The organism is Bacteroides sp. ET71, assembly GCF_023336905.1.
Taxonomy (GTDB): domain Bacteria; phylum Bacteroidota; class Bacteroidia; order Bacteroidales; family Bacteroidaceae; genus Bacteroides.
In genome coordinates, this window is the sequence record NZ_JAMBLS010000019.1 from 1 (window position 1) to 57,671 (window position 57,671).

Annotated in this window: 31 protein-coding genes, 4 tRNA genes and 1 pseudogene (1 of these 36 running past the window's edge); 10 read left to right on the forward strand and 26 right to left on the reverse strand. The window is 52.5% G+C overall.

Translation table 11 applies throughout. The features are described 5' to 3' along the window. Positions 1–19: 19 nt before the first annotated feature. The 5 genes from M3090_RS10365 to M3090_RS10385 form a co-directional block, all read right to left on the reverse strand. Positions 20–94, reverse strand: a tRNA-Pro gene (locus tag M3090_RS10365). 207 nt (positions 95–301) lie between these two features. After that, positions 302–1,495, reverse strand: coding sequence for a pyridoxal phosphate-dependent aminotransferase (locus tag M3090_RS10370; protein ID WP_249055962.1), 1,194 nt, complete (start codon positions 1,493–1,495; stop codon positions 302–304). Between the two features lie 31 nt (positions 1,496–1,526). Next, positions 1,527–2,741, reverse strand: a complete 1,215-nt coding sequence (locus M3090_RS10375) for a bifunctional 3,4-dihydroxy-2-butanone-4-phosphate synthase/GTP cyclohydrolase II (protein WP_249055964.1) — start codon at positions 2,739–2,741, stop codon at positions 1,527–1,529. 72 nt (positions 2,742–2,813) lie between these two features. Further along, positions 2,814–4,709, reverse strand: a complete 1,896-nt coding sequence (locus M3090_RS10380; protein ID WP_249055965.1) for an LptF/LptG family permease — start codon at positions 4,707–4,709, stop codon at positions 2,814–2,816. Positions 4,710–4,791: 82 nt separating this feature from the next. Next, entirely contained in the window at positions 4,792–5,178 is a 387-nt protein-coding gene (locus M3090_RS10385) for an START-like domain-containing protein (protein WP_249056025.1), read from the reverse strand. A 400-nt stretch (positions 5,179–5,578) separates the two neighbouring features. Here M3090_RS10385 and M3090_RS10390 point away from each other — a divergent pair. Then, a tRNA-Met gene (locus M3090_RS10390) sits at positions 5,579–5,652 on the forward strand. Between the two features lie 308 nt (positions 5,653–5,960). Then, a complete protein-coding gene (locus M3090_RS10395; protein ID WP_249055966.1) occupies positions 5,961–7,898 on the forward strand; it encodes an LTA synthase family protein in 1,938 nt (645 codons plus the stop codon). A 33-nt stretch (positions 7,899–7,931) separates the two neighbouring features. On the opposite strand, the gene M3090_RS10400 is transcribed toward M3090_RS10395, so the two are convergent. The 4 genes from M3090_RS10400 to thrA form a co-directional block, all read right to left on the reverse strand. Further along, positions 7,932–8,807: a mechanosensitive ion channel family protein gene (locus tag M3090_RS10400; protein ID WP_249055968.1), complete on the reverse strand. Its 876-nt coding sequence runs from the start codon at positions 8,805–8,807 to the stop codon at positions 7,932–7,934. 250 nt (positions 8,808–9,057) lie between these two features. Next, positions 9,058–10,362: a threonine synthase gene (gene thrC / locus M3090_RS10405; protein WP_249055970.1), complete on the reverse strand. Its 1,305-nt coding sequence runs from the start codon at positions 10,360–10,362 to the stop codon at positions 9,058–9,060. A gap of 4 nt (positions 10,363–10,366) precedes the next feature. Next, the gene (locus M3090_RS10410) at positions 10,367–11,578 is read right to left on the reverse strand and encodes a cofactor-independent phosphoglycerate mutase (RefSeq protein WP_249055972.1); all 1,212 of its coding nucleotides are present in this window, start codon (positions 11,576–11,578) and stop codon (positions 10,367–10,369) included. Positions 11,579–11,760: 182 nt separating this feature from the next. Beyond that, complete coding sequence (gene thrA / locus M3090_RS10415; protein ID WP_249055974.1) at positions 11,761–14,199, reverse strand: bifunctional aspartate kinase/homoserine dehydrogenase I; 2,439 nt, start codon at positions 14,197–14,199, stop codon at positions 11,761–11,763. A gap of 355 nt (positions 14,200–14,554) precedes the next feature. Here thrA and radA point away from each other — a divergent pair, with 355 nt between their 5' ends. Continuing rightward, a complete protein-coding gene (gene radA, locus M3090_RS10420; RefSeq protein ID WP_249055975.1) occupies positions 14,555–15,922 on the forward strand; it encodes a DNA repair protein RadA in 1,368 nt (455 codons plus the stop codon). 71 nt (positions 15,923–15,993) lie between these two features. Here radA and M3090_RS10425 read toward each other — a convergent pair. Further along, positions 15,994–16,068 (reverse strand) — tRNA-Val (locus M3090_RS10425). A 32-nt stretch (positions 16,069–16,100) separates the two neighbouring features. Continuing rightward, positions 16,101–16,178: transfer RNA gene (locus M3090_RS10430), tRNA-Val, on the reverse strand. Positions 16,179–16,500: 322 nt separating this feature from the next. Here M3090_RS10430 and M3090_RS10435 point away from each other — a divergent pair. Further along, positions 16,501–17,283 carry a glycoside hydrolase family 16 protein gene (locus M3090_RS10435; RefSeq protein WP_249055976.1) on the forward strand — a complete coding sequence of 261 codons (783 nt, stop codon included), beginning with the start codon at positions 16,501–16,503 and terminating at the stop codon, positions 17,281–17,283. A gap of 107 nt (positions 17,284–17,390) precedes the next feature. Here M3090_RS10435 and carB read toward each other — a convergent pair whose 3' ends face one another. Beyond that, positions 17,391–20,618, reverse strand: a complete 3,228-nt coding sequence (gene carB / locus M3090_RS10440; RefSeq protein WP_249055978.1) for a carbamoyl-phosphate synthase (glutamine-hydrolyzing) large subunit — start codon at positions 20,616–20,618, stop codon at positions 17,391–17,393. Positions 20,619–21,137: 519 nt separating this feature from the next. On the opposite strand from carB, the gene M3090_RS10445 reads away from it, so the two are divergent. Further along, a complete protein-coding gene (locus M3090_RS10445; RefSeq protein ID WP_262918910.1) occupies positions 21,138–21,644 on the forward strand; it encodes an HU family DNA-binding protein in 507 nt (168 codons plus the stop codon). A 69-nt stretch (positions 21,645–21,713) separates the two neighbouring features. Here M3090_RS10445 and M3090_RS10450 read toward each other — a convergent pair whose 3' ends face one another. The 9 genes and pseudogenes from M3090_RS10450 to M3090_RS10490 form a co-directional block, all read right to left on the reverse strand. Then, positions 21,714–22,358 carry a hypothetical protein gene (locus M3090_RS10450; RefSeq protein ID WP_249055980.1) on the reverse strand — a complete coding sequence of 215 codons (645 nt, stop codon included), beginning with the start codon at positions 22,356–22,358 and terminating at the stop codon, positions 21,714–21,716. Between the two features lie 14 nt (positions 22,359–22,372). Further along, positions 22,373–23,684 (reverse strand): annotated as a pseudogene (locus M3090_RS10455) (TolC family protein). 359 nt (positions 23,685–24,043) lie between these two features. After that, the gene (locus tag M3090_RS10460; RefSeq protein WP_249055984.1) at positions 24,044–24,955 is read right to left on the reverse strand and encodes a nucleotidyltransferase; all 912 of its coding nucleotides are present in this window, start codon (positions 24,953–24,955) and stop codon (positions 24,044–24,046) included. Between the two features lie 131 nt (positions 24,956–25,086). Then, complete coding sequence (locus M3090_RS10465; protein ID WP_249055985.1) at positions 25,087–27,462, reverse strand: BamA/TamA family outer membrane protein; 2,376 nt, start codon at positions 27,460–27,462, stop codon at positions 25,087–25,089. Positions 27,463–27,625: 163 nt separating this feature from the next. Further along, positions 27,626–32,194, reverse strand: a complete 4,569-nt coding sequence (locus M3090_RS10470; protein WP_249055986.1) for a translocation/assembly module TamB domain-containing protein — start codon at positions 32,192–32,194, stop codon at positions 27,626–27,628. A 35-nt stretch (positions 32,195–32,229) separates the two neighbouring features. Continuing rightward, a complete protein-coding gene (locus tag M3090_RS10475) occupies positions 32,230–34,512 on the reverse strand; it encodes a hybrid sensor histidine kinase/response regulator (protein ID WP_249055987.1) in 2,283 nt (760 codons plus the stop codon). 151 nt (positions 34,513–34,663) lie between these two features. Then, complete coding sequence (locus tag M3090_RS10480; protein WP_249055989.1) at positions 34,664–36,013, reverse strand: MATE family efflux transporter; 1,350 nt, start codon at positions 36,011–36,013, stop codon at positions 34,664–34,666. Beyond that, positions 36,014–37,252 (reverse strand): M16 family metallopeptidase, encoded by a 1,239-nt coding sequence (locus M3090_RS10485; RefSeq protein ID WP_249055991.1) that lies wholly within the window; start codon positions 37,250–37,252, stop codon positions 36,014–36,016. It lies immediately after the preceding gene. Continuing rightward, positions 37,242–38,081, reverse strand: a complete 840-nt coding sequence (locus M3090_RS10490) for a peptidylprolyl isomerase (RefSeq protein WP_249055993.1) — start codon at positions 38,079–38,081, stop codon at positions 37,242–37,244. The genes M3090_RS10485 and M3090_RS10490 overlap by 11 nt, the downstream gene beginning before the upstream one ends. 92 nt (positions 38,082–38,173) lie before the next feature. Between M3090_RS10490 and M3090_RS10495 the strand changes: the two genes are divergently transcribed. Then, positions 38,174–39,502: a sigma-54-dependent transcriptional regulator gene (locus tag M3090_RS10495; RefSeq protein WP_249055995.1), complete on the forward strand. Its 1,329-nt coding sequence runs from the start codon at positions 38,174–38,176 to the stop codon at positions 39,500–39,502. A 629-nt stretch (positions 39,503–40,131) separates the two neighbouring features. On the opposite strand, the gene M3090_RS10500 is transcribed toward M3090_RS10495, so the two are convergent. From M3090_RS10500 to M3090_RS10520, 5 genes are all read right to left on the reverse strand, one after another. Further along, positions 40,132–42,660 (reverse strand): alpha/beta hydrolase family protein, encoded by a 2,529-nt coding sequence (locus M3090_RS10500; RefSeq protein WP_249055997.1) that lies wholly within the window; start codon positions 42,658–42,660, stop codon positions 40,132–40,134. A gap of 4 nt (positions 42,661–42,664) precedes the next feature. Then, complete coding sequence (locus M3090_RS10505) at positions 42,665–43,345, reverse strand: RluA family pseudouridine synthase (protein WP_249056000.1); 681 nt, start codon at positions 43,343–43,345, stop codon at positions 42,665–42,667. A 98-nt stretch (positions 43,346–43,443) separates the two neighbouring features. Further along, the gene (gene fabG, locus M3090_RS10510) at positions 43,444–44,190 is read right to left on the reverse strand and encodes a 3-oxoacyl-[acyl-carrier-protein] reductase (RefSeq protein ID WP_249056002.1); all 747 of its coding nucleotides are present in this window, start codon (positions 44,188–44,190) and stop codon (positions 43,444–43,446) included. A 28-nt stretch (positions 44,191–44,218) separates the two neighbouring features. Then, on the reverse strand, positions 44,219–44,806 hold the full coding sequence (locus M3090_RS10515; RefSeq protein ID WP_249056004.1) for a TetR/AcrR family transcriptional regulator: 588 nt from the start codon (positions 44,804–44,806) through the stop codon (positions 44,219–44,221). Between the two features lie 136 nt (positions 44,807–44,942). Next, on the reverse strand, positions 44,943–48,866 hold the full coding sequence (locus tag M3090_RS10520; protein ID WP_249056006.1) for a hybrid sensor histidine kinase/response regulator transcription factor: 3,924 nt from the start codon (positions 48,864–48,866) through the stop codon (positions 44,943–44,945). A 398-nt stretch (positions 48,867–49,264) separates the two neighbouring features. On the opposite strand from M3090_RS10520, the gene M3090_RS10525 reads away from it, so the two are divergent. The 4 genes from M3090_RS10525 to M3090_RS10540 all read left to right on the forward strand — a co-directional run. Beyond that, entirely contained in the window at positions 49,265–52,393 is a 3,129-nt protein-coding gene (locus M3090_RS10525) for a SusC/RagA family TonB-linked outer membrane protein (RefSeq protein WP_249056009.1), read from the forward strand. 30 nt (positions 52,394–52,423) lie between these two features. Continuing rightward, a complete protein-coding gene (locus M3090_RS10530; RefSeq protein ID WP_249056011.1) occupies positions 52,424–54,268 on the forward strand; it encodes a RagB/SusD family nutrient uptake outer membrane protein in 1,845 nt (614 codons plus the stop codon). Between the two features lie 208 nt (positions 54,269–54,476). After that, positions 54,477–56,807 carry a glycoside hydrolase family 20 protein gene (locus M3090_RS10535; protein WP_249056014.1) on the forward strand — a complete coding sequence of 777 codons (2,331 nt, stop codon included), beginning with the start codon at positions 54,477–54,479 and terminating at the stop codon, positions 56,805–56,807. Between the two features lie 25 nt (positions 56,808–56,832). Beyond that, on the forward strand, positions 56,833–57,671 hold the beginning of the coding sequence (locus M3090_RS10540; protein WP_410553231.1) for an alpha-L-fucosidase. 979 nt of this gene lie beyond the right edge of the window; the window shows 839 of its 1,818 coding nt (coding positions 1–839); its start codon is at positions 56,833–56,835; its stop codon lies off the right edge, out of view.

Here is a 57,671-nt window from a genome sequence, read left to right on the forward strand (position 1 = left end):
GACTTCCTTCTAAAACCGGTCGGGGTGACTGGATTCGAACCAGCGACAACACGCCCCCCAGACGTGTACTCTAACCGGGCTGAGCTACACCCCGAAGTCTCTCGTGGTTTGCGGGTGCAAAGGTACTGCTTTATTCTGAATCTCCAAATAAAAAACACTTTTTTTTGCCCGACCAGACAAAAAAAGCGGGAGAACACGTTTCCAGCCAACAAACGTGTTCTCCCGCATCAGGCTTCTTGTCCGCCAAAAGCGCGCTTCTTCCGAAACAGAGCGACGCTTCTTGTCCGGAATAGCGAAGCGTTTATTTCAGGACAGCCAAGGCTTCTTTGATACGACGAATGGCCTCGGTGATGTTTTCATCGCTCGTGGCATAGCTCATGCGGATGCAATCGGGGGCACCGAATGAGGTTCCGCCCACGCAGGCCACATGCCCCACCTCCAGCAAATACATAGCCAAGTCTTCGGCCGAATCAATGCGGCGGTCGCCAGCCGACTTGCCGAAATAGGAACTGCATTTGGGGAAAAGGTAGAAAGCGCCTTCGGGCACATTCACTTCGAAGCCGGGCACTTCCTTGGCCAGACGGACAATCAAGTCGCGGCGACGCTGGAACGCCCGACGCATCTCTTCGACGGGAACCTGGGTGCCGGTATAAGCAGCTTCGGCAGCCTTTTGCGACACCGAGCAAGGGCCGGACGTGTACTGGCCTTGCAGCTTATTGACTGCCTTGACAACCCATTCGGGCCCGGCAATGAAACCGATACGCCAACCGGTCATGGCGTATGCCTTGGACACGCCGTTCACAATCACCGTGCGCTCCTTCATGCCCGCAACCTGGGCAATGCTGTGATGGCGGCCTATGTAGTTGATATGCTCGTAAATCTCATCGGCTATGACCATGACCTGCGGATGCTTCTGAAGCACGGCGGCCAGAGCAGCCAGTTCTTCGGCACTGTAAACCGAGCCGGTAGGGTTGGACGGCGAGCACAGTATCAACGCCTTGGTCTTCGGCGTAATGGCAGCCTCCAACTGGGCAGGCGTCATCTTGAAATCTTGCTCAATGCCGGCAGACACGATAACGGGAACACCCTCGGCCAGCTTCACCATCTCCGGATAGCTCACCCAGTAAGGGGCAGGCACGATGACCTCATCGCCCGGATTGACCAAGACAAGAATGGTGTTGCAGACAGATTGCTTGGCACCGTTGGCACAAGAGATTTGGGCGGCCGTATAGTCCAGCCCGTTTTCATTCTTCAGCTTGGCCACGATGGCGTTGCGCAAAGCCGGGTAGCCGGCCACAGGCGAATAGCGGGAATAATTCTCGTCGATAGCCTTCTTGGCAGCCTCCTTGATATAGTCTGGGGTATTGAAATCAGGTTCCCCCACACTCAGGTTAATAACGTCTATGCCCTGCGCTTTCAATTCTGCGCTTTTCTGAGACATGGCCAGCGTTGCCGAAGGCGACAAGCTGTTCACGCGGTCTGATAATTGATTCATCTTGTTTTCCTCCTATGTTATAAACAATCTTTCATTTATTAAAATGCAACGTATGCCCCATGCGTTCCTGCTTCGTGCGCAGGTAACGCTCATTATACGGATTGGGAGTTGTCTCGATGGGAACATTCTCGGTGATTTCCAGCCCATAAGCTTCCAGTCCCACACGTTTCACGGGGTTATTGGTCATCAGGCGCATCTTGTGCACGCCCAGCTCACGCAATATTTGAGCCCCCACGCCATAGTCGCGCTCGTCGGCCAGATGTCCCAGGCAGATGTTAGCATCCACCGTATCCATGCCGTCTTCCTGCAACTTATAAGCCTTCATCTTCTCCATCAGGCCGATGCCACGCCCTTCTTGGTTCAGATAAACCAGCACGCCTTTGCCGGCGGCTTCAATCATCTGCATAGCCTTGTGCAACTGCTCCCCACAATCACAACGTTTGGAGGCAAAAATGTCGCCCGTAGCGCACGACGAGTGCACCCGTACCAAGATAGGCTCATCCGGCTTCCACGTCCCTTTGAACAACGCCACGTGCTCCAGCCCGTTCAACTTCTGGCGGAAAGCAATCAGGCGGAAATCGCCATAAGCCGTAGGCATATTCACCTCTACTCCTTTCTCAACAATAGATTCCTGCTTCAAGCGATAGGCAATCAGGTCGTGGATAGAAATCAGTTTCAAGCCATACTCGTCGGCAAACTTGCGCAGTTCCGGCAGACGGGCCATCGTGCCATCGTCATTCATTATCTCCATCAACGCACCCGCCGGATACAGGCCGGCCAGGCGGGCCAGGTCGATAGTGGCCTCTGTATGTCCAGCACGACGCAAGACCCCTTTTTCTTGAGCATACAGTGGATTAATGTGTCCGGGACGACCAAACGTAGCAGGCGTAGACGCCGGATCGGCCAGTGCACGGATGGTTGCTGCACGGTCGGCAGCCGACACTCCTGTGGTACAACCTTCCAGTTTATCAATGGTCACGGTAAAGGGAGTTCCTAACACCGATGTATTGTCCACCACCTGATGAGGTAAATCCAGTTCCTTGCAACGGGATATCGTGATGGGAGCACACAACACCCCACGCGCATGCTTCAACATGAAGTTCACCTTTTCAGGCGTGATTAACTCGGCGGCGATAATCAAGTCGCCCTCGTTCTCGCGGTCCTCATCGTCCACCACGATGACAAAGTTTCCAGACTTGAAATCTTCTATCGCCTCTTCTATCGAATTCAACTTAATATTTTCCATATCTCATCAACTATTAATTATTAAACTTTCAGCATCGGCGGTTTCCGATACCGCCTTTATTTCCGCAGTTCTTCATTCCAAAGAATTAATAACGTAAATAGCATCGTCATCCGCCTTTATAATACGCTCCATGTCTTTACTCAAGCGAAGCCGGAAAGCCCAAATACGGAAGAAGAAAAACAATCCGACCGGAACGCATATGCCACATGCCACGTTCAACCAATAACTCCGGAAAGGACGCACATGAGCACGGACCGGAATAATGGGATAATTGTTCAACACAGCTATTAACTTAGGAGATTTCGTATTAGACATCTCTTCTATAAGAGTCTCCATACGGGCGCTTATATCTTCCACCTCCACATCCTCGCCAGAGTTCATCCAAAGCTTGAAGTAATTAGGCATCCGCTTCAAGTCATGGCCTTCGGCATAAGCACGGCATTGCTCCGACAACATTTGCAAATCGCCCGGCAGACGTGTATAATCCGGATCATGGATAATAACTTCCTTACGATAAAGATGCCGCACACTGCGTATGCCCAAAACCTTTTTTATCCAACTGATATAAGCATCGGCATTAAGCACCACAGAATCTTTATTAGCCTTATAGGTAAAGAAAGCCCCCAGGGGTGCCAAGACGGCTGTACTGGTCCACATACCCATCCAGACAATCCACTTCCCATCGCGAGCCATCTTGAAGCCCGTATTATTGATTATATAGTAGACAATGAAAATCAGCACAGAGACGACCACGGGCATACCTAGCCCGCCTTTACGGATAATACCCCCCAAAGGAGCCCCAATAAAGAAAAATATAAGACATGCCAACGACATAGTCAGCTTCTCGTGCCACGAGGTCATGTGACGTCGCAAACTGGCTTCGGTCTGCTGGATATTGAAACTCTTAAAATTCCAGTCACTCTCGATGCTCCCAGTCCGCCCGATAGTGTTCGACAAGATTTTGGATTTCTCAGACAGAGTAGCCACAGCATACAGGCTGTCCATATTGTAATACGTCGGCAAAGCCTCTTTCAGCTTTAATGAGTCTTTGCGATCCAAGCGGGAAGTAACGTTGTAGACATTCGCCATAGCTTCTTTATAATAGGCACGCCCGATGCTGTCAGTACGCATCTGCATCGAATCAATTCCTACTTGTAATGTGCGCATATTCTTACTGGAAGCCTGGTTGCTCATGATACCTTCATCGGCCATATTGAAATCAGAGTTAAACTCAATAAGGGCATGCTTCTCACGGAAAGCTTCCCGCCGGTAGGGTACGTTTTTCCGACTCACGCTCTGGTCTTTCAGATTTTCAAACTGTTCACCGCTATACAGGTGCAAATAAAGATGCTGCTTATCGGCTGTCATTTCCAAACGGCCGGAGTCGGCTTTGATAATCTGAGCGTTCTCAAATCCTTTCTCAAAATTATATATCAACACGTCATACAGCATGCCTGTATCACGGTTCTTATGCTTCACGTAAAGGTTATATCCTTTTATCTCGTCATAAAAAGCCCCTTCGGGAATATCTACCTCGGGTGACTTCTGCTTCATAGAAATAAGCAAAGTGTTTAGCTTGACTTGGGCTTTAGGTCCTATAACATTCTGGAAATAGAAAGAGACACAAGAGACACATGCAATAAAGATGATTAGCGGACGCATGATGCGCAGCAAGGGGATGCCGGCGGCCTTCATAGCCAGCAGCTCAAAACGCTCTCCAAAATTGCCAAAAGTAATAAGTGCTGCCAACAGCACGGCCAACGGCAAAGAGACAGGCACCAATACCAAGGCCGAATAGAAAAAGAACTGCGCAAGAACTGTCATTTCCAACCCTTTGCCTACCATTTCATCGACATATCGCCAAAGGAATTGCATCATGAAGATGAACAGGCAGATGAAAAAAGTACCCGCAAAGAGCAGGCAGAAGCTCTTCAATATGAATATATCTAACTTTTTTATACGCAACATGGGCATTCGTCTCGTAGTCTCTATTGAAGATGCAAAAGTAGTACAAAAACGGGAGGAAGGGAAATTTTTGATAGAAAGTTAACTAAAAACCACATGTTCTGCGCAATGTATCGACTTCATACTCCCACAAATCGCACACATCATCTACTTCGTCGGCAGCAGCAAAGTCTGTGATTTCCAGCACATAGTCGTTGGTCAACTCGTTATTTGTCATCTTCAATTCGAAATACTCTCGTTCTTTAGGGGCATCCAACCAGCGAAAACGGATAAACGAATAAGTGCGTATAGCGACAATCTCGGCTTCACGTTTCTCTGTCTTCCCCCAACAAAAGGTTACAAATTTGTCATCAGACAGTACTTTATCGGCAAACCAACCTTCCAGGCCCGTCGGTGTACTGATTGCATCCCATAGGATATTCTTCGAAGTAGCGTTTAATAGATATTCTAAGTGTATTTTTTTACGTTCCATGGCGTCTTCCAAAAAGGTCATTTCCTTTCGCGCCGCCAAGATATAAACTTTTTCCTTATCCAGACATATAATTCTCCTCATTTTATACATTCGACAGTATTTTTCACGTTTGAAGCAGGAGAAGTATGCCATCGGAGCGTTCGTCACCGCCTCAAGCATGTCGCTCCGTCCGGACAAGAGCCACGCTTCATGCGGACAAGAACCGTGTTCCGTGCGGACAAGCAGGAAACGCTTTCCCCGGCGTTTACCAGGCGGGGCAAGTAGCTATGAAACAGCATACTAACGTCCAGACATCGTCCAACCGGCCAAGGGTGAACAGAAAAAAACGAAAAAAAACGCGGTAATCTGTTTGCCAATTCAAACAAATGCTCTATCTTTGCACCCGCAAACGAGAAATGATGGCGGGATAGCTCAGCTGGTTAGAGCGCATGATTCATAATCATGAGGTCCCCGGTTCAATCCCGGGTCCCGCTACAAAAGAGTCGAAAACATTAAGAAAAGGCATTTGCAAGCTTACGCTTTACAAATGCCTTTTCTTCTTTTTATGCCACAACTATGAAGAATGGTTCTTTATACATATAAAGACTCAAGACATAAGAGAACGCTGTTTTTAGTCTACTTCCAGGATTCTGACACAAAGATTTATTGGAAATGTAAACACAAATGCATAACTTTGCAGCCGTTTTTTCAAAATAGAGAGAGTTCCCATGTTAGATCTTCAACCCAAAGCTCTGCTTAAAAAAGGTGGTACTATATTTATTTACCTACTGAGCGTGCATGTAATGGCACTATCCTTATTCTTCTTATTCCGCCTGATATTCTTCTTCGCAAACGATTACGAGTTTCCGCTGACCATCCAGCATGAATACTTGCTGCAATCCCGTTCTTTCCTTTATGGCTTATGGTTTGACAATGTGATAGCCTGCTACGTGCTGTTGCCTCCTTTAGCTGTGCTTTGGATTAGCGCGTTACTGAACTGGCTTCCACGAGCATTGTTCCGTGCTACAGCTATTTTCTTTTCCATCTTCTACGGACTGGCTTCTTTTGTTGCGGCTGCCAATATTCCTTATTTCGCCTACTTCTTTAAGGTAATCAATTCATCCATATTCAATTGGTTCGAGTACGGAACAACCACAGCCGGCATGGTGCTGGAAGAAAGCTCTTATTACCCATATCTCTTGTTAGCCGTGGTCGCGACTGTTCTCTGGAGTTGGAGTATGTGGAAACTGGCAAATTGGGCTTACCAACGATGCAAAAACATGAGCTCTGCAACTACAATGGACTGGACAAGCCGGGGTATCATATTTTTCAGTGGCGCAGCCTGCATAGGACTATGTATCTTTGGTATTCGCGGACGTTGCGGATACAATCCTATCAAAGTAAGCCAAGCCTTTTATTGCGAAGACCCCTTCTTAAATCAAGTAGGCATAAACCCGGTATTCAATCTGTTGAATAGCACAATAGATGAACATCGTGACGGACATCAGTGGTTGCAGTTGGCAGTCGAAACCAAGGCTGTAAAGAATGTACAGCACTTGCTACAACGGCCTGGCATAACGGACATTTCCCCCATAGCTCAGCAAGTGGACAATCCGCAAAAGGGAGAGAAAAAGAACGTCATCATCGTCCTGATGGAATCGATGTCTGCCCACCTGATGGACAGCTTCGGAGCCGATAAGGGCCTGACGCCTCATTTAGACTCCATTTACAACCAATCATTACATTTCTCCAATTGCTATTCGTCTGGCATACATACCAACCACGGCATGTACTCTACACTCTATTCATTCCCGGCCATCATGAAGCGTAATGCTATGAAAGATTCGTCTATCCGCCGCTATGCAGGACTGCCTACCGTATTAAAAGAACATGGATACCGGAACCTATTCTTCATGACCCACGAATCGCAATACGACAACATGAACGGTTTCTTCCGTACGAATGGCTTCGACGAGATATACTCGCAAGAAGATTATCCGGCAGACAAAATAGCCAATCATTTCGGGGTGCAGGATGATTACCTTTTCCAATATGCATTGCCCGTATTGCGACAAAAGGCCGACAGCGACCAACCATTTTTCGCCGTACTACTGACCATCAGTAATCATCCGCCTTATGTCATTCCACCCTACTTCCGACCACGCAGTTGCAAGAAAGAGGAGCAGATTGTGGAATATGCAGACTGGTCTATCGGCAACTTCATGCAACAAGCCTCCCGCGAACCTTGGTTCGAGAATACGATTTTCGTATTCTTGGGCGACCATGGCAAACTGGTAACAACTCCTGAGTGTGAATTACCGGAATCCTATAACCACATTCCTCTGATGTTCTTCGGCAAAGGCATTGCACCGGAACTGCGAACGGACTTCTGTGGGCAAGTGGATGTAGCCCCGACTCTGTTACATCTGTTGGGCATCGACTATGTGCAAAACAACCTGGGAGTTGACCTGTTGCGTGAGAAACGGCCATGCATATTCTATACGGCAGATGATTGGGTTGCTGCAAGAGATTCCCTTCATCTGTATATTTACAACCCGGAGACGAACGTTGAACGCTGTTTCCATACCGACAGCCTTTGCAGACCCGGACAACCTAACGACTCAGCTTTTGTCAGGTTGAAGAATTATGCCTTCAGCATGCTGCAAACGGCCGAATATCTGGTCAAACACGAATTGATATTAGACCGCCCAAAAACAAAAAGGTCTGCCCAACATCCGTGAGCAGACCCAAAAGCGATACACCCTGACGGGAGCTCAGTCCTTGGCTTGATGCACCGTGAGTTGCGGGAAGGGGAAGCCGATGCCGGCCTTGTTGAACTCGTCGTAAATGGCGCGCTGCACGTCGTAGTACACGCCCCAATAGTCGGCGTTCTTCACCCACACGCGGATGCGGATATTGACGCTGCTGGCATCCAGCGCATCCAGGGCGATGAAGGGCGCGGGCGTGTCGAGGATGCGCTTGTCGGCCGCGACGATGCGGCGTGCCGCCTCCTCCACCCGGGCATAGTCCTCGCCATATTCCACGCCGACCACCCAGTCTACGCGACGGGTTTCCTCGTTGCTGTAATTCACCAGCACGCCGCTCGACGCCGAGCCGTTGGGGATGTAGACCGTCTTGTTGTCGGCCGTGGTCAGGATGGTGTGGAAGATTTGTATCTCCTTCACCGAGCCGCTCTCGCCCTGGCACTCTATCCAGTCGCCCACCTTGTAGGGGCGGAACAGCAGGATGATGAGCCCGCCGGCGAAGTTCTGCAGGTTGCCGCTCAGGGCCATGCCCACGGCCACACCGGCCGAGGCCAGCAGGGCGGCGAAGGAGGTGGTCTCGATGCCCAGCTTGTCCACGATGGCCACGATGAGCAGAACCATCAGCAGGATGTTCACCAGGCTCTCCACGAAGCTGCGGATGCCGGCATCGACCTTGCGCCGCTCCAGGATGCGCCGCACCAGTTTGTTGAGGAAGGAGATGAGGAAACGCCCGATGAGGAAGATGACCAGCGCCCCCAGGATGCGCCCGCCGATGTCGACGCCGCCGTCTATGAGGTGCTGTATGACTTGTTGCACTTTGTCGGCCCCGTCTTGCGCGGCCTGGGCGGGTGCAGCCGCCGTCAGTAAAAAGGATATCAGATACATGTCTTATAAGAATTAATCGGTTATCATTCGACCCCGCTTCCCGGGTGGGGGTCCTTACCCTTAGGCGGGTAGGGGTACGCACCCTTAGGCGGGTGGGGGTACGCACCCTTAGGGGGATGGGGGCAAGTATCCCCGCAGGGGCATAACCCTGCACCCCCGCAGGGGCGTAACCCTGCACCCCCGCTGGGGCATAACCCTGCACCCCCGCAGGAGCATAACCCTGCGCCCCTGCTGGGTAATAACCCCATCGTCACTGCCCCATCAGATAGGCCTTGAAGGCGGGGAAGTCCTTCGGCATCGGCACGCTCTGTTTGGTGCCCTGCATGAAGGCCTGGAGCTTGGCGGGGATGTCGACGGGCTGGCCGATGATGCGCTCCACCGTGTCCTTGAACTTGGCCGGATGGGCGGTCTCCAGAAAGACGCCCGTCTCGCCGGGACGTAGCCCCTCCTGCAAAGCGCGGTAGCCGCAGGCGCCGTGGGGGTCGAGCAGGTAGCGGTGCTGCTGCCACGTGGTGCGCACGGTGTCGGCAATCTGCTCGTCGGTGTACGTGGCGCCGCTGATGTCGGCCGAGATGGCTTCGTGGCTGCCGTCGTAGAGGGCCAGGATGCGGGCGAAGTTGCTGGGCGCACCCACGTCCATGGCGTTGGCGATGGTGGCGATGCTGGGACGGGGCGAATAGACACCCGTGCGCAGGTACTGATAGAAGATGTCGTTGCGGTTGTTGGCGGCAATGAAGCGGCTGACGGGCAGGCCCATGCGGGCGGCAAACAGCCCTGCGGTGATGTTGCCGAAGTTGCCGCTGGGCACGCACACCACCACCCCGCCGTCGGCACGACCGGCGCGCTTCAACTGGGCGTAGGCATGGAAGTAGTAGAACGACTGCGGCAGGAAGCGCGCCACGTTGATGCTGTTGGCACTGGTCAGGCGCATGTGGGCGTTGAGGTCGGCATCCATGAAGGCGTCCTTCACTAAGGCCTGGCAGTCGTCGAAGGTGCCGTCCACCTCGATGGCCGTGATGTTGCGGCCCAGGGTGGTGAACTGCTTCTCCTGTATCTCACTGACCTTGCCCTTGGGGTAGAGCACGTAGACGCGGATGCCCTCCACGCCCAGGAAGCCGTTGGCCACGGCACTGCCCGTGTCGCCCGACGTGGCCACGAGTACATTGACCTCGCCCGCACCCTCGCGGCGGATGAAGTAGCCCAGCAGGCGGGCCATGAAGCGCGCCCCCACGTCCTTGAAGGCCAGCGTGGGGCCGTGGAAGAGCTCGAGCGAATGGATACGGTCGGTGACGGGCACGAGCGGTATGTCGAAGCTCATCGTGTCGCGCACCAGTTCGTGCAGCGTGTCCTGCGGGATGTCGTCGCCAAAGAAGGCGTCGGCCACGCGGCAGGCGATGTCGGGCAGGGTCATGCGGTCAATCTGTTCATAGAACTCAGGCGGGAGCGGATGGATATGCTCCGGCATATAGAGGCCCTTGTCGGGGGCGAGTCCGCGCACCACAGCTTCCTGAAGGGTGGCGGCGGGCGACTGGTGGTTGGTGCTGTAATAGTTCATAAGTCTAAGCGTTCATGAATGTGTTAATGAATTGGTCTTCTTTCAGCAGGCCATACGAACCCTCGCAGGCGGCCACCTCGTCGAAGGTCTGCACAGCGTCGGGCTCGATGCCGGGATGCCAGACAAGGAAGGGCACGGGCTCGGCCGTGTGGGTGCGCACCTCGCAGGGCGTGGGATGGTCGGGCAGGACGGCGATGGCCACGGGTTCGGGCCAGTCCTTCACCGCCTCGTAGATGGGGCCGACGACGCGGCTGTCCAGGTCTTCGATGGTCTGGCGTTTCAGGGCGATGTCACCCTCGTGGCCGGCCTCATCGCTGGCCTCGATGTGCAGATAGACGAAGTCGTCGGTGCGCAGGGCGTCGAGGGCAGCGCGGACCTTGCCCTCGTAGTTGGTATCGTAGAGTCCGGTGGCGCCGGGCACGTCGATGCGCCGCAGTCCGGCATAGCGCCCGATGCCGCGGATAAGGTCGACGGCAGTGATGACCGCCCCGCTCCTCACCTGGGGGAAGCGGGCGGAGAACGGCTCCATCTGCGGACGATAACCGGGGCTCCAGGGCCAGATGCTGTTGGCGGGGTCTTTGCCTTGGGCAATGCGTTGCTTGTTCAGCGGATGGTCGCGCAGCAGGTCTTGCGAGCGTAGGATGAGCGTGTCGAGCAGGTCGGCCGTCTGCTGCGCCTCGGGGCACTCGGCCTTAGGCAACAGCGGCCGCCAGGGCTGCAGGGGCACGTCGTGCGGCGGCGTGCAGTCCAGGCGCTTGTCGCCCCCGCGGATGACCAGCAGGTGGCGGTATTGCACGCCGGTGTAGAAGTGGACGCGCTCGTCGCCCAGCCGTTCTTGCAGGAAGCGAATGAGCGTGTCGGCCTCTTCGGTGGTGATGTGCCCGGCGGAGTGATTCTTCAGCAGGTCGCCCTCGAGGCAGACCAGGTTGCAGCGCATGGCCATGTCGCCCGGAGCGAGGTCGACGCCGATGCTGGCTGCCTCGAGCGGGCCGCGGCCTTCGTAGACGGTGGGCAGGTCATAGCCCAGCACAGACATGTTGGCCACTTCGCTGCCGGGGTGGAAGCCGGGGGCAACGGTGACGAGCCGCCCGTTGCGCCCCTGTCGCGCCAGCAGGTCCATCCAAGGGGTATGGGCGGCCTGGAGCAGCGTCCGTCCGCCCAGTTGCGGCAACGGATGGTCGGCCATGCCGTCGCCCAATATAATAATGTGTTTCATATCGCTTCTTGTTTTTAGGGTTATACTTGAGGGTTCTAAAATGCGACCCGTTGGCGTCAAAAATGCGTCGGGTCGCGTTTACAACCGCGTCGGGTCGGAGTTAAAAATGCGTCGGGTCGCATTTTTAACGGCGTCGGGTCGCGTTTTTAACGCCAACGGGTTGCATTTCCGGCGCCGCTGCATCAGACGTTCGCAATGCTCATGATGTCGGCAAAGACACCCGCGGCGGTCACGTCGGCTCCCGCGCCGTAGCCCTGAATCATCATCGGATACTCGCGGTAACGCTCGGTGGTCAGCAAGATGATATTGTTACTGCCCTCCAGCCCGTAGAACGGATGCCCGGGGGCCACCTCCATCAGTCCCACCGACGCCCGGCCGCCGTCCAGCCGCGCCACGAAGCGCCAGTGCTTGTGCTCGGCCTCCAGCTTCTGGCGGCGCGCCTCGAAGTCGGCGTCCAGCGTGGGCACCTTGCGCCAGAAGTCATCCAGCGAACCTTCGAAGAAGTCGTCGGGCACGAAGAGGTGTCGCTCCACATCACCCTGTTCGATGCGGTAACCCGCCTCGCGTGCCAGGATGACGAGCTTGCGGATGACGTCCTTGCCGCTGAGGTCGATGCGTGGGTCGGGCTCGGAGTAGCGCTCCTGCTGCGCCATGCGTATGGTCTGGCTGAAAGGCACGTCGGCGCTGAGCTGGTTGAAGATGTAGTTCAACGTGCCGCTCAGCACGGCCTCAATCTTCAGAATCTTGTCGCCGCTGTGGATAAGGTCGTTAATGGTGTTGATGATGGGCAGGCCCGCACCCACGTTGGTCTCGAACAGGTACTTCACGCCCCGCTGACGCGCCGTCTGCTTCAGGCGGAGGTAATTCTCGTACTCGCTGGACGCGGCTATCTTGTTGGCCGCCACGACGGAGATGTTGTGCCGCAACAACTCCTCGTAGATGCCCGCCACGTCGGGGCTGGCCGTGCAGTCGACGAAGACGCTGTTGAATATGTTCATGCCGATGACGCCGTCGCGCAGCCGCTGCGTGTCGCTCTCCTGCCCCTTCTCCTTCAGCTCCTCGCGGAAGCGGGACAGGTCGAAGCCCTCGCGGCTGAACATTGAGCGCGAAGCGTCGGCAATGCCCACCACGTTCAGTTGCAGGCCGTTTTCCTGCATCAGCCGCTGCCGCTGGCTGTGAATCTGCTCGATAAGCTTGCCGCCCACCGTGCCTATGCCGCAGATGAAGAGGTTCAGCACCTGATATTCGGACAGGAAGAACGAGTCGTGAATGACGTTGAGCGACTTGCGCAGCGACTTGCCGTCCACCACAAACGAGATATTGGTCTCACTGGCACCCTGCGCGCAGGCAATGACGTTGATGCCGTTCCGTCCCAACGTACCGAACAGCTTGCCCGCGATGCCCGGCGTATGCTTCATGTTCTCGCCCACGATGGCCACCGTGGCCAAGTCGCGCTCCACCTGCATAGGCGATATCTCACCCATCTCAATCTCCTTGGCAAACTCCTCCGTCAGCACGCTGCACGCCAGGTCGGCATCGGCATTGCGCACACCGATAGACGTAGAGTTCTCTGACGACGCCTGCGACACCAGGAAGACACTGATGCCGTTCTTTGCCAGGGCCTTGAAGATGCGGTAGTTCACGCCAATCACCCCCACCATGCCCAGGCCCTGCACCGTGATGAGGCTCGTGTCGTTGATGGACGAGATACCCTTGATGGCCTTGCCCTGCGGACTGCTCACGGTCTGCTTGATGACCGTTCCCGCTCCCGCCGGGTTAAAGGTGTTTTTGATGAGGATAGGTATGTTCTTGTGGCACACGGGATAGATTGTCGGCGGATAGACCACCTTCGCGCCGAAGTTGCACAACTCCGTCGCCTCCACATAGCTCAGTTCGTTAATGGTATAGGCCGTAGAGATGACCCTGGGATCGGCCGTCATGAATCCGTCCACGTCCGTCCAAATCTCCAGGCTGTCCGCATCCAGTGCCGCCGCGATGATGGCCGCCGTGTAGTCCGACCCGCCCCGGCCCAGGTTGGTCACCTCGCCCGTATCCTTGTCCGTGGCAATGAAGCCCGGTACCAATGCCAACGGAGGCAGTTCGCCGAAGGTCTCGCGCACCAGCCGGTTCGTCAGTTCCGTGTCCAGCACATGCTTCGAAAACTTCTTCTCCGTCTTGATGAAACTGCGCGAGTCATACCACCGCGCCCCCGTCAGTTGGGCGGCAATGATGGACGAAAGGCGTTCGCCGTAGCTCACAATCGTGTCCGACGTCTTCTGCGACAAGTCTTTGATGAGATAAATACCCTGGAAGATGTCCTTCAGTTCATTGAGCAACTCCCCCACCCGGCGCTGCATGGTCATCTGCGCGTCAAACTCCGGAATCACCCGCTTCACCATCTCCACGTGCCGGCTCACGATTTCGCGGAACTCGTCCTCATACGCCGCATCGCCAGCCGCCGCCATGCGCGAAGTCTTTATCAACTTGTCCGTAATGCCGCCCAATGCCGACACCACCACGATGACCGGTTCACGACCAGCCTCCGCCTCGACAATGCGTTTCACACTCAATATGCTCTCCACGGAACCTACCGACGTTCCGCCGAATTTCATTACTTTCATCGTATGCTGTATTAATGAAGTTACTGTATGTAAATAATATGTAGGAAAAAAGCCCGTTCTTGCCGGGCGGCCTCCGCAGGCGGAGGAAAAGAAAAACCGAAAATAATGTGTAACACGTAGAAACACGAAATACTATCCCTAACCCCGAAGGGTCATGGTGCGCATCGATGTGACGGTATGCGGATAATACTTGTCCATAGCCTGGTTTCTATCGTTTCTGATGAATAAGATGTTGCAAATGTAGCAATAAAAGCATACAATCTATCACTTCATCCCACTTTTTTGCGATAAAAGTGCAGAATATGGCGGAAACTACCCATATTAATCGTACCTTTGACCACAAATAAGCAACGAAATGGCAAAAGAGAAGACCGTATATGTATGCAGCAACTGCGGGCAAGAATCGCCCAAGTGGCAAGGCAAATGTCCTTCGTGCGGACAATGGAATACCTTCGTCGAAGAAATCGTACGCAAGGAGCCTGCGGCACGCCCCTCACTGACCGGACTGGCCAAAGCAAAGTCGAAGCCGGTGACACTAAACGAAATCAATGCCGATGACGAACCACGCATCGACATGCACGACGATGAACTGAACCGCGTGCTGGGCGGCGGACTGGTACGCGGCTCGCTGGTATTGCTGGGCGGAGAACCAGGCATCGGCAAATCCACACTTATCCTGCAAACCGTGTTGCGGATGCCCGAAAAGCGCATCCTCTACATATCGGGCGAAGAAAGCGCCCGCCAGTTGAAGTTGCGTGCCGACCGGCTAACCCACACATCGAGCGATTGCCTCATTGCCTGCGAGACTTCGTTGGAACAAATCTTCGTACATATTAAGAACACGCAACCCGACCTGGTCATCATCGACTCCATACAGACCATTTCAACCGAAAGCCTGGAATCATCGCCGGGCAGCATCGCCCAGGTGAGGGAATGTGCCGCCTCCATTCTGCGCTTCGCCAAAGAGAGCCACACGCCTGTCATCCTCATCGGGCACATCAACAAAGAAGGGAGCATCGCCGGCCCCAAAGTGCTGGAGCACATCGTAGACACGGTGCTGCAATTCGAGGGTGACCAACATTACATGTACCGCATCCTGCGCAGCATCAAGAATCGCTTCGGCAGCACAGCGGAACTGGGCATCTACGAGATGCGGCAGGATGGATTACGCCAGGTAAGCAACCCGTCGGAGCTATTGCTCAGCCAAGACCATGAAGGCATGAGTGGCGTGGCCATTGCTTCGGCCATCGAGGGCATACGCCCCTTCCTTATCGAAACGCAGGCACTGGTAAGCAGTGCGGTCTACGGCAACCCGCAACGTTCGGCCACCGGTTTCGACACACGACGAATGAACATGCTGCTGGCCGTACTGGAGAAGCGCGTAGGTTTCAAATTGGCACAAAAGGATGTTTTCCTGAACATTGCCGGCGGGCTGAAAGTAAACGACCCGGCCATCGACCTGGCAGTCATCAGCGCCATACTGAGCAGCAACATGGATGCCGCCATCGAGGCTGAGGTATGCATGGCTGGCGAAGTGGGCCTATCGGGCGAAATCCGCCCCGTAAACCGCATCGAACAGCGCATCGGCGAGGCGGAGAAACTAGGTTTCCGCCAATTCATCCTGCCCCGGCAGAACCTGCAAGGACTGAATACGGCAAAGATAAAAATAGAACTGATACCCGTGCGCAAGGTAGAAGAAGCCTTCCGCTGCCTCTTCGGATAAGGACAAAAAAAATAGCCCCACAAATCACTTGCAAGACTACCTTCTATATTATGGCATATTAAATTAAGTAGTGGACGTTGACGGATTCGAACCGCCGACCCTCTGCTTGTAAGGCAGACGCTCTGAACCAGCTGAGCTAAACGTCCGTCTTTTGTTCTTGGGGAAGTGTATTCATTGCTGGTGGACGTTGACGGATTCGAACCGCCGACCCTCTGCTTGTAAGGCAGACGCTCTGAACCAGCTGAGCTAAACGTCCGTTACACTTCCGTTTCAAAAGCGATGCAAAGGTACGGCTTATTTTGAGACTACCAAAACTTTTTCCTATTATTTTTCTCTCTTTTTTCCGTCCTATTCCCCTAAAGATTGTTTTTCAACACATTAAGTATTTTGTTTTTATACGCACAAAGAAAGAAGAGAGCTCTTCGCACCAGCATTTTTTGCTTACTTCTCCTATAAGTATCATCATCACAAGATTAATAAATCTCTGCCTTTATAGCTTTTTTTAGCCTTCAGCAGTAAGAAAAACTTTTCCTTTGCCTTACCTTTGGAGCATCAAAATAAGATAATAAGAAACATCTATGCGAAAAAAAAGAATCATGGCCGCCCTATGCGGATGCTGCCTTGCACTGGCCAGTCAAGCCCAGCAGGCAACGTATGAATTGGTTTGGGAAGATCATTTTGACGGAAGCACTTTCAATGAAGCATATTGGAGCAAGATTCCCCGGGGAAAGGCAAACTGGAACCGCCACATGTCCAACGCTAATACGCTATATGCCCTGAAAGATGGGAACCTGATATTGCGTGGCATCTGCAACAACGGGGCGTTGCCTCAAGACACGGCACGCTACCTCACCGGAGGGCTGTACACCAAGGGAAAGCTTAACGTAAGGCATGGCAAAGTGGAAGTACGTGCCAGGCTGGGCCGGGCACAAGGGGCTTGGCCTGCCATCTGGATGCTGCCTGAAAACGCCAAGTGGCCCGACGGGGGAGAAATAGACATCATGGAACATTTAAACCATGACGACTTCGTTTACCAGACCGTGCACTCCCATTATACCTATATATTGAAGAATGACAGTATCCCTCCCCACGAAGGAACCGGAACTATCAACCGAGACGATTACAACACTTATGCGGTAGAAATCCTGCCGGACAGCCTGGTATTCTCTATCAATGGGGAAAAGACGTTCACTTATCCGCGTATTGAGACGGAGCAACCGGGGCAGTATCCTTTCGGCACGCCCTATTACCTGCTGGTGGACATGCAGATAGAAGGCCCGTGGGTGGGGAAAGCCCGTCCTGAGGAGCTGCCTGTGGAGATGTCGGTAGACTGGGTAAAAGTGTACCGGTTGCGTGAATGAACACCCAAAAGGCGCGGACTACGCAGAGGCCCGCACAAGAATGATGCCCATACAGGCACATCCGGGACACATCTGCGCAATCCGCGCCTTCCTTCACTGCACAAGAATCACTTATACTCCTGCCAGCTCTTGATGGCTATGTCTTCCGGCTTGAGGTTGCAGAAGGCCTCGATGAAGGCACCGGCCAGGCGGGCGTTGGTGATGAGGGGTATGTTGTGGTCGATGGCTGCACGGCGTATCTTGTAGCCATTGGTCAGCTCACGCTTCGTGTGATTCTTGGGGATATTCACGATGAGGTCGAAGGCGTGGTTGGCAATCATGCGCATCACGTTGTTCTCGGCATCGGGCTTCTCGTCGGGCCAGTAGACGGGTGTCGTCTCCACGCCGTGGGCGTTGAGGAAGGCCGAGGTGCCGGCGGTGGCATAAATCTTATAGCCTTTGGCGTGCAGCATGCGGCTGGCGTCGAGCAAGTCGACCTTGGACTTCATGGCACCGCTGGAGAACATCACGCCCTTCTCCGGCTGGGGAATCTTGAAGCCAACGGCTATCATGGCATTCAACAGTGCTTCGTCGAAGCTGTCGCCCAGGCATCCTACCTCGCCCGTGCTGGACATGTCTACGCCGAGGACGGGGTCTGCTTTGTGCAGGCGAGAGAAGGAGAACTGGCTGGCCTTGACGCCTATCCAGTCGATGTCGTAAGCCGACTTGTCGGGACGGGTATAGGGAGCGTCGAGCATGATGCGGGTGGCCGTCTCAATGAAGTTGCGTTTCAGCACCTTGCTGACGAAGGGGAAGGAGCGCGAGGCACGGAGGTTGCACTCAATGACCTTGACTTCGTTGTTGCGGGCCAGGTACTGTATGTTGAACGGGCCGGAGATGTTCAGCTCTTTGGCGATGCGGCGGCTGATTTGCTTGATGCGGCGTGCCGTGGCGAAGTATATCTTCTGCGCGGGAAAGACCAGGGTGGCGTCGCCGCTGTGTACGCCCGCAAACTCGATGTGCTCGGAGATGGCATATTCTACAATCTCGCCGTTCTGGGCCACGGCGTCGAACTCAATCTCCTTGGTGTTCTGGAGGAACTGCGACACGACTACGGGGTATTCCTTCGAGACCTTGGCGGCCATGCGGAGAAACTCCTCGAGTTCTTCCTCGTCGTAGCAGACGTTCATGGCGGCGCCTGACAGGACGTAGCTGGGACGCACCAGGACGGGGTAGCCCACCTTCTGGATGAAAGCCTTGACGTCGTCCAGGCTGGTCAGTTCTTGCCAGGCGGGTTGGTCGATGCCGAGCATGTCCAGCATGTGGCTGAACTTGTTGCGGTTCTCGGCACGGTCTATGCTGACGGGCGAGGTACCCAGCACGGGAACTGACTGGCGGTAGAGCTTCATGGCCAGATTGTTGGGTATCTGCCCGCCCACGGAGACGATGACACCGCGCGGCTGTTCGAGGTCGATGACGTCCAAGACGCGCTCGAAGGACAGTTCGTCGAAGTAGAGACGGTCGCACATGTCGTAGTCGGTGGAGACTGTCTCCGGGTTGTAGTTAATCATGATGGACTTGTATCCCAGCTTGCGTGCCGTCTGTACGGCATTGACACTGCACCAGTCAAACTCGACGGAGGAGCCGATGCGGTAGGCTCCGGAGCCGAGTACGACCACCGACTTCTCGTTCTTATAGTAGTTGACGTCGTAGCCGTCTGCCTCATAGGTCATGTAGAGGTAGTTGGTCAGCTCGGGATGCTCGGAGGCAACGGTGTTGATGCGCTTGACGGCGGGCAGGATGCCAAGCTCTTTGCGGCGTGCGCGGACTTGGAGATTCTCGCGCTCCATGTTTCCCTCGGGGTGGAGGACGAAGCGTGCAATCTGGAAGTCTGAGAAGCCTAAGCGCTTGGCTTGGCGCAGGACGTCGGCGGGGAGGTCTTCGATGCGGTCGTACTGGGAGAGGACTGCCTTGTAGTCTACGATGTTCTTCAGTCGCTGGATGAACCAGGGGTCTATGCGGGTGAGCTGGTATATGCGGTCGATGGTGTAGCCCTCTTCCAGCGCCTGTGCGATGGCGAAGATGCGGAGGTCGGTGGGATGGGCCAGCTCGTGGTCGAGGTCGTCGAAGGTGAGTCCCTCGTTGCCCACGAATCCGTGCATGCCTTGGCCTATCATGCGGAGGCCTTTCTGTATGATTTCTTCGAAGGAGCGGCCGATGGACATGATTTCTCCGACCGACTTCATGCTGGAGCCAATCTCGCGGCTAACGCCGACGAACTTGGTGAGGTCCCAGCGTGGGATTTTGCAGATGAGGTAGTCGAGCGAGGGGGCTACGTAGGCGGAGTTGGGGGTGCCCATCTCTCCTATCTGGTCCAGGGTGTAGCCCAGGGCTATCTTGGCGGCGACGAAGGCCAGGGGGTAGCCTGTTGCCTTGCTGGCCAAGGCGGAGGAACGTGACAGGCGTGCGTTGACCTCTATGACGCGGTAGTCGTTTGTGTCGGCGTTGAAGGCGTACTGTATGTTGCACTCGCCCACGATGCCCAGGTGGCGGACGCAGCGGCGCGACAGCTCTTGCAGGGTTTCGACCTGGTCGGGAGTGAGCGAGCAGGTGGGTGCGACGACGATGGACTCGCCGGTGTGGATGCCCAGGGGGTCGAAGTTTTCCATGGATGCGACGGTGAAGCAGTGGTCATTGGCGTCGCGTATGACCTCGAACTCTATCTCCTTCCATCCCTTCAGGCTCTCTTCGACCAGTATCTGGCGTGAGAAGGTAAAGGCGCTCTCGGCCAGGCGGAGGAAGGTTTCCTCGTCGGGGCAGATGCCACTGCCCTGGCCGCCGAGGGCGTAGGCGGAGCGCACCATGACGGGGTAGCCAATCTCCTGGGCTGCCTTCAGGGCGTCGGCCATGGTCTCTACGGCGTGGCTCTTGGGGGTCTTCATGGGGATTTCGTCGAGCTTGCGGACGAAGAGGTCGCGGTCTTCGGTGTTCATGATGGCTTCGACGGAGGTGCCCAGAACGCGCACGCCGTACTGCTGGAGGACGCCCGACTGGTAGAGTTCGGTGCCGCAGTTCAGGGCCGTTTGCCCGCCGAAGGCCAGGAGGATGCCGTCCGGGCGCTCACGTTGGATGATGCGCGTGACGAAGTATGGGGTGACGGGGAGGAAGTAGACCTGGTCGGCGATGCCTTCCGAGGTTTGGATGGTGGCGATGTTGGGGTTGACCAGCACGGACTGGATGCCTTCTTCGCGCAGGGCTTTCAGTGCCTGCGAGCCGGAGTAGTCGAACTCGCCGGCCTGCCCGATTTTGAGTGCGCCCGACCCGAGGACGAGCACTTTGCGTAGTTTTTCTTCCATAATTCTCTGGGTGTTTTTGGTTTATATCAATAGGTTCATGTATGTGCGGGTGACAAAAAATGCGCCACCCCCTCACGGGGACAGCGCATCAAAAAGGTTTGTATAATTAGAAAAGTGCAAAAAAAGAAAAAATCATATCCCACTCGTCCCAACGGGACGGTACAGTCAAGCTGTGGACAAATGTGGTTTCTATCAAACATGAATGTAGAATTGTTCGCTGCAAAGTAACGGTTTTTCTGCGGATTATGCAAGGGGTTGCCGAAAAAAATGTGGGAAAAAGTACGTCCGAAAGCTTGTTTTATCGCCAGAAAAGCCTATCTTTGTGCCAGGTCCCTGCGGGGACTGGACAATCAAATATCATTACATAACCTATCTGAACCGGCGACGGCCCTACAAGGGGTTGTGGAGGGGGCGAAGGAAAGACGCCACCTTTCCCTACCTCACCCGCCACCTTTCCCTACCTCAGACGCCACCTTTCCTTAGGAGAGACGGCGGCTCATGTAAGGACAGTTTTCGGGAATGATAATAAATTTTGACACCATGAGCTACTACATCAAGCAACAACTCAAGAGTAACGGAAAGTGGTACCCGAAGGCAAAGACCATCGGAAAACCTGTCACCACCGCCGAAGTGGCCAAGAAACTGGCCGACCTGTCGTCACTCAGCACGGGCGACGTGAAATCTGTGCTCGACCTGCTGGGCGGCGTGCTGGCGGACTTTATGAACTCCGGCCGTACCGTCAAGCTGGAAGGAGTAGGCACATTCTACTACACTGTCAACGCCGAAGGCAATGGTGTGGACACGGCCGACAAGGTCAACGCCAAGCAGATTAAAGGCACCCGCGTGCGTTTCATCCCCGAAGTGTCGCGCGGCACGAAGAGCGAAATCACCACCCGAAGCCTCGTAGGACCTGGCACGTTCTGGGAACTGCTGGACGAGAACATCCCCGCACAAGCCGTGGATGGCACCACCCCCGGCACCGGCGGCGAAGATGACGACGACTCCGGACAAGGCACGTTCGGCTGACCATCGCCCGGCCAGTGGGGGGCCGGGACACACACCCGCGGGGGGCGCCTCAATAGCGCCCCCCGCTTTTTACCCCTCCGCCTCGCGGCGCAAGCGCGTCCACAACGGCATCAGCTTCAACCCCCGCCGCACCGGCGCGTCATACAGCAGCAACAACAGCAGCAACGCCACCGACGCATACAACGCCCAGCCGTACATCTGCTTCAACCCCGCCTCGGACATCTGCCGCATGAACCCGTCCGCCACGGCACCGTCACCGACGCCCGGCACCACGCCGGCCCGGTCCACCCAGCCCGACACACGCGCCACGCCACCGGCCACCGCCCGGCGCATCCCCTCGCCCAGCAACGCCGAACCCACCACGCCGCCCGCCAGCACCGCACCATCCAGCCGCACACTCACCATCTCGGCATAACCCATCACCTCGCCCAGATACGCCTCCTCCAGCACACGCTCCGTGCTGAACAACACCTCCACCACGAAGATAAGCAACAACACAGGCACCAAGTGGCGGTACGACCACATCTCCCGCTCCACCTTCACGAAGTTACCCGTAGCATTGTCCTGGGGGATGAGCGACACAGCCGCCCCCGTAGCATCGGCAATGGCCTCCACCACCGGATGGACAAAGCGCGCACAAACATAGGCCAGGCCCGCCAACAGCAGGCATACGATAACGGTGTTATAAACAAGTTTCTTAGTCTTACGTGTCATGTCAGTCATTGTTTTTAAAGTGTATGGGTCAAGTATTTCATCTTATAATAATGGTAGATAACGTCGATACGGGCGTTCACCAGCCCCAAATCGGCGCTGAGCTTCATGTTGCTGGCGTCGAGCATATCGGTCAACAAGGCCATCTCGTTCGCATAACGGTTGCTCACCACGCTGTAATTCTCGTTGGCCAAAGCCATGCTCTTCTCCTGCGTGTGCCAGTCAGTAAAGGAGGTCAGAAAGTCCACATACCCGGCCTGCACGGCGTTCTCCACCTGCTCCTGTGCCAATTCGTGCAGCTCCTCGGCCCTCCGCACGTTCAGGCGTGCCTGCTTCAGCTTCCGGTTGTTCTTGAACAGAGCCGAGAAGTTGTAGCTCACCCCCACGCCCACATACCAGTAATGGAAGTTATTGTCCAGCACAGGCACCTCGATGGTAATGGGCCCGTCCACGTGCTCGGCCGCCACCAGGGCCACCTGCGGCAAGCGGTTGGCCCGCTCCTGTTTCACCTTCTGCCTGCCCGCCTGCACCTCTGCCGCCGACTGCCGCAGGCCCAGATGCGTCTGCGTGGCCAGCTTCTGCCAGTCCTCTTCCGCCAACGTCTGCACCTCTTTGTCCAGCAACGTGGTGTCCGGACAGATGTCGGTACCGGCAGGCAGGTGCAGCGTGGTCACCAGTTGATGGTTCACAATCTGGCGTGCATCCGTAATCCGTGCCAACTGCAACTTCAGCGTCTCCCGTTGCAACTCGTAGCGGGTGATGTCGTTTTTCAAGGCAGTACCCTGCTCATGCCTCGCCCTGACGTTGTCTATGACGCGTTCGGTCAGTTGCAGATTATGCTGCACCACCTTCTTCTGGTTATCCAGCTTGTAGAGTTCCAGATAATAACCGGCCAGCAAAAAACGCACCTCCTGGCGGTTCTTCTGCCAGTCCAGTTCGGCCAGTTCACGACCCAGCTCGGCCAGTTCAATGCCACTGCTGATGGCACCGCCCGCATAAACCACCTGCCGAGCCTCTATGACCAGGTTATTGCCGAAATGAGGCATGTCGATACGGACTCCCTGACCGAAGTCCCTGTCCCACAATCGCCCGTCGCCCAGATAAGAAGCCGACACCGAAGCCGTAATGTCGGGCAGACGCTGTGCCTTGGCCGCTTTCAGGGCTTCGTCGGCAGCCTCCTTGCCTGTCTTGTAAAGCCTGTATGCTCTTACTGTTCGTGTCAGCCAAGCGAAACATTTCTTCCATGCCCATCGTACGTTGCTGGGCATACATGTAGTAGCTGCATAGTGCCGCACTGCACAGCACTATGAGCCTGTTCTTTTTGCTCATACTAAAATAAGGATTAAGGATTAGATACTGTTGTACACAAGCTTTCCACCGAAAGCCATGCGACAATCAATCGGATATAGCAGGAATGGAAGAGGGATGTTTAAATCTGAGCGCACGCACCCCAGGCATGGAAGAAGTGAATCTTGTTCTTGTAGATAGCAGACTTGCTGTAAGATAATTCTTTCATACGGCTCATATAACTGTTGATTTCGGGCGCAAAGGTAGGAAATGAAAGCATAAGTTGTAACCCGGCAAGGCTCATCTTTTCTGTTTCTTTAACACAGAAAGGCCGCCTGCAAGCACCTTTTCCGGGTGTATGTGCAGGCAGCCTCTTTCCGTTTATATGCCTAAAGGGATGCTCAGAAGAGCTTGTCGGGATATTCGCCGGACTCTACCAGCGCCTTAATCTTGGCCACCACAGCCGGACGGTCTTCGGGATAAGTGACGCCGAACCACTTGCTGGTGGTGTCGAGCACTTCGACCGTAGCCGTCCCCTCTTTGATAAGTTTGTCCACCATGAGCGGGATGAAGAACTCGCTCTTCAGGTTCTCCATGTTCTTCGGGTCGGCCAGGAAGCCCCGGAAGTAATCGGCACTGTAAGCGAAATAGTCGGGCGTGAAACCCCAGAAGTTCATGCTGACAGGCGTGGTTTCCGGAGTGGCCACCCATTGGTCGTCATCATCCATGTACTTCACCTCGCCGTCCATGCGCTGAATCTTTGTACGCTCCACAACCGAAGTCAGCATACGCTTCTCGTCCGTTCCACAGATACCGCGCGACACCGTTCCGCTCTCACTCAGCGTATTGCCCACACGGAATCCCACCATGGCATACGTATTCTTCGAGCCTTCGGGCAAGGCAGAGAGGAAACGTCCCATCACCTGGAACGAATCGCGGCCATAGAAATCGTCGCAGTTGATAACGGCAAACGGTTCATGGATGACCGGCTCGCCCATCAACACGGCATGGTTCGTGCCCCAAGGTTTCGTCCGGCCTTCGGGACAGGTGAAGCCTTCGGGCAGGGCATCGAGCGACTGAAACACCAGCTCGCAAGGGATATGCCCCTCGTATTTGGAGATGATTTTATCCCGGAAGTCTTTCTCAAAGTCCTTGCGGATAACAAAGACCAGCTTGCCGAATCCGGCGTGAATAGCGTCGTAAATAGAGTAATCCATGATAGTCTCGCCGTTGGGGCCCAGGCCGTCCAACTGCTTCAGACCGCCGTAGCGGCTGCCCATGCCGGCAGCCAGCAGGAATAGAGTAGGTTTCATTGCAGTAAAATTAATAGTTTATAATGATATTCATAGCTGTATTGCTTGTCATGCAGGGACGGTTTGCCCGATAGCCCCGTGCAAATGTACAAAATAATTATATACGCGATACTCAATCCCGGGAAAAAGACTCAGAAAGGATATCCGATGGCGAAGTGCAGCGCGGTGCCGTCCATGAAGTTGCGCACATTGTAATATCCCGACTTGCCCGTGTCGTAAGGTTCGTGCAAAGCAATGCCCCAATCGAGGCGGAACACCAGGAAACCCAGGTCGTAACGCACACCGACACCCGTGCCCAAAGCAATCTGCCGGGGAAAGTCCTTCCAGCGAAATTCGCCTCCGGGGCGGGCGGGGTCGTTACGCATCAGCCACACGTTGCCTGCATCGAGGAACACCGCTCCGTGCAGGTCGCTGATGATGCGGAAGCGATACTCCAGATTGGCCTCGAAACGGATATCTCCCACGTGGTTGATGAAGGAATAAGTATCGTTCTCGTCGGCCGGATAGCCTCCCGGACCGATGTTGCGCGCGGCAAAGGCGCGCACGCTGTTGGCACCGCCGATATAGAATTGTTCGGTATAGGGTGCCGTCGTGGCATTGCCATACGACCAGATGGCTCCTAAAGCCAGGCGTGAAGCCAAAGATTGGTTACGGTCTATACGCATGTTGTAACGCAACTCCGTGTTCAGTTTCAAGAACTGCGCGAAGGGGACTCCCAGCAACGTCTTTCCCTGTTCTTTAAAGTCCTGCCCCAACATGCGGTAAATCACGGAAGTGAAATTGCCTGCCGAAGTCACCGTGGTCTGCCACCACAGGGGATTGCGCTTGCGGGGCAACGAGCTGTTGTCGAAAGTGTACGTGTACTCCATAGCCGGAATGAACTGGTTACGCAAGCTGACATAGAGCGCAGGGTTCTCTTCCTGCAATTGCTGGAACTCGGCAGTAGGGTCACGAAGGACGTTGAACGTCAAGCGGAAAGGCGTAAAGCTATGTTTAGAGGTGGGCCGGGGCTGAAAGTCATAAGTGGCATTGCCGCCAAAGGCCAGAAGCTTATAGTAGCGTGCCCGGCTCATCTGGTCGACGTAAAGGCGGAAAGTCGTCGTGGCCGGAAAGTCGTACTCATTCCGCCCCATCGTAGGGAAGACTACGCGCGGAAACACCAACGAAGTGGCAAGGCCCAGTTCGTAGCTGTTCATGGCCGAAGAGCGGTCTTTTCCCGTCTGCCATTCATAAGAGCCTTTTAGCTCGACGTTCCACTTCTCGCCTCCGCCGAAGATGTTGTTTTTCGTCAGAGTAAATACAGCACCCGGCCCGGTCTGATTGTTGCTTTTCATCTTGATGTTGAAGTCCAGCTCGGCATCATAGGGTTTGTCCAACGAAGCGATGACACGAACGTCCAGCGTGTCCGACACGAAAGCCGAGTCTCGCGGAAGATACTGCATCTCCGTATAACTGAAGATACCCACGTTGGCCAGTCGCTCTTGCACACGCGTCTGCCGGTAAAGGCTGTAAAGCGAAGCTGCCGAACGGCGGCGGTCGATTCCCGCACTGTCTTCCACCTGACGTTTGTAGCGGAAGTTCTGGTAGTCCATCCAGCGGTACAGCATGTTGGGGCGCACACGAAGCTTATCGTGGTAGTAGATGGTCAGGTCTTTGTATTTCAGGCTGTCGTCGGGCGCCTCACCATTCTTGCCCAACAGGTAGAACGATTTCCGCCCCAACCGGAAGGGCTTCTCGGCCACGGCGGGCATACCGGCCACAGGCACCAGGCGCAACGAAACATGTCCCGGCACTTGCGTCGTATCGGCCTGGTAGGTCAGGTAATCGGGACGGAAGTAATAGCAGCCTACGTTGCGCAACAGGTTGCTCAGGCGGGTACGCTCGCCATCCAAATCGGGCACGTTGAACTGTTCGCCGGAACTGATAAGTGAACGCCGGCGGCTTAACCGCATGATGCCCAAGGTGCGAGGCGAGAAACCCCGATAGTCCACCGTATCGATGAAGAACGGTTCGCCCATGTGGACTGCATACTGCACGCGGGCCTTGAGCGAGTCTTTCTTCGAAGGAAAGATTTCGTAGTCCACCGTGCCACGCAGATAACCGTAATCGTGCAGCAGGTTGGTGGCTGCCTGGGTGCGTATGTCGGGATTGACAGTCGAAAGCAATACGGGGTCGGCTGCAAAGCGGTTGAAAATCCACCGCCCCAAGCCTTTCTCATATTTCTGGAAGCCATTGTAGACCCACAGTCCTACGGGGAACGGTATGCGCACTGATGTGCTGCCCAGCAACGAATTATTGGGAGCCTTGGCCAAGGCAGCCTCGACTTCTTCCAGAGCAGTTTCGCCCACGGATGTCGGTTGCGGATTGTCCACCAGCGTCGGCCGCTGGCCGATGTAGAGTACCTCGCCTTCCGGCAAGTTTCTGGTGGTGGAACAAGACACCCACAGAAGGCTGCATATTATTATGAAGAAGTGCCGCAACCGTCGGCCCCCAATACTGTGTTTCATACGCAATGAGTGATTATATGTAATTGTTTCATTCGTGAGGCTCTGCCCTTCATCGCCGCTTTCCTTCTTCCGAACGACGGGGAGGGCTTTCTCCCAGACCGGCCGAGGGCGTTGCGGACAAGAAGGAAAAGCGTCTGCCACGTCGGTCGAAGCTCGTGTGCGGCTATTGGGACGACGCCTTCTCTTCCCCAGGCGGAACCGGACGTTTCCGCCGGAAGATGAAAAGTTCACCCAACCGGTCCATCTTGCGCCTCAACACCAGGCCGAGCCCCGTCTCTGTGATTTCACCGTCCAACACGCTTTCGTAATTCTTATTGTGGAACACCCGGATATAGCGGGTGCCCGAATTGTCCAACCGATACTCCAGAGATATGTTGTCGATGAACGATTCTGCCGAATTTGTGGCATTGGCCCCGGTCGACACCTTGCCGCCTATGACCACTTGGAAACGGTCGTTGAAGAAACGCTGCGAGTAGCGGAAACTATAATCCGTCTGCGTAGCCCCTGTCTCGGCCGACGTCCGGTCTTCTACTCCCACACTGATGCTGGCCCCCTTCACCGAACCGGCCAACGCATTGATTTGACTCTGGAGCACGCTGTTCAGAGCAGCCCCCATCGAAAGGCCTCCTCCCTTTGCCCCGCTGTTCAGGTAGATACCCGTGGCCAGCATAGCGATGGCCTGCTTGCTGCGCTCCTCGGCTCCCATGGCTTGGAGCTCGTTCTGTACCGTGGCATCTTCCGGGGCGGCAATATCGAAAATCAGGTCGGGCGACTCCAGTTGTCCTTTGATGCCGATACTGACATCAAAGTTGACCATGCGCGTGGCATCATCTTCCCCACCTACCGAGGCACGCACACGCTCCGTCGCCGTCAGGTCCAGCGCCGGGTTCATCAGGTCTCCCCGCCAATCGACATAGCTGCCCGTATTGAAGTTGAAGGCCTTCAGCGGAATGATGGGCAGCGAATATTTCATCACGCCCCCGGTCAACGTATAGCGCCCCGTCAAGTTCATGTCGCCCTGTGCCGTATACTGCAAATTCAGGTCTCCGCCTCCCTCCAGCTCGATATACTTATCGCCCGCAGGGCTCAGGTCGGCCCGCAGACGCACGGCATTGTCAATATGCACCCCCATATAAATTTCCATACCGCCCAAGGGAACAGCCGCCACCTGCAACGTATCCGTCGCTACACTGTCAGCAAAAGAAGTGAATGTCACCAACCCGCTCAAACGGTCTTCTACCGTCAAGGGAGAATCTGTCAGCACATAGGTCACGTTCGTATTCCCCAACAAGCTCATGTTTCCCCGCATGGTCAAGGCGTCCAACGGGCCACGAATCGAAGCATCCATGTCTACAAAGACCTTACCATACACCAGACTCTCCCGCGTATGCGGTGCATCCAGCAAATTGTAGTTGACAGCCCGCAACGTCAGGTTGGCCGTCGGCCGATCCAAATGAGCGAAGCTGACCGAACCGTCAATGACAAACGGATTGCGGCTGGTAGTAAAGAGAGAGAATTTGTCGAAAGACAACGTATTGCCCGCAATCGTCACAGGACGACCGTCGAAATAATAACGCGCACCCAACTGACGGACAAAGACCGAGGCCGTGTCCAACTGGATACTGCCTTGCAAATCGGGCTTCTCCGTCGAACCCCGCAAAGCAATCTCTCCATTCAGATGTCCTTTCAGAGTGACCATGCCGTCCGGGACGAAAGCATTAGCCACCTCCAATGGCAAACGTTCAAACGAAGCATCCAATGCAAAAGCGTCGGTGCCTTGCGCATCTCCCAAGCGTCCTTCCACCGTAGCCACCTGGCGGTCGTCGCAAGCCAGGTATGCGCTAAGGAAGTGGCTTTCTCCCGAATCGGGCAACCAAGTGACACCCGCACCCAAGTCACCCACAGGCCTTCCTTCATAAGTCAGCGAATCAATGTCCGCCTCTGCCGCCACCTGAAAAGCATCGGCAGTCTGTATATAGTTCCCTTCCACCGTGAAAAGGCCTGTCAACTGTGGCAGATAAGGAAGCACTTCACTCAACTCACTCAGCCGGAAGCGGCTCAGCTCCACGTTTACGTTTTGCAAGGAAACGGTGTCACTCACATCAGACTGCATGCGAAAGCCCATCCCATCTCCTCCTTGCATATCGATATTGGCGTAAACACGCATGTTCTTATGCAAATACAAGCTGTTCCGTCCTTCCGTAAAATAGAACTTACGATAGGCAATAACCGGTTCTTCAGGCGTCAACCGGAGCAAGACACCATTACCTTTCCCGTTTCCCTCTGTCAAAGGCCGGGCATTGACTCCAAGCAAGACGCCGGTGCGTCCCTCAGCATCGGTAAAGTTCAGGGTCAGTTCTGCGTCTTCGTTACGGATTTCACCGGTCACTGTACTGCGAAACGTAAAATGAGGATTGCGCGGGCCGTTAATAACGCCTCCTTGCAACCTCATTCGCGTAGTATCCTGGTGGGCAGCAAAAAAGATTGTATCCAGTTGCAAAGAATCCGTTCTCAAACCTTCAAGCGCCGCCCGCCCGTTAATACCCCATTCGGGAGTAAGGCCAAATTGCAACCTGAGGTGGTTAAAAGTAGTACCCTGAGAAGCCAGATAATAACCGATAGGATTGTTGCGGCCGGCCGTCAACTGCATGCCTGCCGACGGCAATACCCGACGCAAAGCAGCATGATCCAGGCGACGGAGTTCCCACTGTTGCATCAGTAAGGTCATAAATTCGTCAGATTTCTCCAACAAATGCTTCAAGGTGCTTTGAGCCTTAAAGTCAAAGTCCAAATCTCCAGCCCCGATGTGCAGTTTGATGGAATCACGCCGCGCCTCAGCCCTCAAGCCCAGTTCCAACGGATGCCCCAACGGCGCAGGAAGAATCCCAAGACTGTGCAAGTCCGCATCTTTCAAATCCAAAGCCAACTGCCCGTCCATATATGGTCGATTCAGGTGCAAGCCGCCATCTAAATGCATGCGGAGAAGAGAATTGTCACTATTCAATTTGACCGTAGCCCACGAACGCTTCAAAGCAGCTTGCAAAGCAATGCCAGACAAATTCCAACTACCATATTGTAATTGTTTAAGGGACATGTCCACATGAGCCGACGTATGCGGAGAAGAGAAGTCTAAGCCTTGCCCCCGTGCCAAAAGCGTAGCCGAGAACTCATAAAGAGAATCTTTAGGCAAAAAATGATGCAATTGCAAAGAATCTGCCTGCAAATCTATCCGATAGCGTTCCTCAGCCAAATCATAGTCGGCATTCAGGTTTAGTCGCCCTTTCCGTTCCCGCAAATCAAGGAAGGCAGTACAGTCATTACCCTTCATAGAAAGCCGCGCATCCAGACGCATACTGTCCGGAATGACCAGCGAGCCATCCGGTGTGACACCTCCCAAGGCGGTCAGGAAATTCAAATCGCGCGTCTGCATATCCAAATCCACGTTGATGCTACGAGCCAGACTATCCGTCAGGTTCCAAAGTTCCCCTCCTGCACTCATCGAGAAAGCGCCCGGCAAGTCGATGGTAAAGCGGCTAATCTGCATCTGTCGGAGATTTCCCACTGTCCCTGCATGAACAACCAATGGATGAGCAGGATAAGCTTCCTTGAAACTATCTGGCAAGCCCCCGGCCAACAACAAGACATCTTGTTTGCCTATACGAGCATCAAGGCGAGCAGTAAGCCGCCCCGTAGTAGGAATATCAATAAGTTCCCAGTAGGTTTGTGCCGAGAGGTCTATTTCACTGTGAGGTGTTGACAAACGTAGTGAAGGAATACGTATCTGAGTAGAATCGGCCACAAGTCGACCGGATAAAGAAGTAATATTCAACCCTGAATGTTCGTTCAAAGAAAACTCACGAATAACAGCACTCATCTTACGCCCTGCGTAACGCATAGAATCAATGCCAATATTCAAGTCACGCAGAGCAATGTGTTGAGGGTCGAAACCAGCGGCAATGGAAGACAAGGTATCAGTGGGCCCACTGTCATAAGTCAACGAAGTTCCAGACAAGCGGAACAATTCACAGGCATATGCTTGCCGCCCAAGGTCGGCACGAGCTTCTTCAATACGAGCTTCCCGCAAACGAGCGGAAAGGGAAAGTGTGTCCAACGGCATATTTAAATCCACGGAGACGTCTTTCAACCGGAGCGTATGAAGTAACAGTTTCCAACGGACAGCGGTCGAAGTGGTGTCTGGCACAGTAGCTGTAGTATCTGATAGGGACAAAGAGAGGCGGGTATCTTCCAGTTCCACATTATTCAATATCACACACTCATCACCCAAGTCTATGCCATGACTGCGCAGGAAAAAACGTCCTAACGTACCGTCCAATCTCATTCCTTCTAAAAGATTGGAAGAATGGACTGTGGCATTCCGCAGTAATATACCGTCGACCTCTACTTGTCCACGCAGCAATGGCCAAGCCTGCACGCGCACACTCAGACTCCCTAAAGTAAGCAATGTATCAGAATGTTGTTCATCAACAGGCTGTGATACTTGCACGCCACGCACTAACAGATTCAATGGGAAACGTAAATCTATACGCTGGACAGAAATATCCATACCGCTAGCTTCTCCGGCTAAGGTGGTTGCCTTCTGGCGAATAAAATCCTGTACAGATGGCACATAAAGCAATGCCATCAGCAGAAGAAACAGCGCAGGTGGCGTCAACAACACCCACAGAGTAATCCGTAACCAGAGTCTTTTCTTCACAACAATTTCTTCGGCCATACGTCGTACGCGTTAACAGTACACAAAGTAAGCAATTATTTTCCGGAAATAGCATGTCCAGAAGGCAGAAAAACTATCTGTTCCAACTGCTGCAGTGCTGTTTCTATTTCGCTTAAAGCTTGCGTGGCTGTTATTTGCAGGCTTTCTTCCCACAAGAGATTGGCAGAAGCCTCCAATTGCCTCAACAACGCAACCAAAGTCGTAGCACCTATCAAAGTGAAAAGGGGAAGCATTTTATGAGCCACAGCAGCCAATGCTCCAACATCTTCTTCTTCCAACGCACGACGGATACGTTCGGCATTGAGACGGGTCTCGTCAGCAAAGGTACGAAGTATAGACTGAGCTTCTTTCGGGTCATCTGTCGAAAAAGCCGTAAGAGCCGAGAAGTCTAACTGTCCCAAACGTTCCAGCTCTTCCATAAGTTCTTGCACACTGAAGGGTTTATGCAAGCATCCCGTAAATCCATACGAGCTAAACTCACTTCGTTGCATATCACTGCGTGCCGTAATAGCAATGACAGGAATGGTTCGCGCCTGGGGGATGTTCGAAGCACGCAAAAGTTGCAGAAGTTCGAAACCGTTGAGAGCAGGCATTTGCACATCAGTCAACAAAGCATCGAAATGAGTGGTACGCAAAGCATCCAGTAAGTCATCTATCTGCAAACAAGCAACAGTTTCAATTCCTTTCTGTTCCAACATCGCTGTCGTTAATGACAATTGGATTCGGTCATCATCTATCAGCAGCAGACGACGGGAGTGGACAGATGCATTGGACGAAACATCGCACAAAGCAGGGGAAGTATCGGGAGCTACGTCAGAAGAAACAGGTATCGCTTCCGCAGTATATGACATAGGTATGCGTACGGTAAAGGAACTTCCCTTTCCTAACGTACTTTCTACTTCGATAGTTCCTCCCAATAGCTGTACCAGCATCTTAACGATAGATAATCCCAGGCCGAAACCTTCTTCCCCTTGAGCACCAGGCAGACGGGTGAATTCATGAAAGATGCGTTCACGGTCGGCTGGTTCCATGCCACGTCCCGTATCAGAAACGACCAGTACGAGTCGGCTTTCTTCGTAGCCTGCCGTCAAAGTAATACTGCCTCTGTCGGTAAACTTGACGGCATTAGACAGGAGGTTGGTTACAATCTGCCGCAAACGTAAAGGATCGCAAACATATGTACCAGACAATTCGGGTGCCAGACGACAATTCAGTTGCAAGCCTTTTTCGACAGTAAGAGGGCGAAAACTGACACAGATATCATCGAGAAGTTCGGCCGGACAAAAGGGCACACGGTTGATGTCAGCCTTATGTTGTTCCAAGCGATGGAAGTCAAGCAAGTCTGTCACCAGTTTTAATAAATGTTGTGATGATGCGCGCATATTCTCCAAGTATGAGCGCTGTTGCCCATCCACCGTCGCTTGCCGTTCCAACAAATCGGTATAGCCAATAATGGAGCCCAAAGGCGCTTTAAAGTCATGAGTAATGGCCAGCATCATCTTCTCGCGAGTGGCCAACAAGTTTTCTGCCCGTCGGCGCGCTTCTTCCAGTTCGTTCCGGTATCGGTTACTGCGGGTGATGTCCCTCCCTATCAATAACAAGAACAAAGCCGCTAACAAGACAGCACCAACGGCAATGCCTCCCACTATCTGTGCCGACTGTAAGCGAACTTCGCGACGATAGGTAGCATCGGTCTTAGCCCGTTCCAAAGTTTTCTCTTCGTAATGCCGCAGAAGAGTATCAATACGAGCTGATAACTGAGTATTGACTTGTTGCAGACGATGCTTCCGTTTATGAATAAGGGTATTGGCTTCTCGTTCGCGTTCAACGACAGCCTTAAGGCGCGCCTGTAAAGTATCCAAAGGATTGTAGACCTCTAACAAAGTATCAGTAGCATACTCAACAGAAGTCTTCACCTGCACTGCCGAATCTTGCTTGGAGGGAACAAAGGCATCACGCAACCGCCGAAAGAATCCCCGAGAAACAACAGGCTGCGTAACGACTGTGTCTGTATAAACCACACGTCGATGCTGTACGCGCGGACGTACCACTACCGTATCGCGGCTGGTGATGATTCGCTCAGCCCATGAGGCAGAAATAAGGCTATCGTTCACTTCGGCCAACGTACGTAAGATACGGACTGTATTGGCATCTTTTTCTTTCAACAACGTCGAAAGACTATCTATCCACAAAGTACTCTGTCCTTCAGACTGCGTCAGATTGGCCATTTCACGATGGACAAAATAAAGAGAGAAGAACAACACGGCCAGCATCACCGTATAACCGACTACGACCTTGAGTTTTGATACATTATTCATAGGCGTACGTAGAAATGTATTCCGGGGCAAATATACGGAAAAAAACGAGATTGCTCTCTTGTCCGATGCAGACTTTGCCAAGAAGGCAGAAAGAAATTGCATTACAATCTCTCAAACCCAAGCATTGCACGTCCACCAATATGAGTGGCTTTCAGCACCGCGCCCCTACATGTACACAACGACGGAAACGTAACCAAAACAGAATACCCGCCGTAGTCAGTCCGAAGGGGAAAGCCATCCAAATACCAACCAAGCCCCAATCCAACCCAAAAGCAAACAAGTAGCCCACAGGCAAGGAAACGACAAAGTAAGCAATGAAAGCAATCAGCATCATTGGCCGCACATCCGACGTACCACGCAAAGCATTGGCAAACGTTATCTGCAATCCGTCTCCAAACTGATAGATGAAAAAGGGCACAAACAAAGCCGGCACCAGCACGGCCACTTCAGCATTGTCTGTAAACCAGCCTGCGATCCAGGGACGACAGGCAAAAACAATCAGCGACAACACCACAGCCATTACCATTATCAAGTGAAAGCCCGCGTAAGCCGAGCGACGCACGTTCACTACATCACCTCGGCCATGATAATTGCTGACCCTCACGGCCACCGCCGCGCCCATGCCATAATACATCATAAAGGTGAACTGAGAAATGGTCAGCATAATCTGGTGCGAAGCCAAAGCGATTGTACCCAGCCAGCCTACCATTATCACACTCAGGCTGAAAGACGCTGTTTCCATCCCCATCTGTAATCCGACTGGCCACCCTAACGCATTGAGACGACGGAACAGCACCGAAGACCAAGAGTGCCGCAACAGACCTACCCGATAGCGGCGAAAACGGCGCGCACGAAGCACTATCCACGCAAAGACGACCACCATCATGACGCGTGACAACAACGTGCTCAGCCCCGCACCCAGCAACCCTAACTCGGGCAAGCCAAACTTACCATTAATAAGAATATAATTCCCCACGATATTCATTGCATTGCCTCCCAACAGAATCCACATCGCCGTACGCGTGTCTGTAATACCATCGGTAAACTGCTTGAAAGCATTGAACAACATGACAAAAAGCAACGAAACGAGCAATACAAGATAATAAGGTTTAATAAGAGGAAGTAACTCATCAGGCTGCCCCAGACGCTCGAGATTGAAATAAAGAATACCCATCACAGCCATCTCAAGCAATGCCACCAATACATTGGCCACCAAGCTACAACGCAGTGCACTTCCTGCCTCAGCCCACTGTCCACGCCCATAAAAGCTGCCGACAACAGGTGTCAAGCCATAACTAAACCCCGTACTGAAAATGATGCAAAGGTTAAACATATTATTCACGAACGAAGCCGCCCCCAATTCCGGCGTACTGTGATGCCCAATCATCAACGTATCGGCAAAGCCAAGAACTATAACTCCCAACTGGCCCACCACGATAGGCATCCCCAAAGAAAACAAAGTCCGGTAATGTACACCGTACGTCTGCAACAATCGGTTCATTTATTTAACGTGAGTTCTATAATATAAAACATTAGCATTCGTTCGCCGGAACGCCCGCCGGGCAACAGCCTGCAATTGCCCGACATTCACAGCACGATAACGCTCTACCTCGCGGTCGATGTCTTCCGCTTTCCCGGTCAGTTCAAACCAAGCTAAATTGGTAGCCACATTCAGGTAATTAATATTACCGAAAATCTGCGTGGATTCGAACTTGTTTTTTACCTTCTCCAATTCCCGCTCGTCCACAGGTTCCTGAACCAAACGCTCCAGTTCTTCCCACACAGCGGCCTCCGCTTCTTCCAACGTCGCACCCGACGAAGGTTTCCCGTTGATATACAAGAGTCCCGCATCGCGCGAACCGGAGACATAAGCATCAATGTTCGAGAATAGTTTCCGTTCCTGCACCAGACACCTCGTCAAACGGCTGGAACGCCCGTTGCTCAAAATATCCGATAAAGCATCGAAGGCATAATAATCTGCTTCGCCACGCCCGCACATACGAAAGGCCATGTACAAAGCGTCAAGCGGTACATCACGTTCCACTGTCAGACGACGTTCTTCCGTCTGTTCCGGTTCTTGTGGCAAAGTCCGCCGCGCAATGTCGCGGCGCGGGATAGGCCCGAACCATTTATCGGCCAGGCGGCGCGTCTCGTCCCACGACAGATGGCCCGTCACGGCCAGCACAGCATTGTTAGGCGCATAATGACGAAAGAAAAAATCCTTCACTTCGTCCAGCGTAGCATTAGCGATATGAGACAAATCCTTGCCAATGGTAGGCCAGCGATACGGATGCACCCGGTAGGCCAATGGACGAAGCAAGTGCCCAGCATCACCGTAGGGTTGATTCAGACAACGTTGCCTGAACTCTTCCATCACTACCCCACGCTGCACCTCCAGACTACGCGGGCTGAAGGCCAATTCCAACATCCTGTCAGACTCCAACCAAAAGCCAATCTCGACGTTCGCGGCAGGAACGGTCAAGTAATAGTTGGTGATGTCGTTGTTGGTCCAAGCGTTGTTCTCACCACCGGCCAATTGCAAAGGCACGTCATAGTCGGGAATGTGTTTCGACCCGCCGAACATCAGATGCTCGAACAAATGAGCAAAGCCCGTGTGGTCAGGGTGTTCATCGCGTGCCCCAACATCGTAGACAATGTTCAGTGCTACCATCTGCGTACCGGTGTCTTCATGATGCACCAGCCTCAGCCCGTTATCCAGAGTATAATGATTAATCTTCAAGGACGGTCACTTTATTGATGACAACATTTTCTTCAGGACGGTCGTTACGGTCGGTCTTGACGCGTTGTATTTTGTCCACCACATCCATGCCTTCCAGCACTTCGCCGAAAACGGTGTACTCGCCGTCCAGGTGGGGCGTTCCTCCGACAGTGGTGTAGGCCTGCCGTTGCTCGGGCGTAAACTCAAAGCGAGGTTTCCCGGCCATCTGTGCCTCAGCCTGCTCAATCAGTTCATCCTGCAACCTCATCAGCCCCTCCTGGTCGTTCTCGCGACGCATCTTGTAGATTTCCTTCATGTGCTTGCGGGCCAGTTCGTTGAACACGTTTTGCAGGCGCATCTGGTTAATCTGTTCCTGCATGTTTGCCAGCGACGAGTCGTTATACACCTTGCCTGTCACGATGTAGAACTGGCAGCCGGATGATGCTTTCTCGGGGTTGACGTTATCGCCTTGACGGGCAGCAGACAAAGCGCCTCGCTTGTGGAAGTATTTCGGATAAACGAACTCGGCAGGGATGGTATAGCCCACATCGCCTGTGCCAAGCGATTTGCCTTTCGGCGCGTTCTTGCTCTGAGGGTCGCCCGCCTGAATCATGAAGTCCTTGATGACGCGGTGAAACAACGTTCCATCGTACGTGCCAGCCTTAGCCAGCTTGATAAAGTTGTCACGGTGTTTCGGTGTTTCGTTGTAGAGCTTCACCACGATGTCGCCCGCCGTGGTTTCGATTTTCAGTTTGGTTTCTTTTTCCATTTTACTTTGATTTGTTCCCGGTTTGCAGGCTGTCAAGCCGCAAACGAGTATGGTTAATATGACAATGATGTTTCGCTTCATTTACCTTTTTGTTTAATTTAAGCCTGCAAATATACGACTTTCAGTCAAAACCTCTTACCTTTGTTGGCAAAAGAAAACCTAAAGTGAAGGCAATGAAATCCATTTTAATCGTAGAAGACGACATCACCTATGGCATGATGCTGAAGACGTGGCTGGGAAAGAAGGGGTTCCAAGTAGCCTCGGCCAGCAATGTGGCCCGTGCCCGGAAACACCTCGAAACGGAGAACGTGGATTTAATCCTGTCCGACCTGCGCCTGCCCGACCACGACGGGACCGACCTGCTCCGCTGGCTGGCAGACGAGCAAATGTCCATACCGCTTATCATCATGACGGGATATGCCGATATCCAGTCGGCAGTGCAAGCCATGAAAATGGGGGCAAGGGACTACGTGGCCAAGCCTGTCAACCCAGACGAGCTGCTGAAAAAAATAGGCGAAGCCTTGGACACCGGAACGTCTCCGGCGGCGGCCAAAGTCAAAGAGACATCGACGGAGGAAACGACGGACTTCATTGAAGGGGAAAGCGAGGCAGCCCGCCAACTGTACAACTATGTCCGACTGGTGGCACCCACCAACATGTCTGTCCTTATCAACGGTGCCAGCGGAACAGGCAAAGAATACGTAGCCCACCGCATCCACCGGCTGAGCAAACGTGCCGGCCATCCGTTCATAGCCATCGACTGCGGGTCTATCCCCAAGGAGCTGGCGGCATCGGAGTTTTTCGGGCACGTAAAGGGAGCGTTTACAGGTGCCACAAGCGACAAGACGGGTGCTTTTGTCGAGGCCAACGGCGGTACGATTTTCCTGGACGAGATAGGAAACCTAAGCTATGAAGTACAGGTACAACTGCTGCGCGCCCTGCAAGAGCGGAAGGTACGCCCTGTGGGGTCGGGAAAAGAAATCCAGGTGGACGTGCGCCTGGTGTCTGCCACCAACGAAAACCTGGAACTGGCCATCGAGAAAGGCTTGTTCCGCGAAGACTTGTATCACCGCATCAATGAGTTCACCCTGCGCATCCCGACGCTGAAAGACCGGAAAGAAGACATCATGCTGTTCGCACGCTCTTTCCTGAACCAAGCCAACCGAGAGATGGGCAAGGAAGTGGCGGGATTTGACGAACGCGCCGCCCAACTGCTGATGGGCTATCCCTGGCCCGGCAACCTGCGGCAAATGAAAAATGCCATCCGACGCGCCACACTGCTGGCCACCGGGACTTACATCACGTCGGCCGACTTGAGCGACTTGCCCGAGGCTGCACCCGCATCGCCCTACTTGCCGCTGCGCAACGAGGAGGCCGAAAAGCAACACATCATTGAGGCCCTGCGGCAAACGGGCAACAACAAAAGCCGCGCCGCCCAACTGCTGGGCATCGACCGGAAAACGCTTTACAACAAGCTGAAAGCATACAGCATTGAGGCATAAAAAGGAAGAAGTGTGGAATAATTCCACAACACGTTCCACACTTTCCACAACTTTCCACACTGCGTCCTTCTTTTCCACAAACCAATTTCCCGCCGACACCCCACTGTCGGCGGATTTCTTTTCCGCAATTCGCTATCGTTCTCTATCTAAAGCAGATAGCTATCGTTCGAGAGAAGCAGGGCCCTTGTCCGAAAGAAAGAAATCTGTTGTTCGGAAGAAAGGAACCTCTTCCGAAAGCTGACTTCTTTTAGACAGAAAGCAGAAAAAAGCGGCCAAAAACAAGAGACTGCCGGACGTGGCACAGTATTTGAAAGAAAATATATACAGATACCTTATTAAATCCAACTTTAAGCATAGTTTTTTAGACCTACAAAAAAGAGTTGACCTAAAGAGTTAGTAAAAAAGTAAGCAGTCCTGTTTATGTTTGTTTGTGGTGGTCCTTCTTCCCGTTGCGGGTTGGCAATACGGCCAACAGCGCGGGAGGGAGGCCGAAACAACCCCGGAAAGGGGATTCATAGGTAAAGATTGCAGAGAGAGGCCGAAGAAGAGTAAGCATACTAACACAAAAAAACCGTTCCCAGCTTGTCTATTCGAGGGAACGGTTTTTTGTATGCCTGCCTGCCAACCGGCTACCAACGACGCTCCGGATAGAGGTCGTCCCACCACTGGGGACTGTCTTGCAGCCAGCGGGCAAACCAAGCCATGATAGAATTGTGCCAGAGAACACGCTTCTCGTAATCGCTGATGAAATGGTTCTCCCCCTCCACGGTAATAAATTCCACGGGTTTGCCCAGAATCTTCAACGCATTATACAACTGGATGCTCTCCCCGATGGGCACGTTGGTATCCACCGTTCCGTGCAGCAACAAGAGAGGCGTATTAATCTTGTCCGCATTGAACAAGGCGCCGTGCTTGGTAAACAAGTCAGGACGGCTCCACGGATAACTATCGGCTGCCGCAACACCGTTGTACGAATAGCCCCAATAGCCCTCGCCCCAATAGCTGGTCACGTTGCTGATGCCTGCGTGCGAAACAGCGGCGGCAAAAAGGTCGGTCTTCGTCTGGAGGTACATCGTCATGAAGCCGCCATACGATGCGCCCAAGCAACCGATGCGCTTGGCATCGACAAACGGATGGGCGTCGCAAAACTTCTTTGTCCCCTCGATAATCTCGTCGGCGGTCCAGTCGCCCCACGCATTAACGTGACGGGCCGAGAACTCCTGCCCGTAACCGATGGCACCGCTGGGATTGATGACATAGACCACATAGTCGCGCGAAGCGAAAAGCTGCGGACTGTAAGGACTGGTCAGGCCACGCGTAGTGGGCGTCGTGCCGCCATAATAATAAACAATGAGGGGATATTTCTTCTGCGGGTCGAAGTCGGGCGGCAGACACATCATGCCTTCAATCAGAGTGCCGTCCGCAGCCGTAAAGTTCCACGGCTGCATCTCTCCCAGCTCTATCTTGTCCAACGTTTCCTTCATCGGGTCGGCCAGCAAAGCAGACTTCCCTTTTTTGCGGTCATACAGATAAGCCACGCCGGCGCTGGTGTTTCCACCGCCCACATAGGCCATGAGCGAAGCATCGTCGTCGGGCAGAGAAAAGCCATAAATCACATCTTCCTCCAACGGCAACATCTCGAACACGTCCTTGTCCGGCACATAACGGTACACATGCTGGCAATCCCGATCCGTCGTATTGAAATAAATACAACCGTCTGCCCGGTTCCATACAGAAGAAATAATCGCCGGGGCAAAATCGCGGGTGATAGGCTTGACCTCACGAGTCTGCAAATCCATCAGGAAAGCCTGCGTGTCAAAATCATTGGCAATGGGCAGCTCGCCGCAGTTCTTGCCGATACCACCAAAAGCCGAAGGACTGCCCGTCAGGAGCAAGCGGGTGCCATCAGGCGAATAAGACGCGCCACTGACGTAGGCATCCCACTTCACCAACGTGTCGGCCTGCAAAGTAGCCAGGTCAAGCTGGAAAACAGAAGTGAGCGAGAAGGGGCACTTCGTGATATTGGGTTTCTGGGTGCTGCAAAGCAACTTCGTGCCGTCGGGCGAAATGTCATTCAAATAAACACTGGCGCTGCCATAAGTCAAACGTTCGGAAAGCCCAGTCGACAAATCATATTTCACCAGATAAAAACGGTTGCGCGAACCGGGGATACGGTCGTCCGGATGCAACAGACGCTTCAAAGGGCCTTCGACCTTTTCGCCCTCCTCGGTCTCAGTATATATAAGGAAATCTTCACAGGGCGACCAAGTGAAATACCCTTCCGGAATGTTGCGGTACAAGACTGTCTCCTGCCCCCTGACCGGGTCGTAGACCACAAGGTCATTCCCTTGCTTGCCCGTCACGGTGTAATACAAACGATTTCCCTGAGGCATCCAGCTCATGTTCTCACCCACACTGGGCAGCAAAACCCGCCCGGACTTCACCTCCGTCAGTTCCGTATGCGAGCGCGAACGCTTCAAGTCATAGTTATCACTGTATCGAGTCAACAGATACTTGCCGTCGGGCGACAAAGACACCGAAGCCACGCGGCTGCCGAAATTGGTATCGAACAAAGAAAGACGACGTTTCAAATCGGGAGCCATGCGGCAGGGCACATCGGAAAACGCCTCGTCTTTCTCCAACTCGCATTTCAGCACAGGTTGCGCCTTATCTCCGGCCGCGGCAAGCAGTTTGACCACGATTTCATAATCAGCCTCCGGCTCCAGACGCAGGTCAATCTCGACAGGATGCACCTGCGGCAAACTGTCTTCAGCCGTAGTCTTCGAACGCCGGGAACGCCCGTTGACAAACACCTCAAAACGAGCCGGAGAAGAGACTCTCAACTTGCCTTTCATAAAACGTTCGGCCCGAAAACGAGTGGAAAACAAGTAAAGCAAATTATCAGCCTGCGGTTTCTCCACCGTCACATAACCAGCCGTATCGGCCGACACACGTCCCGCTTGGGAAAAGTCGAAAGGGACATGCGTTTCCAGCAACTCGGCCGCACCAAACTTTTCGCCTTTCTGATTGATGCTGTCACCCTGCAAAGGCATCCGCACCACAACGGCCGGACGCATCGCATATTCCGTCACTTTTTCTTGCGAGCAAACCATCAGGGCCACAAACGACATGACCCACACAATAAGGAATCTTTTCATTGAATTAATTGATTGTTAAAAGTTCGAAGCCGTTCCACAAGTTTCCCGACGGAAGCGGAGCCTCCACATCTACCAACTGTTTGGAAACCGGATGGATAAAACGGACACGGCGAGCATGCAGACAAATGCTGCCGTCAGGATTGGAACGGGGAAAACCATATTTCAAATCCCCCTTGATGGGACAACCCATCTTGGCCAACTGACAACGGATTTGATGATGACGGCCGGTCTTCAAGTCCACCTCCAGCAAAAAATAATTTTGCGAACGGCCGATAAGACGATAATGCAATACAGCTTTCTTGCTGCCGGGACGTTCCGCATCGTAAGCATAACTTTTGTTCTGCTTCTCATTACGCACCAGATAGTGCACCAATTCGCCTTCAACCTGAGACGGACGGTTTTTCACCACGGCCCAGTAAGTCTTCTGCACCTCACTGCCTCTGAACATTTCATTCAGCCGCGTCAATGCCTTGCTGGTCTTGGCAAAAACAACCAGACCGCTCACGGGACGATCCAGCCGGTGAGTGACACCGATAAAGACATTGCCGGGCTTGGCATACTTCTCTTTCAAATACTGTTTCACAGTTTCCGACAAAGGTGTATCGCCCGTTTTGTCTCCCTGAACAATCTCGGAAGCGGTCTTGTTGACAATGATAATGTGGTTGTCTTCGTAAACAACTGTCATTTTAAAGAAAAATAAAAAATGAAGAATGGAGAATCAAAAGCAGGCCGGTGGCTATACCCCAACCTTTACCCTTCATTCTCCACTCTTCATTAACTAAATTACATGTTCATGCCGCCATCTACCTGTATGACTTGACCGGAAACGTAAGATGACATATCCGAAGCCAGGAAAGTAGCGATATTGGCCACATCTTCGGGCGTACCGCCACGACGCAAAGGAATACGCTTAGCCCATTCGGCTTTTACCTCATCAGACAAGGCATCTGTCATAGCAGTGATAATAAATCCAGGGGCAATGGCATTGGCACGGATACCACGCGAACCCAATTCTTGAGCGATGGATTTTGCCAAGGCAATCAGGCCGGCTTTGGAAGCAGCGTAGTTAGACTGGCCGGCATTGCCATGAACGCCCACTACCGATGCCATATTGATGATGCTGCCACTACGCTGACGCATCATAATAGGCGTGCAGGCATGAATGAAGTTGAAGGCCGATTTCAGGTTGACGTTCAATACCATGTCCCACTGAGATTCACTCATGCGCATCATCAGGCCGTCACGCGTGATTCCAGCGTTGTTTACCAAGATGTCAATGTGACCGAAGTCTTTATGGATTTGCTCTACAACTTTGGCCGTATCTTCAAAATTGGCTGCATTAGAAGCATATCCTTTGGCCTGAACACCAAGTGCGGCGATTTCTTTCTCCGTCTGCTGGGCATTTTCGTCAATCACCAAGTCCGTAAATGCCACGTTAGCTCCTTCTGAAGCGAACTTCAAGGCAATAGCTTTGCCTATACCGCGGGCTGCGCCCGTCACGATAGCAACTTTTCCGTCTAATAATCCCATAGTTTTCTGTATTAATTAAAAATTCTGATTATAAGTCCATACCTAAAGCCCGAAGCACCAAACGACGCACGTAAACGTCCAGCGTTCCGTCATCTAAATCCGAGCCTACATGGCCACGGATGTAGGGAGCCTCGATGCCTTTAATACAATAGTATAGCAATTCAGCCGTCATATCCACGTCGTCTATGCGAAAGAAACCAGCCTGCATCCCTTCACGCAATACTTCTTTAAACAACAGCACCTGATTGGCATCAAAACGTTTGCGCACCGTTTCCACACGCCACGTATCGCGGAAGAAATCTGCGCGAAGAGTTCCATTCCGATAAACCACCTCCTTCACCGTATCCAGATGAGTATAAATCATCTCCATCAACTTCTCGTCGGCACGGATGTCCTTCTCCGTCACACGCTTCATCGTATCCGTCAGAATGTCCAACTCCGACTCTACCACAGCCAAGTAAATGTCCTCTTTACTTTTAAAATAAGTATAGAGCGTACGACGTCCCCGCTGCGAAGCCACAGCAATGTCATTCATGGTGGTATTCTCCACCCCCATCTTTGCAAACAGCCGACGGGCGACATCTACCAATTGGGCACGGGTTTTGGAAACGGTCATAATACTTCTGGCTTACATTTTGCTAATAAATTGAGCAAAAGTACAGTTTTTCACCGAAACGAGCAAATTGCCACCTATATAATTTCCGTGAAAGCATATTGACAAGCAACGGCCTTGACTAACGGACATAAAAACTTCAAGAAGCCGGTTGAAAAGAATCGCTTTTATATTGCGTAGGAGTAACCCCCATGTATTTCTTGAATGTTGTGCTAAAATAACGAGACGAAGAAAAGCCCGTACGTTCAGCTATCTCAGTCATGCTCAATTCCGTTTTCCGCAACATCTCGGCCGCACATTCCATGCGCAGCTTATTGATGTAGTTGCTGGGGCCCATGCCAGTCAGTGCTTTCACACGGTTAAAAAGCGAAGCGCGGCTGGTTCCCATCTGTTCGCACAAGAACGTCACATCCAACAATTCTTCACTCAAATGATTACGAATTAAATTGTTTATTTTATATAGGAAAGCTTCGTCTGCCGAAGAAACTGGGCCTTCGGACGTAGGTGAAACGGGCACATACCTTGATTTAAGTTGTTCACGCAAGAAAAGTCGATTACGAATCACCTCCAGCAAATCATCTGGTTCAAAAGGCTTTTCCACGTAAGCATCTGCTCCGGTTTTATATCCATCCATGTGACTTTGCTCGTCGGTACGTGCGGTTAACAGAATGACCTGGATATAAGCCAAATCTGGATTGCCCTTAATGCAACTGCACAACTCATAGCCGTCCATACGAGGCATCATCAAATCACTGACTACAACGTCAGGCATCTCATGCCGTATCCACTCCAACGCCTCTTGTCCGTCTGAAACGACATGCAATTTCTTAAAACGTCCCATAAAAGTAGTAGCTATCATCTGTCGCAAATCCGGATTATCATCGACAAATAGACAAATATAATTGTGCATGTCTACCTCTCCAGTCAACGGTGTACCTGGCTTGATATAATCCTCCGACTGCACTAAGTGATTCAAATACTCCTCTGGTTGGAAAACGGCATTTTCAGAAGGCTGACGCATAGGTAACTCATACCAAAAACAAGCTCCCCCATCAGAATTGTCATAAGCGCCAATCTGTCCATGATGTTTCTCTACCAAAATTTTTGAATAGGACAAACCTATGCCAGCTCCATCTTTAGCCCCTTCTCCTTGATAAAAACGAGTAAACAATTGCGTGGCATCTACCCCTTTCAAGCCATCTCCACGGTCGATGACCGATATACGAACAGCATTTCCTTTTTGCACCAATTCCGTACGCAAGATAATGCAACTGCCATCAGGACTATGCTTAAAGGCATTGACAATAAGATTGGTCAGTATGATTACATTTTGCTCTTGGTCGAAACATACCTCTCCGATAGCATCATCCAGTTCATAAGTCAGGCTTATATGCCGCTCTTTTCCTTCATATAAAAAATCATCAGCCGTTTCTTTTAACCATTCATTCAGCAAATGAGGCTTCATCTGCAATTTAGTCTCTTTCATCTCCATTTTGCGCAAACTCAGCACCATATTCAACAAGCTTTTCATTCGTTTCGCTTGTTTCAATACGTTCTTCAAAGGTGGGTAGAGAGCATCATCAGGAGAGAGTTTCTGCAAAATCTGGCTCAGTGGAGCACTTATTAACGTCAACGGCGTACGTAATTCATGGTTGATGTTGATCAAGAAACGTACTTTTTCTTCATAAACCTGCTGTTTATGTTCCTTTAATGCCAGAACCATTTTCTCTTCTTTGCGACGTATAGCCTGCAAGACAAAATAGGCCAATGCACTGGCAATAAACAAAGCACAAAGCAAAACAAACCACCACGTCTGATACCAAGCAGGTGGCACCGTAAAAGTCACAATATGGTTCCACGGCATCCACTCGCTATATTTTGTACTGCATGAGGCCCAAATGCGATAAGTACCTGGCGAAAGAGCACGCAAAGTGATTTCAGGCTCTCCGCCTTCCGCCACCTGCTCATCAGCGCCATTAATCTGCCAACGATACAAACGTTTACGGAAACGATTATCGGTATGAGTCATCAATTTAATGGAAACCGTTCCATCTTTAACAGCCTGCATCAATTCACGGCTGTCCTTATCGACTTTCCCCAACAGGCTACGGTCTCCACTGATAATATCTCCCAACGAAAGCAATGGCATATCGTTCGTTTCCAAATCAGCCACATTGCCATCTACATACACGAAGCCATTGATTCCTCCAATATAAATGCCTCCTTGTGAAGCGTTCAATACTGCGCGTTCCGTATATCCATTAACTTGCACACCATCTGATTCGTCCAACGAGATAAGTTTTTTCCGTTCGGGCAACCAAACGAACAAGCCATTTTCCGCTCCAATCCACAAACGACGACCATTGTCATACAGAAGTGAAAGAACGCCTTTCAATGTGGTATCTTGCAAAGGAGTCGCGCTACGAGTCATTGGGTCATAAAGGCTCAATCCCTCTGACGTTCCCACCCAAAACTTACCCTCTGTATCGCGGCACACACACTGCAATATGGTATGAGAAGCTACCGAATAGACAACTTGCAGACTACCATTACGCCCGTCCAAGCTATAAATACTGCGCATGTCATGTAAATAAGTATAGGGTCCCTGTTGGCCAACTATTGTGAAGACACCTTCTGCCTTGTTTTTTTCGCCAGTCAAACATTCCACCCGTCTCGTATCTGGGAAATAATGATAGATATGAGAAGATAATATTAGAATAGATGAAGGAGTATCACGATATACATAAACCGATTTACGACCATATAGTGCTTGTTGCTCGATAGCGTCAATGTCATTAATCTTGCGCAAAATCCCCGTGCGTTTATCAAAAGCAAAGATACCTTTGGAAAACAAAGTAACCAATAACTCACGTTCATTAAGAGAACAAATCGAAGTCACCTTCTCGCCCCAAGTTCGCGGATAATGGACAAAATTACGCGCATTGGGCTCAAAACGGTTAATGCCGCCGCCATCAGTGCCAATCCAAATATCACCCGACCTTTCTTCTTGGCAAAAAGCCAACACCGCTTTCTCGCTCAAACCACTGTTTGCATTCAGTGGGACATCAGAATAAGACCGGATGAAAGAACGGCGAATATTAATCAGGCCCCCTTTGACACTTCCCACCCAAAGATTATCTGCATCAGCATACAGGCTCTGAATGGAATTGTCCGGCAAAGCATTTTTATCACCTGGAATATAAGTGAGGACTCTTATCTTTCCCGTTTCCGGATCAAGAATATTGATACCGCCGCCATCTGTTCCCATCCAAATATCACCTTCATACTCACTCATACAAAGAATAATATTGTGACTCAAGTCAGAATTTTCCGTAGTATATGATGCCAGCAAATGTCCTTCTCGATCAAAGCAAGATACTCCTTTATTATAAGAGGTAGTCCACAAACGTTGTTGGCTATCCAACAGTATACGTGTAACGCCTTCTGAATGTTCCATCGGAGCTGGCCTCATTTTTCCGGTTCGAATATCCAACAAAAAAAGCCCTTCCCATAATCGAAGGCAAAGCAAGGTATGGTCATCCCATGGCACAATTGCTTTAACAAAAGAGCCCCAGCCACCATAATCAGCCACTTTCTTCAATTGGCGAGTTGAATAATCATAAAAAAAAAGAGCTGCCCTCGAAGAAAAGAGCATTCCTCCAGGCCATCGGCAAGACGTTGTTGCTTTCACTCCGTCATTGCCCGAAAGTTTCAAGAAACGAGCGGAACTTTTATCGTAAAAGACCAAATCACTGTCGGTCAGCACCCAAAGATTTCGCAAGCTATCCTCTACGATCTGATAAACCTCGTTGCCTGGCAGAGAATAAGGGTTATCTGCATCGTGTGTATACATCTTCAGTTCGTAGCCGTCAAAACGTCCCAATCCCTTCTTGGTTCCTACCCATACAAAACCTCCTTTTTCAGCATATACACTTTGAATGGAAGCCGGCATGCCTTTGGATATAGATACTTGTTTGAACAGATAGTCTTCGGCCGACAACGTCATGACTGGCAGTCCAAGGCTGATTAATATATATAGGAATAAAAGCCTGTGTTTTCCCATCGTTTTCAAGATTTCGTAACGCCACAAAGATAGCCATTTTAGTCAAAAAAAGAAGCATGAAACCCGAAGAAATATACAGTCCAACTATACAATAAGAAAGAGCGGCTTCCAATTTTAGATATTTTATTGTTCGTTTTTACTTAGAAAGATACTCTCATAGACGTCTCAAACAATGAATTATTGAATATTGGAAAAACTTTAGCGATTTTCAAACATCAGTCTGGCTTATTTAAGCAAACTTTGCTGTCGCATTACCGCGGTTATAAACAAATGTTTCAACTAAAAATCATGAGAGTAAGGCCATGAAATTAGCAAAGATTAGTAAAGCGCGTTACCTATGCGCATGTTTGTTGACCTCTTTGTTGTTACTTCCCACTGGGCTGTTTGCACAACAAGGTATGATTACCGGAAAGGTAGTCGACGAATCGGGTGAAAGCATCATCGGTGCCTCCATCCAAGTGAAAGGAACTACTATCGGTAGTATCACTGACATTGACGGGAACTTCAGTGTCAAAGGAGAAGTAGGGAATACCATTATTGCCTCCTACATCGGTTATGCCAGCCAAGAACTGAAAGTGAGCCAACTGACGGGCAATCGCATTGTTTTATCAGAAGACACAGAGCTGCTGGATGAAGTAATTGTCGTGGGATACGGCACCTCACGTAAAGGAGACTTAACAGGCGCACTGACCACGATGCGTCCGGACGCTAACGACGCTTCCAAAGCAGTGTCACTGGACAACCTGTTAAGCGGTAAAGTAGCAGGTCTGGTCGTAAGCACAGCTTCATCCATGACAGGTGCCGCCTCATCCATTCAAATCCGTGGCGCCAGTTCATTGCGAGGTGACAACCAGCCGTTATATGTCATCGATAACGTGCCTATGGCCTCTGCCGGAGAGTTCGCTTCGTCATCTGTGGGAGGCGGTGACTTCCAAATCAACCAAGACCCGCTGGCATCGCTTAACCCCGCCGACATCGAAGACATTACTATCCTGAAAGACGCCTCGTCTACCGCCATCTATGGTTCGCGCGGTGCTAACGGCGTCATCCTCATCACGACCAAGAAAGGCCGCCAAGGCAAAGCGAAAGTCAACGTAGCAGCCAACTTCACCATTGCAGAGCCGTCCAAATTAATGGAGATGACCAACCTGCAAGAGTACGCAGCTTACCGCAACTCACGCATCGAGAACGGCCAATATCCTTTCTACCAGGTAGGAGATGAAATGCGCTATGTATTCAGCGATGCTTTAGCCGATTATGATCCGAACGACCCGGAAACTTATCGTCTTATCAACTACCGCAACTGGCAGAAAGAGATTTACCAATCGGCTTTCTCGCAGAACTACTCTGTGTCTCTGAGCGGCGGTACGGATAAAATCACCTACTACATTTCGGCCAATTTCAAAGACATCAACGGCACCGTGAAGCAAACAGGCTTGCAACAAGGTGACCTGCGCGCTAACTTGGGCATCGACATCTCCAAGAAAGTTCATCTGAACATGACGATGAGCGGCTCTATCCGCCAGAACAACATGATGGCCGGCGGTAGCACGCTGGGCGGTTCGACCACTGCTATCTCTCGTACAGCCTTGGACTATGCTCCGTTCCAGTTACCCGACGATGACCCGTCACTGAATGGCGAAAACACCACAACCGTGCTCAGTTGGCTGAACGACTACGTAGACGTTGCCAACGACAAGACCTTCAATGCCAGCGTAGACCTGCGGTGGCAAATCATCGACGGATTGAGCTACAACTTCCGCGCCGGCGGCAACCTGAACACCAACGACCGCAAACGCTGGTATGGCATGTCACTCTACCAAGGCATGAACAACAATGGATTACTGGCCATTTCCGACCTCGACAAGAGCAACATCAACGTAGAAAACCTGGTGAACTATACCAAAGACTTCGGCGAACTGCTCCACCTGGACGCCACGGCCGGTGTCACTTACGACCAATACAAATTCTTGAACGCCAACACACGCGGCACACAGTTCTCCACTTTCGACCTGCGCGAGAATGGTCTTCACATGGCCGGTAACGTCACACACGACATGCCTATCCAGAAGGACTACCAACTGTTGTCTTACCTGGGACGTGTCAACCTCTCGTTCCTTGACAAATACCTGATAACAGCCTCTATCCGTGCCGATGGCTCCAGCAAATTTGCCAAAGGAAACCGTTGGGGCTACTTCCCCTCAGCTTCTATCGCTTGGCGCGTAGAACAAGAAGAGTTCATGAAAGACCTCACCTGGCTGCACCAACTGAAGATACGCGCCAGCTACGGTATGACAGGTAACCAGAGTATAGATCCTTATTTCACTTTCTCGACCTACTCGGGTAGTACCACCACCATCGGCAACGGTCAAGGTTCAGGCATGAGCACATTGCTCGTCAGCAACCTGCCCAATGACGGATTGACATGGGAAAAGACATCTTCGTGGAACCTCGGTATAGACTTCGGTATTTTCGACTCCCGTCTTAGCGGTACGTTAGACATCTACATGAAGAAGACTGACGACTTGCTCATTCTGCGCGACCTTCCCGGTTCTGCCGGTTTCAGTTCGACCTACTACAACCAAGGTTCGCTGGACAACAAAGGCGTCGAGTTCTCGCTGAATGCACAAATCATCGACAAAGGCGACTGGAAATGGAGCGTAAGCGCCAACATCGGCAAGAACAAGAGCAAAATCACTAACTTAGGTTTAGACCCGACTTCTTTCGGCTGCCTGGGAGAACGCATAGGTTACTATGGCAACTCGATAGGCGACCACTTCGGCGTGGGTAACATTTTCTTGGAAGGAGAAGCTCCGGGACTGCTGTTCGGCCTACAGACACAAGGCATCGTGCAAGAAGAAGACATCACCAGCGAAGGCGTGAAGTTTACCAAAGCTGACGGCTCTACCGGCTATTACACAACCGTGGATGGCACAAGCCCGAAAGCCGGCGATGTCAAGTTCATCGACCAAGACGGCGACGGCAACATCTCAGCAGAAGACCGCACCATCATCGGCAACCCGAATCCCGGGTTTACCTACGGTTTCCAGACTTCTGTATCGTGGAAGAGCCTGACTCTGTCTGCTGCCTTCAACGGCGTGCACGACCGCGATGTCATCAATACAAACAACCGTTACATCAACATGCCCTCACAAACCAACAACAATGTAAGCAAAGACGCCTTCTACGGCATGTGGACCCCGGAGAACCATTCTAATCTCTATCCGTCGTCTACAAGCGACATATTGCGCGGATACGTGTACGACCGTTACGTGGAAGATGCCAGCTACCTGCGCTGCTCGGACATCACCCTGAACTGGGCATTGCCCAAGGCCTGGATGAACAAAATCGGCTTCCAGAACATATCGGTATTTGCATCTGTTAAAAACGCGTTCGTCATCACCGATTACAGCGGCTACGACCCCGAAGTAAACAGCTTTGCTTTCGACGGTCTGCGCCCGGGCATCGACATGAGTTCGTATCCCACACCTCGCCAATACATATTTGGATTGAACGTCACCTTCTAACATCATGAACCTTTAATATTGAAAACCATTATGAAATTCAAAGGATATAAATACTTGATTTTGTCGATGGCAGCAGCCTTCAGCCTGACGTCTTGTCTGGATGAAGATCCGCTGTACAGCCAAAACAACGAGATCGTATTCTCGAACCCAGAGAATGCCAATCTGGCCTTGCGCGGTTGCTACTCTTACTTTGCAACCGGCAACGTATATGGCCAAAACATGCAAGAAGTACTTATCGCCGTAGGCGGACATGCGTGGGCACAGCGCAATGCCAGCGACCAAGACTTGTTTGTCAGCCTCAGCCCTACGCCAAGCATTGGACAAGTAGGAACGATGTGGGACGGCTTGTACAAAGTTATTTCCGAATCGAATGCTTTCATTGAAAACATGCAAGGCAGCGGACTGAGCGAAGAGCTTATCACGCAGTACGTAGGTGAAGCCAAATTCCTGCGTGCCGTGGCTTACCTCAATCTGGTAACACTCTTCGGCGACGTGCCACTGAAAACGGTAGCTTCTACCTCCGAAGGTATCGCCATGCCCCGCACGCCCCGCGAGGATGTATTCAAGCAAATCATACAAGACCTGACAGATGCATTGGCCATCAGCGAAGAGGCGGAAGAAAATGAACGCGCCTGCCGTTGGACGGTTAAGGCTTACTTAGGCAAGGTTTACCACAAAATGGCAGTTTTGGGCATCGACACGCAGCAAAACCTGGAAAATGCCAAAACATACTTTGACGACGTGTATGAACATGGCCCGTACGAACTGGAAAGCAACTATGCAGACTTGTTTGGCGAATGGGTAACCGGTTCCAAAGAAGCTATCTTCCAGATAAACTTTATAGGAGATGCCTCAGCAGCCTACAACCGAGGCAGCAACCGTTTGTGTCCTAACGGTTCGACAACGGGTATCAACTGGACCACGTTTGCTTTCTCATACAGTGCGTATGACCTGCAAAGAGGTTTCTATCCGGGCGACCCACGTATGAAAACCACTTTCATGACACAATGGAGAAGCTATAATGGCAACAATCAATCCAGCCCGAAGCCGCAAGTCGGCGCAGAGTTGTCGCCCAACGATTCTACCTATGCCTATCCGTACCTGACCTACACGGTACCCGGTGTTTATATCTTGGATGCAGAAGGAGAGCCTGTCTTGAACAACAGCGGGAATCCTGTCCTGAAACAATTTGTCACCACTGTACCCTATGGAATGACCTTGGATGAGTTGGAAAATCTGGAGATTCCTGCTGATGCCACAGCGCAAGAAGAAGCCCGCATCACGGCTCTGCGCAAAGCGGAAAATACTTTCGCACGCAAAGGAAATGCCATCAACTATCCGTCGTACGGCAAGGCATTCGACCAACAGCAAGCTGCCCAGGCCGCCCATAAGAACCTGATGGTATACCGTTACGCTGAAATGTTGCTGCTGATGGCAGATGTGTACAACGAATTGGGCAACCCATCCCGGGCAGTTGCATTGGCCAACGAAGTATTGGAGCGCGCCCGCAATTCGGCCGGCGAAAAGGCAGCCACCGAACCTGCCGACTGGAGCAGCACACTGGACCAAACAACAGTTCGCGAGAAATTGTACTACGAACGTATCTTCGAATTGTGGGGCGAGCCGGATATTTGGGACATGACCCGCCTGCGCGGAACGGAGTTCTTGCAAGATTTCCTGGACTACCACAACCAGCACGAAATGGTTCAGGCAGGAAACACTTATTACAGCGAATCTAACAACGCCTTCACGGAGCGTCTGTACAACAACGGTAACCTGACGGCCGACTTCTTGGAAAAGATGATGCTCTTCCCCATCCCACAAACGGAAATAGATGCCAACCCGTCTATCACCGGAAACAATCCGGGATATTAACGCTCTTGTTCTCTGACGGGAGAGAAGTCTTGCTTCGGCAGGCTTCCTCCCGGCCACATAGTCCGCACGGTTGCAAGGTGTTGCAATGTTGCAACCGTGCGGACTTTCTCATACTTTGGCCGGAACGGAACAATGCTCCGCCTCGCACCCCCAAATCCCGACCCAGACAAATCTTCCATACGACTATGAACCTAAAAAAACGCTTCCAATGAAGAACCTGAATATCACCAACCGAATGTTGATTTGCGTGCTGTCTGCCGTCCTGGCCCTGTCCGCCTGTATCGGAACATCTGAGAATACGGACGCATTCCTCGTTCCCCAACCTCTTTCGAGTGAGCAAAGCGACGGCTCATTCCGCATCACGGCAAACACCGTCTTAAGCATCCCCGGCGAAGATGAGCGAACCGTAGCCGAAGGCTTTGCCAACCTTTTCACCCATGCAGGCGGCTTTACTCCTGCCGTACAGATAGGTGAAAAGGGTGATATACGCCTTCTCAAAGACACCACGCTGAAAGCCGAAGCTTACGAACTGCAAGTAACTCCTAAACAAATCGACATCAAGGCCTCCGATTCCCGCGGTTTCTTTTATGCTCTGCAAAGCCTGCGCTTGCTACTTCCTCCGTCCATCGAAGGAGAATATTCTGCCGACAACCGTTGGATAATCCCCGCCGTAAGCATCAAAGACGAGCCTCGCTTCGGATACCGTGGCTACATGCTGGACGTATCGCGCTACTTCTTGCCCAAAGAAGACGTGATGCGCATGATAGATTGCATCGCCATGCTGAAAATCAATCGCCTGCACTTACATCTGAGCGACGACAACGGCTGGAGACTGGAGATTAAGAAATATCCGCGCCTGACCGAAGTGGGTGCATGGCGCGTAGACCGGGGCAACCAACCTTTCCCCGACCGCCGCAACCCGAAACGCGACGAACCGACACCCGTAGGTGGCTTCTACACGCAGGAGGACATGAAAGAAATCATCCGCTATGCCGCCGACCGACAAATTGAAATCATCCCGGAGATTGACATCCCCGCCCATTCCAACGCCGCATTGGCCGCTTATCCGGAATATGCCTGCCCGGTGGTAAAAGAATTTATCGGTGTATTACCAGGGCTGGGAGGCCGGAACGCAGAAGTCATATTCTGTGCCGGCAACGACCGCGCCTATACCTTCCTGCAAGACGTGCTGGATGAAGTCATGACCCTATTCCCTTCGCGCTACATACACTTGGGAGGAGACGAAGCCAACAAAAGCAACTGGCAAAAGTGTCCGCTGTGCCAAGCCCGCATCCGCCACGAACGGCTGAAAGACGAAGAAGCCTTGCAAGGCTACTTCATGGGACGCATGGCCGACTACGTGCGCAGCCACGGCAAAGAAGTCATCGGCTGGGACGAACTGACCAACAGCCAACTGCCCGAAGAGTCCATCATCCTGGGCTGGCAAGGCTTTGGCAAAGCCGCCCTGAAAGCCGCCGCCCAGGGGCATCGCTTCATCATGGCTCCGGCCCGGGTGCTCTACCTCATACGCTACCAAGGCCCGCAATGGTTCGAACCGACCACTTACTTTGGCAACAACACGCTGAAGAACGTCTATGACTACGAACCTGTGCAAGCCGACTGGAAACCGGAATACGAGCCTCTGCTGATGGGCGTACAAGCCTGCATGTGGACAGAGTTCTGCAGCAAGCCCGACGACGTGTTCTACCTCACCTTCCCCCGTCTGGCCGCACTGGCCGAAACGGCATGGGTGCCCAAGGGGCGCAAAGACTGGACAACCTTCCTGAAAGGCCTGGACAACTACCTGGGCCACCTGGCTCAAAAAGGAATCGTAACGGCACACTCGATGTATAACATACAACACAGCATACACCCCACTGCGGAAGGGAAGCTGGCAGTCAGCCTGGAGTGCGAACGTCCGGACGTAGAAGTGCGCTACACCACAGACGGCAGCCAGCCCAATGCCTCGTCAACATTGTACAAAGAAATAATACTCGCAGACAAGGATATAACCATAAAAGCAGCTACCTTTGCCAATGGTGAACAAATGGGCGAACTACTGGTTCTCCCCTTGGCATGGAACCGCGCGACAGCCAAACCGCTGAGCGGCACGCCACAAGCGGCAGACATCGTGGTGAACGGTCTGAGAGGCAGCCTGAAACAGACGGATTTCGAATGGTATACGGGCGACTTGGGCAAGGACTACTCGCTCACGATAGACTTGCAGCAGACAGAAAGCTTTGACCAATGCACCGTGGGCTGCGTCACCAATTACGGCATGGCAGTCCACAAGCCAAGGAGAGTCATTGTAGAAGTATCCGATGACAACCAGACCTTCAAAGAAATCGGACGGCTGGAATATGCCGACAGCGACATCTTCCAAGAAGGCAATTTCATCGAAGACCTGACCGTGGCCACTCCCGGGCAAAAAGGACGTTACGTGCGTTTCACGCTAGACACCCCCGGCAATTGCCCTGACAACCATGTGCGTCCGGGGCAACCCTCGCGCGTGTATATAGACGAAATCATTATCAACTGACAAACGAAAGATAACCATGAAGAGAATCAACCTGTTAGCTATTGTGCTGTGCTTGCTCGCCTGTTCCGCACTGGAAGGATGCTCACAGCGAAGCGAAAAGAACTTCGTCAAGCACATCAGCTTTCCGCCAGGAGCTACCCTGGAAGAAAAAGTAGACATGGCAGCCCGCCTCGTACCCTCGCCCCAACAATTGGAGTGGCAACAACTGGAGCTGACCGCTTTCCTGCACTTCGGCATCAACACCTTTACCAACCGCGAATGGGGCGACGGCAAAGAAGACCCGGCCTTGTTCAACCCGACCGAGCTGGACGCCGAACAATGGGTGCGTACGCTGAAAGAAGCTGGTTTCCGAATGGTTATCCTTACAGCCAAACACCACGACGGCTTCTGCCTGTGGCCCACTAAAACCACCAGACACAGCGTAGCTTCCTCGCCCTGGAAAGACGGGAAAGGCGACGTGGTGAAAGAACTGCGCGACGCATGCACCAAATACGACATGAAATTTGGCGTCTACCTCTCGCCTTGGGACCGCAACGCCGAAAGCTATGGCGACTCGCCCCGCTACAACCAGTTCTTCATCGACCAACTGACCGAGTTGCTGACCAACTACGGCGAAGTGCACGAAGTATGGTTTGACGGCGCATGCGCCGAAGGCCCCAACGGAAAAAAACAAGTGTACGACTGGGAAGCCTTCTACAAAACCATCCAGACCTTACAGCCTAAAGCCGTCATGGCCATCATGGGCGACGACGTGCGCTGGGTAGGCAACGAAAAAGGCTTGGGCCGCGAAACCGAATGGAGCGCCACCGTGCTGGCACCCGGCATCTACACCCGCTCGGACAGCGTCAACAGCGCCCTGGGCAT

Excerpts from the sequence above, each read along its gene's own strand:
- M3090_RS10370 (WP_249055962.1), bottom strand. The coding sequence starts at position 1,495 with ATGAATCAATTATCAGACCGCGTGAACAGCTTGTCGCCTTCGGCAACG.
- M3090_RS10375 (WP_249055964.1), bottom strand. The coding sequence starts at position 2,741 with ATGGAAAATATTAAGTTGAATTCGATAGAAGAGGCGATAGAAGATTTC.
- M3090_RS10380 (WP_249055965.1), bottom strand. The coding sequence starts at position 4,709 with ATGTTGCGTATAAAAAAGTTAGATATATTCATATTGAAGAGCTTCTGC.
- M3090_RS10385 (WP_249056025.1), bottom strand. The coding sequence starts at position 5,178 with ATGGAACGTAAAAAAATACACTTAGAATATCTATTAAACGCTACTTCG.
- M3090_RS10395 (WP_249055966.1), top strand. The coding sequence starts at position 5,961 with ATGGCACTATCCTTATTCTTCTTATTCCGCCTGATATTCTTCTTCGCA.
- M3090_RS10400 (WP_249055968.1), bottom strand. The coding sequence starts at position 8,807 with ATGTATCTGATATCCTTTTTACTGACGGCGGCTGCACCCGCCCAGGCC.
- thrC (WP_249055970.1), bottom strand. The coding sequence starts at position 10,362 with ATGAACTATTACAGCACCAACCACCAGTCGCCCGCCGCCACCCTTCAG.
- M3090_RS10410 (WP_249055972.1), bottom strand. The coding sequence starts at position 11,578 with ATGAAACACATTATTATATTGGGCGACGGCATGGCCGACCATCCGTTG.
- thrA (WP_249055974.1), bottom strand. The coding sequence starts at position 14,199 with ATGAAAGTAATGAAATTCGGCGGAACGTCGGTAGGTTCCGTGGAGAGC.
- radA (WP_249055975.1), top strand. The coding sequence starts at position 14,555 with ATGGCAAAAGAGAAGACCGTATATGTATGCAGCAACTGCGGGCAAGAA.
- M3090_RS10435 (WP_249055976.1), top strand. The coding sequence starts at position 16,501 with ATGCGAAAAAAAAGAATCATGGCCGCCCTATGCGGATGCTGCCTTGCA.
- carB (WP_249055978.1), bottom strand. The coding sequence starts at position 20,618 with ATGGAAGAAAAACTACGCAAAGTGCTCGTCCTCGGGTCGGGCGCACTC.
- M3090_RS10445 (WP_262918910.1), top strand. The coding sequence starts at position 21,138 with ATGATAATAAATTTTGACACCATGAGCTACTACATCAAGCAACAACTC.
- M3090_RS10450 (WP_249055980.1), bottom strand. The coding sequence starts at position 22,358 with ATGACACGTAAGACTAAGAAACTTGTTTATAACACCGTTATCGTATGC.
- M3090_RS10460 (WP_249055984.1), bottom strand. The coding sequence starts at position 24,955 with ATGAAACCTACTCTATTCCTGCTGGCTGCCGGCATGGGCAGCCGCTAC.
- M3090_RS10465 (WP_249055985.1), bottom strand. The coding sequence starts at position 27,462 with ATGAAACACAGTATTGGGGGCCGACGGTTGCGGCACTTCTTCATAATA.
- M3090_RS10470 (WP_249055986.1), bottom strand. The coding sequence starts at position 32,194 with ATGGCCGAAGAAATTGTTGTGAAGAAAAGACTCTGGTTACGGATTACT.
- M3090_RS10475 (WP_249055987.1), bottom strand. The coding sequence starts at position 34,512 with ATGAATAATGTATCAAAACTCAAGGTCGTAGTCGGTTATACGGTGATG.
- M3090_RS10480 (WP_249055989.1), bottom strand. The coding sequence starts at position 36,013 with ATGAACCGATTGTTGCAGACGTACGGTGTACATTACCGGACTTTGTTT.
- M3090_RS10490 (WP_249055993.1), bottom strand. The coding sequence starts at position 38,081 with ATGAAGCGAAACATCATTGTCATATTAACCATACTCGTTTGCGGCTTG.
- M3090_RS10495 (WP_249055995.1), top strand. The coding sequence starts at position 38,174 with ATGAAATCCATTTTAATCGTAGAAGACGACATCACCTATGGCATGATG.
- M3090_RS10500 (WP_249055997.1), bottom strand. The coding sequence starts at position 42,660 with ATGAAAAGATTCCTTATTGTGTGGGTCATGTCGTTTGTGGCCCTGATG.
- M3090_RS10505 (WP_249056000.1), bottom strand. The coding sequence starts at position 43,345 with ATGACAGTTGTTTACGAAGACAACCACATTATCATTGTCAACAAGACC.
- fabG (WP_249056002.1), bottom strand. The coding sequence starts at position 44,190 with ATGGGATTATTAGACGGAAAAGTTGCTATCGTGACGGGCGCAGCCCGC.
- M3090_RS10515 (WP_249056004.1), bottom strand. The coding sequence starts at position 44,806 with ATGACCGTTTCCAAAACCCGTGCCCAATTGGTAGATGTCGCCCGTCGG.
- M3090_RS10520 (WP_249056006.1), bottom strand. The coding sequence starts at position 48,866 with ATGGGAAAACACAGGCTTTTATTCCTATATATATTAATCAGCCTTGGA.
- M3090_RS10525 (WP_249056009.1), top strand. The coding sequence starts at position 49,265 with ATGATTACCGGAAAGGTAGTCGACGAATCGGGTGAAAGCATCATCGGT.
- M3090_RS10530 (WP_249056011.1), top strand. The coding sequence starts at position 52,424 with ATGAAATTCAAAGGATATAAATACTTGATTTTGTCGATGGCAGCAGCC.
- M3090_RS10535 (WP_249056014.1), top strand. The coding sequence starts at position 54,477 with ATGAAGAACCTGAATATCACCAACCGAATGTTGATTTGCGTGCTGTCT.